The sequence below is a fragment of the Kitasatospora sp. NPDC085895 genome, from assembly GCF_040702125.1.
GTDB classification, from domain to species: Bacteria; Actinomycetota; Actinomycetes; order Streptomycetales; family Streptomycetaceae; genus Kitasatospora; species Kitasatospora arboriphila.
Window position 1 is genome coordinate 57672 of the sequence record NZ_JBFBJY010000005.1, and the last position, 57671, is coordinate 115342.

A 57671-nucleotide genomic window follows, 5' to 3' on the forward strand; every position below is an offset into this window, starting at 1 on the left:
CGGCGGTGCCGGCCGGGTGCGGGGGAGTGGAGCTGGGCACGTTCCATCGGGGACCTCTCCGGGGCATGGGGGGACCGCCGCCCGGGAGGTTCGGGCGGCGCCGGGCACAAGGACGGTCGGCATCCGCGCACGATGCCGTGGAGCAACTGCGGCCGCGGTGGCGGCCGCCCCCTTCCGGACGGGGTCAATCCCCAAAATGGACTGGACCACTGGCCGGGTCAAGAGTCCTGGGCGAGGCTTGGGCCTCTCTTAAGGAAGCCTTCGGGAAGCGCTCTCAGGGCCGCGCCCCGGGTGATTCGGGCTCAAGTCGTCCCCACCATTGGATCGTTTCACTCGTTCGGGTGAGCTGGCCCGGTGTCGGCAGCGTCATTGCGCGATCGTGCGCCCCGGCCCGCGAACCGGGGCCTATTCTCCTCACTGGCCCGCGGACCGGACGGGCCGGGCACGGCGGGGGAGGCTGACATCGCCAGCGAATGCGAGGGGGACGCCCTCACCGGCACCGCGGCCCGGTACGCCGCCGCCGTACTGGCCGGCGCCCTCTGCTGCCTGATCCCGCTCGCCGTCCCCGTCCACGGCCCGCTCGGCGGCCCGGTCGACTGGCCCCGCCTCGGCCTGCTCGCCTTCCTGCACACCTGCGCCGAGTCGCTCGCCCTCGGCCTGCCCACCCCGTGCGCCCGGCTCGGCCGCCGACTGCTGCGCCGTCCGCCCCGCGAGACCCGCGAGGCCGCCCGGACGCTGCCCGGCCGCGGCTTCTTCCCGGTGCTCTTCGCCGGTGTCCTGCTGCTGCCGCCCGCCGCCGCCGCACTGGTCGCCGTCCCCGGCGCGCTCACCGCCCACGTCCCGGCCCCCCGTCGGCTCCGCCGGCTGTGGAACGCCGCCCAGCTGGCCGTCGCCGCCTTCGCCGCCGCCGCCGTCTACCGCCTGCTCGGCGGACCGCACCTGCTGCTCGGCACGCACTTCCCGACCGCCGCCCTCGGCGCCCTGGCCGCCGTCGCCGTGTTCTGCCTGGTCAACGCCGCCCTGGTCGGGGTGATGCGGCAGCTCTGCGCGGCTCGCCGGGCCCGCGGCGCCCACCCCGCCGACCTCGCCCGCGCCACCGGCGCCGTCGTGCTGCCCGCCCTCGTCCAGGGCGCCGGCGGACTGATGGTCGCCGTCCTGTGGCAGGGCCCGTACGGCGCCTTCGCCGCCGTCCTCGCCCTGCTGCCGCTGTCCATCTCCGCCTGGATGTTCGCCCAGGGCCACCGCGAGGCCACCACCCACCGGGCCACCGTCCGCGCCCTCGTCCAGGCCGTGGAGATCAAGGACGCCTACACCCGCGGCCACAGCGAACGGGTCGGCCGCGCCGCCGTCCTGATGGCCCGCCAGCTCGGCATGACCGAGGACCGGATCCGCACCCTGCACTTCGCCGGCACCCTGCACGACGTCGGCAAGCTCGGCGTCGCCACCGAACTGCTCCGCCGCAACGGCCCGCTCACCGAGGCCGAACGCCGCGCCGTCGAGGTGCACCCCGTCTTCGGCCACGAACTCGTCCGCGACCTCGCCTTCCTCGGCGAGGCCCGCGAGGGCATCCTGCACCACCACGAACGGCTCGACGGCCGCGGCTACCCGGCCGGGCTGGCCGGCGAGCGCATCCCCGAGTTCGCCCGGATCATCTCCGTCGCCGACGCCTTCGACTCGATGACCTCCACCCGCTCCTACCGGCGCGGCCGCCCGGTCGCCGAGGCCGTCGTCGAACTCCAGCGCTGCGCCGGCAGCCAGTTCGACCCGGTGATGGTCACCGCCCTGGTCGCCGCCGTCGACCGGCACGGCTGGCAGCCCGAACCGCCGCCGCCCGGCGGCTGGGACGGCGAGGTGCCCGACATCCCGCTCGGCGTTCCCGAGCCCGCCCGCCGGGTGCCCGGGCCCGGCGGCCGGATCAGCGCGGGCGGCACCCCGTGAGAACCGGCCGGCGCGGCCTCCGGCTCCCGCCGTCCGCCGTCCACGCCGCCGCGGCGTTGCTGTTCGCCGCCGCGCTGCTGCACGTCGCCCTGCACGGACTCGCCCAGCCACGGGTGGCGCTCGCCTTCGGCGCGGCCGTCGCGGTCGGCGAGTGGACGCGGATCACCCTGCCCGGCGACCGCGAGCAGGCCCCGATCGGCAGCGCCGCGGCACTCGCCTACGCCCTGCTCGGACCGCTCCACGCGACCCCCACCGACCACGGAACGCTGCAGGTCGTCGCGGTCACCGGGCTCGGCACCCTCACCGGGCAGCTGCCGCTCGCCCTGCCCGCCGTCCGTGCCCGCCGCCGCACCGACCCGGGTGGCACCGATTCGGGCCGCACCGGGGGCACCGCCACCACCGCCACCGCCACCACCGCCACCACCGGCAGCAGGGGCGGCAGGGGCGGCAGGGGCCGGGCCGACGGCACGGGCCCCGGCGCGCTCCGCGGGGACACCGTGCGGGCCGACACCGCCGCCCGCAGGCTGCTCACCACGGCCTTCGCCGCCGTGCTCTTCCAGCCGGTCTACGGCAGCGGGCTGCTCGACCGCGCCCCGCTCTCCGGACCGGTCTACGGGGCCCTGCTGACCGGCGTGGCCGCGCTGACCGCGCTCTGCGACACCGTGCTGGCCGCCGTCCTGCACCGCGCCCGGGCCGGCCTGCGGTTCGGCGCCGCACTGGAGGACGAACTGCGCTCGCTGCTCGGCATCGGCTCGGCGATCGTCGCCACCGGCATGCTGGTGAGCCTGCTGGCCGGCGAGGTCGGCCTGTGGGCGCTGCCGCTCTTCTGCACCCCGCTGCTGCTCGCCCAGGCGTCCTTCCGGCGGGCCGCCGAGATCCGCGCCACCACCGGCCAGACCATCGAGGCGCTCGCCCGGGCCACCGAGACCGCCGGCTACACCCCACCGGGGCATGCACGTCGGGTCGCCGACACGGCGTGCGCGCTGGGGCGCGAACTCGGGCTCGGGACCAGGGACCTCGCCCTACTGGAGTACGCCGCGCTGATGCACGACATCGGCCAGCTCTCCCTCGTCGAACCCGTCCCCGGCGGTGCCACCGCCCTGCTGCCAGCCGCCGAGCAGCAGCGGATCGCCCGCCTCGGCAGCGAGGTCATCCGGCGCACCGGCGTCCCGCGGCGGGTCGGCGAGCAGGTCGCCCGGCTCGCCGACCCCTGCCGGCTGCCGGACGGCGCCGCCGACCGCAGCCTGCCGCTGGCGGCGCGGATCATCCGGGTCGCCAACGCCCACGACGACCTGCGGACGGAGGCCCGTGCCCGGGGCCTCTCCGAGGCCACCGCGGGCCTCGCCGCCCTGGAACGCCTGCGGCTGGAACGCGGCGGCGCCTACGACCCCGCCGTGGTCGACGCATTGGCCAGAGTGGGCACCGCGGGCCGCGAACCGGCCTGAACCGCCGCGCAGGGAGCGCGGGCCGCCGCAGGCGTGGTTGGATGCGGTCGTAGCGTGGAACACCGGATGCGGGGCCACCCGGCACACCGGATCGTTCCCGTTGCAGCAGCCGGCCTCGGAGCAGGTGCTGAGAACTGGCGGACGACAACGGCAGGGACGGAACGTGAGGATCTTCCACCGCGCACGGCACCGGCCGTCGGCCACCTGGCGGCAGACGACCGACCGTGCCTTCACGCTCATCGGCGACGGCCGCTACGAGGACGCCGGCGCGCTGCTCGTCATGGCCGCCGACCTGGAGCCTTGGCTCTCCGACTCCTGGTTCAACCTGGCCCTGCTGCACAAGTTCCGCCGCGACTGGGAGCAGGCCCGCACCGCCGGGCTGCGCGCCGTGGCCCTGCTGGACCGCGAGACCGGTGCCCCCGACTGGTGGAACCTCGGCATCACCGCCACCGCCCTGCAGGACTGGCCGCTCGCCCGCCGGGCCTGGCAGGCGTACGGACTGAGACTCCCCGGCGGACCCGGCACCGCCGCGGACGGGCCCGTCGACCTGGACCTCGGCACCACCCCGGTGCGGCTCTCCCCGGACGGCGAGTCCGAGGTGGTCTGGGGCCGCCGGCTCGACCCGGCCCGGATCGAGGTGCTGTCCATCCCGCTGCCGTCCTCCGGCCGCCGCTGGGGCGAGGTCGTGCTGCACGACGGCGCCCCGCACGGCGAGCGGGTCGCGGACGGCGTCGCCTACCCCGTCTTCGACGAGATCGAGCTGTGGGCGCCCTCGCCGGTGCCGACCTTCGTCGTGCTGCTGCAGGCAGCCACCGCGGGCGACCGGGACGCCCTGGAGCGGCTGGTCGCCGACGCCGGGTACGCCGCCGAGGACTGGACGAGCTCGGTGCGGCTGCTGTGCCGGGCCTGCTCGGAGAGCCGGATGGCGATCGACGACGGCCACACCGCGCACCACGACCCGCACGACGACGGCGACCCCACCCACCCCGGCCACCTCAGCCACCTCAGCCAGGGCAGCGCCGGCACCTCCTGGCTCGCCGAGCGCGAGTGCGGGATCGCCGCGCCGGCCTCGCTGGTGCGCACCCTGCTGGACCGCTGGGTGGCCGCCTCCCCCGCCACCCGGGCGTACCGGGACCTCGAAGAGGTTTGCTGAGGAACGGGTCCGCCCGGCGCCGTACCCTTGAGCGGTACACCTGGACGGAACCACGGAGCGGAAACCAGCGATGGCCGACGAGCACGAGCACGACCACCCCGAGCAGGACGAGACGGCGGAGCAGCAGGTCGTCGGCGAGCTGCCCGACGTCTCGAAGGGCACCGCCCGCCCGATCACGGTGTTCGGCAACCCGGTGCTGCACCGCGAGGTCGCCACGGTGACCGCGTTCGACGGTGAACTCGCCGCGCTCATCGACGACATGTTCGTCTCGATGTACGCCGCCGACGGGGTCGGCCTGGCCGCGAACCAGATCGGCGTCGACCTCAAGGTCTTCGTCTACGACTGCCCGGACGACGAGGGCGTGCGCCACGTCGGCCACGTCGTCAACCCGGTCCTGGAGGAGCTGCCGGCCGGCCGCCGCGCGCTGGACGACTCGCCGGAGGGCTGCCTCTCCGTGCCGACCGCGTACATGGAGCTGGCCCGTCCCGACTTCGCCGCGGTGACCGGCCAGGACAAGGACGGCAACCCCGTCCGGGTCGAGGGCACCGGCTTCTTCGCCCGCTGCCTGCAGCACGAGACCGACCACCTGTACGGCTACCTGTACATCGACCGGCTCTCCAAGCGGGACCGCAAGGACGCCCTGCGTCAGATGTCCGAGGGCACCCCCAAGTACGCCACCGTGCCCAACGACTGACGGTACGGCGGAACACGCGCCGAAGGGCCGCACCCGGATCCCGGGTGCGGCCCTTCGGCGGTTTCCGGCGCCGTGCGGCCCGGAGGCGGCCTGGAAGCGGCCTAGAAGTCGTCGTCGAAGGAGACCGAGCCCTCGACGGCGACCTGGTAGGCCGAGACCCGGCGCTCGAAGAAGTTGGTCAGCTCCTGGACGTTCTGCAGCTCCATGAACCCGAAGGGGTTGGTGGAGCCGTAGCGGATCGGCAGGCCGAGACGGGCCAGGCGCTGGTCGGCGACGGCCTCCAGGTACTGGCGCATCGACTCGGTGTTCATGCCGGGCAGGCCCTCGCCGCAGAGGTCGCGGGCGAACTGGAGCTCGGCCTCGACGGCCTCCTCCAGCATCTCGGTGACCTGCTTGGCCATCTGCTCGTCGAAGAGGTCCGGCTCCTCCTCGCGGACGGTGTCCACGACGGAGAACGCGAAGTCCATGTGCATGGACTCGTCGCGGAACACCCAGTTGGTGCCGGTGGCCAGGCCGTGCAGCAGGCCGCGGCTGCGGAACCAGTACACGTACGCGAAGGCGCCGTAGAAGAACAGGCCCTCGACGCAGGCCGCGAAGCAGATCAGGTTCAGGAGGAACGCGCGGCGGTCCTCCTTGGTCTGCAGCGAGTCGATGTGGTCGACCGCGTTCATGTACTTGAAGCAGAACTGCGCCTTCTGGTGGATGGAGGGGATGTTCTCCACCGCCGCGAAGGCCGCCGCACGGTCGTCCGGGTCGGGCAGGTAGGTGTCGAGCAGCGTCAGGTAGAACTGGACGTGCACGGCCTCCTCGAACAGCTGCCGGGACAGGTAGAGCCGGGCCTCGGGGGAGTTGATGTGCTTGTAGAGGCTCAGCACCACGTTGTTGGCGACGATCGAGTCACCGGTCGCGAAGAAGGCGACCAGCCGGCCGATCATGTGCCGCTCGCCCTCGCTCAGCTTGGCGAGGTCGGCGACGTCGGAGTGCAGGTCCACCTCCTCCACCGTCCAGGTGTTCTTGATGGCGTCGCGGTACCGGTCGTAGAACGACGGGTAGCGCATCGGGCGCAGCGTCAGCTCGAAGCCCGGGTCGAGCAGCATCTTCTGGCGGTCTTCGGTGCTCACTGGCAGGCCTCGCAGGACTCGGGGTTCTCCAGGGAGCAGGCGATGGCGTCCTGCTCGGCCTGGCTCATGGTCGGCGCGGGCACCGGCACGGCGGCGCGGGCGCCCGTGGCGGCCTGCGCGATCCGGGTGGCCGGGCGCGACCGCAGGTAGTACGTGGTCTTCAGGCCGACCTTCCAGGCGTACGCGTACATCGAGCTGAGCTTGCCGATGGTCGGCGCCGCCATGAAGAGGTTCAGCGACTGGCTCTGGTCGATGTACGGCATGCGGGCCGCGGCCAGGTCGATCAGCGCGCGCTGGGGCAGCTCCCACGCCGTGCGGTACAGCGAACGGACCTCGGCGGGCAGCCAGTTGAGGTCCTGCACCGAGCCGTTGGTCTCGCGCAGCGCGTCCCGGGTCTGCTGGTCCCAGACGCCGAGCTCCTTGAGCTCGCGCACCAGGTACGGGTTGACCTGGAGGAACTCGCCGGAGAGCGTCTCGCGCTTGAACAGGTTGGACACCTGCGGCTCGATGCACTCGTACACGCCGGCGATGGAGGCGATGGTGGCGGTCGGCGCGATCGCCAGCAGCAGCGAGTTGCGCAGGCCGGTCTCGGCGATCCGGGCGCGCAGCGCGTCCCAGCGCTCCGTCCACTGCGGGGCGGCACCGAAGTGGTCGATGTGCAGCTCGCCGCGGGCCGCGCGGGTCTCGCCGTACGCCTCGTGGCGGCCGAACTGCTCGGCGAGGTCCGCGGAGCGCTCGTAGGCGGTGAGCATGATGCGCTCGGAGATCAGGGTGGAGAGGGTCTTCGCCTCGGCGGAGTCGAAGTCGATCCGCAGCTGGAAGAAGACGTCCTGCAGGCCCATCACGCCGAGGCCGACCGGCCGCCAGCGGGAGTTGGAGGTGCCCGCCTCGGTGGTCGGGTAGAAGTTGATGTCGATGACCCGGTCGAGGAAGGTCACCGCGGTGCGGACGGTGGCGTCCAGGCGCTCCCAGTCCATCGCGTTCAGCAGGTCGGCGGCGGTGGCGCCGGCGGCCACGTGGGCGCCCAGGTTCACCGAGCCGAGGTTGCAGACGGCCGTCTCGGAGTCGTCGGTGACCTCCAGGATCTCCGTGCACAGGTTGGAGGAGTGCACGGTGCGGCCGGGCAGCGCGGTCTGGTTGGCGGCCCGGTTGGAGGCGTCCTTGAAGGTCATCCAGCCGTTGCCGGTCTGCGCCAGGGTGCGCATCATGCGGGCGTACAGGGTCTGCGCCGGGATGGTGCGGACGGCCTTGCCGGCCTGCTCGGCCTTGCGGTACGCCTCGTCGAAGTCGGCGCCCCACAGGTCGACCAGCTCGGGCACGTCGGCGGGGGAGAACAGCGACCAGTCCTCGTCGGCGTTCACCCGGCGCATGAACTCGTCCGGGATCCAGTGCGCCAGGTTGAGGTTGTGGGTGCGCCGGGCCTCCTCGCCGGTGTTGTCGCGGAGCTCCAGGAACTCCTCGATGTCGGCGTGCCAGGTCTCCAGGTAGACGCAGGCCGCGCCCTTGCGGCGGCCGCCCTGGTTGACCGCGGCGACCGAGGAGTCCAGGGTGCGCAGGAACGGCACGATGCCGTTCGACTGGCCGTTGGTGCCGCGGATCAGGCTGCCGCGGGAGCGGATCCGCGAGTAGGACAGGCCGATGCCGCCGGCGTGCTTGGACAGCCGGGCGATCTGCGCGTAGCGGTTGTAGATCGAGTCCAGGTTGTCCAGCGGCGAGTCCAGCAGGTAGCAGGACGACATCTGGGGGTGCTTGGTACCGGAGTTGAACAGCGTCGGAGAGGACGTCAGGTACTCCAGACGGCTCATCAGCCGGTAGAGCTCGGCCACCTCGGCCACCGACTGCTCGGTGTCGCCGACCGCGAGACCGGCCGCCACGCGCAGCAGGAAGTACTGCGGGGTCTCGACCACCTTGCGGGTGATCGGGTGGCGCAGCAGGTAGCGGGACTGCACGGTGCGCAGGCCGAAGTACTCGAAGCGGTCGTCGCCCTGCAGGTCGACCAGCGCGTCGAAGGCGGCCGCGTGCTTGGCCACGAAGGCCGCGGTGGTGTCGCCGATCAGGCCCTCGGCGTGGCCGACGGCGATCGAGGCGGCGAAGGTGACCGCGCCCTGGGAGACCGCCTCGTCGCGGATCTCCAGCGCCAGCAGGCGGGCCGCGAGCTTCGAGTACTGCGGGTCCTCGGCGATCATCGACGCGGCGGCCTCCACGGCCAGCCCGCGGAGCTCGGCGAAGTCCGAACCGGCGTGGCGGCCGCGCAGCGCGGCGGCGGCGACGTGGCCGGGGTCCACCTGGGGGAGGTCGGTGCTGCGGTCGGTGAGCAGCCGGAGCAGCGCGGCACCGGGGTCGGGCCGGTCGTTGTCGGCGGATCCCTGGGAGGGCAGGGTGACTGAGGCAGCGACGGTCAAGGCGCACTCTCTCCTGTGGCGGCAGCGGACGCTTCGGACACCCCCGGGCCGGGGGCCGGGGGCGCGTCCGGGCATGCGCGTGGCAGGGGGGACCGGCACCGCCCGACGGTGTCGGGGGTGCGCGTCGCCACCCGGCCCACCCGCGAGGCCCGGACGTACAGCTGTGCTTCATGGCATCTGCGGGGAAGCCGGTGGCACACCGTCGGCAGGCCCTCGGACTGCGCGGGCCCGGGCGTTCACGGGCCTGCTCACCGTTGCGGGGCAGTCCCGGACTTGCACCGGGTTCCCCTGCGTCGACAGCGAGAGTGAGCATACATGTTGTGGTGTCTCCCTGATGTACCCCCATATCTTGTGCACGCAGCGTGTCGCGTCCGTGGCTGGACACACTCCGGTGGGCGCAGTGCGCACATCCGACCCGCCCCTGACCCACCCGTTGCGCTCACGGAACGGTCACCACCCGAGACTGCGCCGCACCCCATGGCCTACGATCTCTGGCCATGAGTGACGGTACGGGGGCCACGCCCGGTTGGACGGGTCAGCCCGGGTCCCAGGGGGGACCGGCGAATCCCGCGGAGCAGGGGGCACAGGGTGCCCAGTCCTTCCCGCCGCAGGCCGGCTTCGGCACGCCGCCCGGCTTCCCCGCGCAGGCGTCGCACCAGCAGTGGCCGCTGCCCCAGCAGGCGCAGACCGCGATCCCGGACTGGGAGGCGCTGGCCCAGCAGCACGAGGCCTCGTCGCGCCGAAAGAAGCTGATCTGGACGGGCGGCATCGTGCTCACCGCCTGCGTCCTCGGCGGGGCGGTCGGTCTGGCCGTCATGAAGGGCGTGCACGGCGGCACTCCGGAGACCGGCGCATCGTCCAGCGCCTCGGCCTCGGCGCACCCGTCCGGCTCGGTCCCCGCCAACTCGCCGACCGTGCCCGGCCAGCCCGACCTGCTGGCCGACAAGTCCGGTCAGGCGAACCTCGCCATCGGCCCGGACGCGCAGCTCGCCGAGGTGGAGGGCGGTTATGCGCTGCGCATGCGGAGCAACAACAACTCCTACGCCCAGTCGGCGAACCAGCTGGTCGACGTCGGCAAGAGCTTCTCGATCGCGGCATGGGTCTACAACGAGGCGCCCGGCGGATCGCGCACGGCGATCAGCCAGGGCGACGGCATCTCGTACTCCTTCGACCTGTCCCGCGACGACGCCAGCGGCAAGAAGGCGTGGGCGTTCCGGGTGCAGACCGCGGACGGCGGCGCCGACGGCACGGTCGTCCAGGCGGTGGCCCCAGAGAGCCTGGAGACGGTGACGCAGTGGGTGCTGCTCACCGCGGTCTACGACGCCGGCCAGCGCACCATCACGCTCTACGTGAACGGCGCGCAGGCGGCCACCGCCAAGCTCAACGGCCCCATCTGGGCCGGGCCCGGTCCGCTGCAGCTCGGCCGCAGCCGGCACCACGGGATCTGGGGCGACAACTGGGCCGGCGTGGTCGGGCGGATCCTGGTCTGGAAGGAGCCGCTGAACCCCCAGCAGGTCGCCAGCCTCAAGTCCGGCGGTACGGGCCTCAGCGCCAAGCCGGTCAACTCCTGGCTCGTCGGCGGCTGATCCGCCGCCGGGGGAGGCCACGGCCGGGGCCGTGGCCTCCCTCACGCCTGCCGCGGTGTCACCAGCGTTCGGGGTGTGAAAAGATGGCGCCCGAGCGAACGGGGATGGCGGCATCAGGCCGAGTGGGGGCGCATCGGTTTCGGAAGTGCCCGCGCGCGGCCGGCCGGAACCCCCGGCGAGTTCAGGCGAGCAGGAGACGGCCCGGCAGAGACGGCCGTCGTCCGCGGAGCGGCCCGCGGCCTGACCGACCGTCGGGCCGTCCCGACCTGTCGTCGGATGCCCGGCCCCGGAACGGCTGCTCACCAGGGGGCGGGGCGAGCAGTTGCTTTTTTCGGGGGGAATAAGAGCGTGAACACTCTGTCCATCGTGATTCCCGCGCTCAACGAGGCGTCAAACCTTCCCGCGGTGATGGGCACGGTGCCGGTCGCAGAACTCGCGGCAGCCGGTTGGGACACCGAGGTGGTGGTCGTCGACAACGCCTCGACGGACGACACCGCGGCCGTCGCCCGGTCGTTGGGCGCCCGGGTCGTCTCGCAGCCGGCACGGGGTTACGGGAACGCCTATCTCGCGGGCTTCGACGAGGCCACCGGCGACGTGATCGCCACCGGCGACGCGGACTGCACCTATCCGTTCGACGCCCTGCCCGACCTGTTGCACACCCTGGTCGAGCGCGACGTGGAGTTCATGACGACCGATAGGCTCCGGCGCAGCAACCGGCGTGCCATGAAGCCCTCGCACTTCGTCGCCAACCACGCCCTGAGCGCGCTCAGCCGCACGCTCTTCCGCAACGGCCTGCGGGACTCCCAGTCCGGCATGTGGATCTTCCGGCGGTACATCTGGGACGGCCTGGACGTCCGTTCCGGCGGCATGGCCTTCTCCCAGGAGATCAAGAACGCCGCCACCTCGGCCGGGTACCGCTTCATGGAGGTCCCGATCGAGTACCGCACCCGAGGCGGCGAGGTGAAGCTCAACGCCCTGCCGGACGGCATGGCCAACCTCCGCCAGCTCTTCAACCACCGCTTCCGGCGCCACGGCGGACCGCAGCCGGTTCCGGTGTCCGCCCGCAAGCAGGCCAGGATCCCCGCCCAGAAGCCGCGCAACGAACGCATCGAGGCGGTATGAGCACGCAGTCCGAGGACGCCCTGCCCGAGGAGGCGCTGCCCGAGGACGCGCCGGAGGAGACCGCCCCGAAACCCGCCGGCCGCCGGCGGCGCACGGCACGGCGCCGCCGACGGCCGGCGGTCGTCCTGGCCGGCGCCCTCGCGGCGGTCGCGGTGGGGTTCGCCCTGTGGACGGCACCCACCACCCGCGAGATCCTGCTCGACTCCTTCACCGAGCGGCCCCGGACGTACGCCGAGCTCTTCTTCACCGCCACGCCCGGGTTCGAGGGATCGACCGTCGTCGTCCCGGTCGCCGTCACCGACCACGGCGAGGGATCCCAGGGATACCGGGTGCGGGTCACCCTGGAGTCCCCGTCCGGGCAGGTCCTGGCCAGTTCGACGACCCCCCTGAAGGCCCACTACGGCGCACCGGTGCCCCTGGTCGCGAAGCTGCAGACCAACGCCGACGTCGCCCTCGTCCGGGTCGCCCTCGTCGGCCACCCGCAGAGCCTCTACTTCCGCTTCGGGAAGTCCCAGACCCCTCATGGCTGAGGCACCGGACGCACCCCCGACGAGCCGCCGCCCTGGAACCCTGATGCGTACGATCCTGCAGGTCACCCCCTACTACCCGCCCCACCTCGGCGGCCTCGAACGCGTGGTGGAGAACCTCTCCGTCCAGCTGGCCGAGCGCCACGAGGTGCGGGTGGTCACCACCGTGCTGGGCGCCGGCGGCGCCGGACGGCGCACCGGCGGACCGGTCGCCGTCCGCCGGCACCGGGCCGTGGAGGTGGCGCACACCGCGCTCGCCCCCGGGCTGCCGGTCTCCCTGCTGCGCGCACCGCGCGGCGCCGTGCTGCACCTGCACTGCGCGCACGCCCTGATGCCCGAACTCGTCGCGCTCACCGCCCGGCTGCGCCGGCAGCGGTTCGTCCTGCACTTCCACCTGGACGTGGACGCCTCCGGCCGGCTCGGCCGGCTGCTGCCCGTGTACAAGAAGCACGTCCTGGCCCGGGTCATGCGGGCCGCCGCCGCCGTCATCGTGCTGACCGACGCCCAGGGCGCCTTCGTCCGGGACACCTACCGGGTGCCCGCCGAGCGGGTCTTCACCGTGCCCAACGGCGTCGGCCGCCAGTACTTCATGCCCGTCCGCACACCGGAGCCCGGGCCGCTCCGGCTGCTGTACGTCGGCCGGCTCAGCGCCCAGAAGAACGTCGCGCGGCTGCTCGACGCGATGGCCCTGACCGAGCAGCCCGTCCGGCTGCGGATCGTCGGCGACGGCGAACTGCGCTCCCGGCTGGAAGCCCGGGCCCGGCAACTCGGCCCGGAAACGGTCGAGTTCGCCGGCGGCCTGCACGGCGAGGAGCTCGTCGCCGCGTACGCGGCGGCCGACGCCTTCGTCCTGCCCTCCGACCGGGAGGGCATGCCGCTGGTCGCCCTGGAGGCGATGGCCGCCGCCCTTCCGGTGATCGCGACCGACGTGCCCGGCAACCGCGAACTCCTCACCGGCACCGGCCTGCTGGCCGCACCCGAACCGGCCGCCCTCGCGGCCGCGATCGACCGGCTCGCCGCCGACCCGGCGCTGCGCGGCCGGCTCTCCGAACGGAGCGCCGCCGCCGCCCGGGCCTACACCTGGGAGACGGTCGCCGCCCGGGTCGAAGAGGTCTACGCCGAGGCCGGCCTGTGACCGCCCGCGCCCTCCTCCCGCACTTCCGCGGACGCACCGGCGTCGTCCTCGGCAGCGCCCTGGCCTGCGTGGTCGAGATGCTGCCCGGCGTGCCCGGCGCCGTGGCGACGGCGGCCGGGCTCTGGCTGCTGGTCGGCGCCCCGGTGGCGCTCTGGCGCGGCACCGCCGCCATGGTGGTCTCCACCCGCGAGGCCGGCCTGATGGTCGCCGTCGGCCTGGCCGTCGTGACGGACATCCTGATCGCACTCGGCGTCAACACCCTGCTGCCGCTGTTCGGCGCGGACCAGCCGCTCACCCGGATCAACCTCGCCGGAGCCAGCGGCATGGCGGCCGCCGTCCTCGGCGCCTTCCTCCCCGAGGAGGAGCGACCCGCCGCCCGTCGCCGTACCTGCCTCCCGCACGGGACGGCCGCCCTGGCCTGCCTCGCCGGGCTCGCCCTGGTGCTCTCCGTGGCCGGCCCGGTCCGGCTCAACAACGGGCTCGGCGGCGCCGTCAGCACCCTGGCACTGGTCGCCGTCGCCGTCCTGCTGCTCCTGCTGATGCTCCGCCGCCGGAAGTACCCGCCGCCGCTGCTCGCGGCCGGCCTGTACACCGCCGCGGCTGCCCTCCTGCTCATGAACTCGCTCCGCGGCTGGGGCATCGCCGGGCACGACATCCAGCGGGAGTACGAGTACTTCCGGCTGACCCTCGGCGGCTCCTACTGGAACGTCGAGCTCTACCCCGATGCCTACAACGCCTGCCTCAGCGTCACGCTCCTCCCGCTCTCCTTCACACGGCTCACGGCGATCCCGGACGTCTACGTCTTCAAGGTCGTCCTGCCGTTGCTGTTCGCCCTGACGCCGGTACTCGTGCACCGCGCCGTGCGCAACGTCGCGCCGCAGTTCACGGCGCTGCTCGCGGCCGTCTACTTCATGCTGTTCCCGACCTTCTTCACCGACATGACCTTCCTCGGCCGGCAGGAGATCGCGTTCCTGCTGCTGGGGTGCGCCATGGCGGTGCTGACGGACACCGCCCGCCCGCTGCGCGCCCGGCGCCTCGCCGTCCTGGCGCTCCTCGTCGGCTGCGTGCTCTCGCACTACTCGACGACCTACGTCGTCGTGGCCACCCTCGGCGTCGCCTACGCGGTCGAACTGCTCTGGCGGCTGGCCGGGCGGGGCCGGCGGCAGCGGCGCCGCAGCAGGGTGGCCAAGGCGGAGCCGGTCGTCACCTGGTGGCTGGTGCTCGTCCCGGCCGTCCTGGCCGTCGTGTGGGCCGGACCGGTCACCCACACCAGCGTGCAGTTGAAGAGCACGCTGGGCATCGTCGTCCAGGAGATCCTCCACCCCGGCCAGGGCAAGGGCGGCTCCTCCGACACCTCCTACAGCCTGTTCGGCGGCACGAAGGCCAGCCCGCAGCAGCGGCTGGACGACTACCGGGCCGAGACCGTCGAGGCCACCGAGTCGAAGCGGGCGGCCGGCGACTTCTTCCCGCTGCAGTCCGTCGAGGGCCAGAAGATGGCGGCGGTCACCCAGGAGGACATGCCGCTGACCGCGCTCGGCCGCGCGCTCGACACGGCCGGCGTCAGCGTCACCGGGCTGAACGGCGCGCTCCGCCAGGGCGCGGCGCTGCTGCTCCAAGTGCTGGTGGTGGTGGGGCTCGCCGCCGTCCTGCGGGCCCGCCGCCGCGCCTTCCGGCCGCTGCGGGACCAGGTCACGCTGACGGTCGGCGCACTCGCCATGGTCGCGCTCTTCACCCTGCTGCCCCAGCTGTCGGTGGACTACAGCGTGCTCCGGGCCTTCCAGCAGGGGCTGTTCTTCTTCGCGCCGTTCCTCGCCGCCGGCACCCTGTGGCTGCTGCGCTGGGCCGGCCGCCGAACCGTACCGGTGGCCGCCGGCCTGGCGGTCGCGCTCTTCCTCGACCTGACCGGCGTCGTTCCCAAGGTGCTCGGCGGCTATCCGGCCCAGCTCCAGCTCAGCAACGCCGGGCGCGCGTACGACATCTACTACCCGCACGCCGAGGAGGAGATGGCGGTGTTCTGGTTGGAGCAGCAGATCGCCGCCGACAAGCGGCAGCTGCTGCAGACCGACCGGTTCACCTTCAGCCGGCTGCAGACCCTGATCACCGGACCCGCCGAGGGCGACATCCAGCCCGTCCTCGTCCGCCCCAACTCCTACGTCCTGCTGGGGACCACCTCCCTGCGAAAGGACGAGGTGACGGTCTTCTACCGTGGGGACCTCATCACCTACAAATATCCGACGGCACTGCTGGGTGCGACCAAGAACCGGATCTACAGCAGTGAGGGAGCGGTGATCTACCGATGAGTACGTCCACCGGGACGCCGCGGGTCCTGATGGTCAGCCACTACTACCCGCCGCACCTCGGCGGCATCGAGAACGTCGCCCGCCAGGAGGCCGTCCACCTGGCCGCCCGGGGCGCCGACGTGACCGTGCTGACCAGCGGCGACCGCAGCTCCGTCCGCGACGAGGACGGCGTGCGGGTGATCCGGATCGCCGCCTGGAACGGTGCCGAACGGGCCGGCGTGCCCTTCCCCGTGCTGTCGCCCCGCGTGCTCGCCACCGCCCTGCGGCACGCCCGCCGGGCCGACGTGGTGCACATCCACGACTGCCTCTACCTCACCTCCTGGGCCGCCGGACTCGCCGCCGTGCTCACCCGCACCCCGCACGTGCTCACCCAGCACGTCGCCCTGGTCGAGCACCCCTCCGCGCTGGTCCGCGCCGTCCAGCGCGCCGTGTACGCGGTCGCCGGCCGCGGCCTGTTGCGCCGTGCCCGCCGGGTGATCACCCTCAACGCGGCCGTCGCCGAGTTCGCCGTCCGCGGCGGCGCCCGCCCCGAACGCGTCCGCCACCTCGCCAACGGGGTGGACACCGCGCTCTTCCGCCCCGCCGCCTCGGTCGCCGAACGTGCCGACGCCCGCAAACGCCTCGGCCTGCCCGACGACCGCGTCCTCGCCCTCTTCGCCGGCCGCCTGGTGCCCAAGAAGGGCTACGACCTGCTGCTCGCCGCGCACCGCCCGGAGGACCGCTACGACCTGGTGTTCGCCGGCGACGGCGATCCGCAGGCCCTGGCCGGCCGCCGGGGCGTGCACGCCCTGGGCGCCCTCGCCCCGGAGGACCTCGCCGACGCCTACCGCGCCTGCGACCTGTTCGTCCTCCCGTCCACCGCCGAGGGGTTCCCGCTCACCGTCCAGGAGGCCATGGCCTCCGGCCTGCCCGTGGTCACCACCGACGACCCCGGCTACGCGCCCTACGCCCTCGACCGCACCCTCGTCCGGCTGCTGCCGCGCGACGAGGCCGGCCTGCGCACCGCACTCGCCGAACTCGCCGCCGACCCCGGTCTGCGGGCCCGCATGGCCGCATACTCCCGCCGGTACGCCACCGACGCCTTCTCCTGGCCCGAGCACAGCGCCGCCCTGGTCGAGCACTACGGGGCCCGCGCATGAGACCCCGCACCCCGCGCCCCCGGCCGGGCGCCCGCACCCGTGGCTAGGCGCCGCGGCAGGCACGCCAGGCCGCCGGACCAGATGTACCGCAGCACCTTCTTCCTGCTGGCCTCCTCGGTGAGCACGGCCGGGCTCGGCTTCCTGTTCTGGGTGGTCGTCGCACGCTTCTACACACCCGAACAGGTCGGCCTGGCCACCTCGCTGATCTCGGCGATCTCCCTGCTCGCCTACCTCAGCATGTTCGGCCTGAACAGCACGCTCGTCCGCTTCCCGGCGCCGGAACCCGCCCGCAACGCCCAGATCACCCAGGCGATCGCCCTGGTCGCGGCCGTCTGCGGCATCGCCGCGCTGATCTACCTCGCGGGGCTTCCGCTGTACGGCCCCAAGCTGCTCTTCGTCCGCTCCGACCCGGTGCAGGCCGCCGCGTTCGTCCTGTTCTGCGTCTGCGCAGCCGTCAACGCCCTCACCGACTCCGTCTTCGTCAGTGCCCGGCTCCCGCAGCTCAACGTGCTGGTCGACGGCATCGTCCAGGGGCTGACCAAGCTCGCACTGCCGGCCGCACTCGTCGCACTCGGACCGGGCGGCATCGTCTCCTCCACCGGCGGCGGCTACCTCGTCGCCGTACTGGCGTCCATGCTGCTGATGCACCGCCGGATCGGCTTCCGCTTCGACTTCCGCACCCGCGGCACCCGCCTGCGCGAACAGCTCGGCTTCTCGCTGGCCAGCCACACCTCCAGCCTGCTGAACCTGCTGCCGCTGATGGTCGTCCCGCTCATCGTGCTGGAACGCCTGGGCACGGCCGCGGCCGGCTACTACTACGTCGCCTTCCAGATCGCCAGCCTGCTGCACGCCGTCTCCGGTGCCGTCGGTGACGCCCTGTTCGCGGAGGTTTCCTCGGACGAGTCCCGCTTCGGCGAACTGCTGCGCCGCTCGGCCCGGATCATCGCCGCGGTCCAGGTCCCCGCCGTACTCGCCGTGGCCGCGGCCAGCCCCCTGCTGCTACAGATCTTCGGCCCCTCGTACGCGGAGCGGGGCCGCGGCCTGCTCGTCGCCCTCGCGGTCGGCGCGCTCGCCGTGGCCCTGAACACCTGGGCCGGATTCGGCCTCAAGGCGGCCCGCAGGATGGGCCACCTGATCTTCGGCAACGTCCTCTTCGCGGCCGCGACCATCGGCCTCACCGCGCTGTGGGCACCGCGCGGACTGGTGTGGGTCGGCCTGGCCTGGGGCACCGGCAGCCTGCTGGCCGGGCTCTACGGGACGGCCGCCCTGCTCGCGTCACGGCCGCGCGTCGGGCAGCAGGACGTGCCGGTCGCCCCGTACCCCGCCGCCCCGGTGCAGCCCCGCCCCTTCGTGCCGCCGCAGCCGCACCCCGCCGCTCCGCCGCACCCCCGGCCGGCCGCACCGCCGCCGTCCCGCTCCGGGGTCCAGCAGTACCCCCACCCGACCGTCCGCCCCGAGGGCCCCCACCGATGAGGACCGCCGCCTGATGCCGCGCCGCAAGCCGTCCGGCACCGGACCCCGCACCGTCGCCGTCGTCACGCCCTACTACCCGCCGAAGATCGGCGGGGTGGAGAACTACGCGGCACGCATCGCCCGGGCAGCCGCCGACGACCCCGGGCTGCAGCCGGTGGTCATCACCACCCGGCTCGACGGCCTGCGCACCACCGTCACCACCGAGGACGGCGTGCAGGTCGTCCGCCTCGGCGCCTGGCTCCGGTTGTCCAACACCCCGCTCAGCCCGCTCTGGCCGTTCCAACTGCGGCGCTGGCTGCGCCGCAGCGGCGCCGAGGTGGTCAACGCCCACAGCCCCGTTCCGGGCCTCGCCGACGTGGCGGTCGCAGTGGCCGGCCGGCGGCGGTCCGTCCTCACCTACCACGCCGGATCGATGCACAAGGGGGAGGCCGGCAGCGGTGCCGCGGACCGGCTGATCGGCCTGTACGAGACGCACGTGCTGCCGCGGGTCTTCCGCCGCGCGGACGCGCTCGTCGCGGTCTCCCCGGTCTCGCTGGCGCACGGGCAGCCGCACGCCGTCGAGATCAACCCCGGCGCCGACCTCGGCCGCTTCACCCCGGGGGCGCCGCCCTCCACCCGCCCCCGCACGGTCCTCTACGTCGGCCGGATGGACCGGTCCTCCGCCTGGAAGGGCGTGGACGTCCTGATCCGTGCCCTCGCCGGACCCACCGGGCCGGCCGGTGCGCGGCTGCGCCTGGTCGGCGGCGGCGACGCCGTCGGCGACCACCTGGCGCTCGCCGCCCGGCTGGGCATCGCCGACCGGGTCGAGGCCCCGGGGGAGCTCACCGGCCGGGACCTCGTCGAGGCGATGCGCACCGCAGCCCTCGTCGTCCTGCCCTCCCGCACGGAGGCCGAGTCCTTCGGCATGGTCCTGGTGGAGGCGATGGCCTGCGGCACGCCGGTGGTCGGCTCGGCGGTGGGCGGCATCCCCGGGGTCGTCGTGGACGGCGGGACCGGGCTGCTCGTCCCGCCCGGCGACCCCGGTGCCCTGGCGGACGCCTGCCGGCGGGTCCTCGACGACGGAGCGCTGGCGGACCGCCTCGGCGTCGCCGGCCGCCGCCGCGCCGAGGAGCGCTACGACTGGCGGAAGCTGACCGACCGCCACCTCGACCTGTTCCGCGGGGCGTGACGCCTACGGCTGCGACTGGGCGCGGCGCTGGTAGGCGGCGACGGAGTCCTTGAAGGCGTCGAACGCCGGCTTGTGGCTGCCGTCGTAGCGGCGCAGACCGTAGAACAGCGACCGGCGCTGCTTGTCCTTGGCGGTGCCCGAGTCCTGCTCGGCGAACCAGAAGACCGCGGTCACGTGCGGATTCGCCGCGGCGGCGGGGACGGTGTCACTGGCGATGTCGGCCTGGAACCCCTCCGTCACGTGCGAGGCGTTCGGCGGGATCGTCCGGCCGTCCGCCGCGCTGCCCGGGCCGTTGGTCGGCGCACCCGTCTCGGTGATCCAGACGGGCATGTTGCCCGAGCCGTACTTGTCCAGGACGGCGACCAGGTTGTTCTTCGCGCTGCTGATCTCCTCCATCGCCGTCCCGAAGTCGGTCTTCGCACTGGGCAGATGGGGATAGGTGTAGGGGTGGTAGCTGAGCGCGTCCACCAGTTTGTTGCCGCCGAGCCGGCACACCTGCTCCAGGAACTCGGTGTGCGAGACGTGCCCCTCCGCCGGGTTGGTGGCCACCGCGGCCAGCCCGCCCAGCAGCAGGTACGCCTTCGGGTCGGCACCGCGCAGCGCCTTGGACGTGACGGTCAGCAGCCGGGTGTACGCGGCCGCATCGGGCTTGGGCGCCCAGAAGGGGATGTTGGGCTCGTTCCAGATCTCCCAGACGTGGATGCCCATCGGCGCGTACCGCTGCGCCGCGTCCCGCGCGAACGCGGCGAAGACGTCGAACTTCGCCGGCGGGCACGACGGGTCTTCCTTGCACTCGGCCGAACGGGCCCAGCCCGGCGTGTAGCCGATGGTCGGCAGGACCTCCAGCTTGCGCGCGTGCGCTGCCTTGACGACCCGGTCGAAACGCTGCCACAGGTAGTTCTTCGGGCTGTCCGGCTGGATGTTGTTCCAGGACAGGTCGACGCGGATCCACTTCGCGCCGAGCTCCACCGAGTCGTCCAGGGCGACCGCCAGCTCCTGGTCCGACTTCCAGGTGAGGGTGTCGCCGAAGGCGATGCCGATGCGGAGCTGCTTGCCGTTCTGCGGGGCGGTCGGGGACGGCGCGACCGCCGGCGTCTCGGCGACCGCGGAGGAGGACGCGCGGGTGAAGACGCTCGCAGTCACGGTCGCCACCAGCGATATCAAGAACGCCAGCGCCGCCACCAGCAGCCGCTTCCGCCTGGCCCATTGCATCCCCATGCGGTACAGCCTAGGCCAGCGTCCGACGTGCCCTGTCAGAAGGTCAGTGCATAGACCATCAGATCCATGCCCGGCAGCGGCGCCCAGTCCCGCTCGGGGGAGCGGCGGAATCCGAGCCGTTCGTACACCCGGTGGGCCTCGGTCATGTCCGGGCGGGTGGAGAACGCCATCCCGGCCAGGCCGAGTTCGAGGCTGCGCTCCATCGAGGCCCGCACCAGCGCGGTGCCGACGCCCCCGCCGCGGGCCGACCGGGACACCGCCAGCATCCGGATCTCACCCTCGTGCGGTAGCGAGACGTCGGCCCAGGCGGTGCCGCCGACCGCGAAGGTCACGCAGCCGAGCAGGCGCCCGTCCCCCGCGTCGACCGCGACGAGGAGTTCGGCCTCCTCGCTGCGCCGGCGGGCGTCGCGGAGGAGCGCGGCGTACCGGCCGTCCGCGAGGCTGTAGCCGTCGCCGACGAAGACTTCGACCGAGAGCTCCCCGGCCGGGTCGAGGTCCTGTTCGCGGGCTCGGCGGATGACGACGTCCATCCCCCCAGTCTGCCCTCGTCCCGCCCGCTTCCGGACGGTGCCCGGTGCAGCCGGTCCGGGACGGCCGGGTCGGTGGGGTAGCCGCCGGGGCGGTGCCAGTTGTCGCGGCCGTTGCGGCCGGAGCGGTCGACCTCGCGGCCGACCACCGCTCCGATCAGGGCGAAGCCGCCGACGGCGGCGAACAGGATCACGGCGCTCATGAACACGGAGGAGGAAGTCATGCATCCACTCTCCCGGGGCGGGCGCGGCCCGACGAGTGGCAGAAAAGCCCTCTTGCATCGAAATCCTGCCACGGGCATCCTGGGGCCATGCTGAAGAACGTGGTCGCCGTCGTCCTGGAAGAAGTGCACCCCTTCGAACTCGGCGTCGCCTGCGAGGTGTTCGGCCTCGACCGCACCGACGAGGGCCTGCCCGTCTACGAGTTCGCCCTCGCCTCCGACCGGCCCGGGCCCAAGCGCACCCACGCCGGCTTCAGCGTAGACGTCCCGCACGGGCCCGAACGCCTCGCCCGGGCCGACCTGATCGTCCTCACCGCCACCGGCCTGCGCGACGAGTACCCGCCCGCCCTCGTCGCGGCCCTCCGCGCGGCCGTCGAGGGCGGCGCCCGCGCCCTCTCCATCTGCAGCGGCAGCTTCCTGCTCGGCGCCGCCGGACTCCTCGACGGCCGCCGCTCCACCACCCACTGGAAGCACGCCGCCGAGATGGCCCGGCGCTTCCCGCTCACCACCGTCGAACCCGACGTGCTCTACGTCGACGAGGACCCCGTCATCACCTCCGCCGGCACCGCCGCCGGGATCGACGCCTGCCTGCACCTCGTCCGCAAGGTGCAGGGCGCCGAGGTCGCCCGTGGCATCGCCCGGCGCATGGTCGTCGCACCGCACCGGGAAGGCGGTCAGGCCCAGTTCGTGAACCGCCCGCTGCCCGAGTCCGACGTCGACTCGCTCGCCCCCGTCCTGGACTGGATGCGGCACCACCTCGACGAGGAAGCCACCGTGGAGCGGCTCGCCGCCCTCGCCCACATGTCCCCGCGGACGTTCGCCCGCCGCTTCCAGCAGGAGACCGGCACCACCCCGCACCGCTGGCTCACCGGCCAGCGGCTGCTGCTCGCCCAGCGGCTCCTGGAGGGCACCGCCGAGCCGATCGACGCCGTGGCCGCCCGCTGCGGCTTCGGCAACGCCGCCACGCTCCGCCACCACTTCGCCCGCCGCCTCGGGACCACCCCGCACGCCTACCGCCGCGCCTTCGCCAGCCCCGAGATCGCGGCAGGGGTGTAGCGCGAGGGGCAGGCAGCGGTGCGCGCTGAGAGGCGCCTGTGGGGGCCGCCAGAGACTGCGGGTACTCGTAGGCGTGGCGGCAGGGCGAGTCCATGGTGATGGAGCAACCGCCGCATCTCCCGGGTAGAGGCGGCGGTTGCCCGGTCATCAGGCCGCTCGGTCATCCGGCCGCCCGCGCGGGCGGGACGGTCGGGGCCGCGGGTCGGGGCACCCGGCGCCGGCGGCTCGCGGCGTTACTCGCCGAGGGCGGCGACGCCCGCCTGGGCGAACTGCTCGTCGAGGTCGCCGCTCGGGGCACCGGCGACGCCGATGGCCGCCACGGGCGCGTCCTTGGCCTGCACCGGGGCGCCGCCGCCCAGGAACAGGGTGCCCGGTATGTCCTTCAGGTTCGGCGTCTGGGTCAGCCGCTTCGCCAGCTCGGAGGTCGGGGCGTTCCAGGAGACCGCGGTGAAGGCCTTGCGCTCGGCCGACTCGGGCGACTGCGGACCGGCACCGTCGCCGCGCAGCGCCACGATCGTGTTGCCGTTGCGGTCCACCACGGCGACCGAGACCTTGTAGCCGCCCTTGCCGGCCGCGTCCATCGCGGCCAGTGCGGCCTTGGTCGCGGCGTCCACCGACAGGTGCGAGGAGGACACCACGTCCTTGCCGCCGACCTCGGCGCGGGCCACCGCAGGAGCACCGGCGGCGCCGGGAGTCTCCGCGCTCGCCGCCACCGCACCGAAGGTGCCCGCACCCAGGGCGGCCACCGCCACGGCACCGCCCAGCACCCGTGCCCGCATCGACGTCTTCTTCATTCCGACTCCTCGGCGACTCACCGGTCCGGCCCCTGCGGCTCGGACACACTTCGATCCTCAGGGCCTCACCCCCTCCGCCGCGTCGGCGTTCCGGCTCGCCTCCGCAGGCATGATGGAGGACACCGGGGTCAACCGATCGGCCGATGTGCGGCATCGGCGGACCGGCCAGAATCCCAACCAGGACGCGGTCGGTTCGTGACCGGTCCTTGGGCCGATCCTCGGCCTGTCACCGGCCGGTGGGTGTCCGTCGGCCGGTGCCGACCGGCGGCCGGAGCGCCGGAGCGTCGGGACACCGAGGGTCAGCGCGCACCACTTCACATCGGGGCAGCACCCGCAGCCAGACCCGCAGAACGACCGGACCCTGCAGAACAGGAGGACCACGTGCGACCGCCGCAGCGCAACGACGCCGACGCCGACACCGACGAACGACGCCTCGTGCTCGCCCTCGACACGGCCTTCCTGCTGCTCCTCGCCGGGTCCCTCAGCCGCTTCCTCACCCACCACCCCGGCAGTCCGGCCACCCCCTGGGTGATCGGCCTCTCCGCCGCACTCGCCGCCGCCCAGCTCACCGGATCCCGGCTGCTCGCCCCGCCCCGCGCGGACGCCTCGGACGCCGGCCCGTCCGGTGAGGAGGGTGCCGGCGAGGACGGTGCGGGTGAGGACGCCGTCGGCGAGCCGGCACCATCAAATCAGGCTGCCATCCGACCCAGCAGCAGCGCAGTCGGCCACGCCACGCGGCGCACCGCCGCGCACGCCATCCGCCGCAGCCGTACCGCAGCAGGCGTGCTCGCGCTGGTCGTCGCCCTCTGGGTGGTCCTCGTCCTGTTGGCGCCGAGCTTCGCCTGGTGCGCCGTCCCGTTCGTCTACACCGCGCTGCGCACCCTGCCCACCAAGGCCGCCCTGCCGCTGGTCGCCGTGCTCACCGCGTTGGTCACCGCCGGCCAGGCCCGGCTGCCCGGTCAGGCCGACGCCACCCTGCTGATCCTGCCGCCCACCGTCGCGGCCCTCGCCACCGTCGTCTTCCTCACCATGCGGAGACAGACCGCCCGGCAGCGGGCACTCGTCGACGACCTCGTCCGCACCCGTCGCGACCTCGCCTCCACCGAGCGCCGCGAGGGCACCCTCGCCGAACGGGAACGCCTCGCCATGGAGATCCACGACACCCTCGCCCAGGGCCTCTCCAGCCAGCAGATGCTGCTCCAGGCCGCCGACCGCACCTGGGACGCCGACCCGGACACGGCACGCCGCCACGTCCGTACGGCCGCTGCCGTCACCGGCCGCAACCTCGCCGAGGCCCGCCGCTTCGTCCACGACCTCGCACCGGCCGAGCTGGCCGACGGCGGCGGGCTCGACCACGCCCTGCGGGCCCTCGCCGACCGTGAGAGCGCGGAGACCGGCCTGCCCGTCCGCTTCCACCTCGACGGCACGCCCGTCCCGCTGCCGCCCGCCGCCCAGTCCGCACTGTTGCGGATAGCGCAGGGCGGCCTCGCCAACGTGCGGGAGCACGCCGACGCCTCCGCCGCCGCCCTCACCCTCTCCTACCTCGGCGACCAGGCCGTCCTCGACATAGCCGACAACGGCCGCGGCCTGCCCCCGGACACCTCCGGGGCCACCGGCTCCCGGGGCCACGGGCTGCCCGCCATGCGGGCCAGACTGCGCCAGCTCGGCGGCACCCTCACCGTCGAGAGCACCCCGGGCGAGGGCACCGTGCTCTCCGCCGCCGTTCCCCTGCACACCGGGAGGCCGGGATGAACCCGCCGGTTCGGCTCCTCGTCTGCGACGACCACGCGGTCGTCCGGGCGGGCCTGCTCGCGCTGCTCGCCAGCGCGGGCGACATCGAGGTGGTCGGCGAGGCCGGCAGCGGGGAGGAGGCCGTCACCCTCGCCGCCAGGCTCCGGCCGCAGGTGGTCCTCATGGACCTCCAACTGGGCAGCGGCATCGACGGCGTCGAAGCGACCCGGCGGATCACCGCGGAGCCCGACGGGCCGTACGTCCTCGTCCTCACCACCTTCGACACCGACGCCGACATCACCCGCGCCATCGACGCCGGGGCCACCGGCTACCTGCTGAAGGCCGAGCGTCCGGAGGAGCTGTTCGCGGCCGTGCACGCGGCGGCCGCCGGCCGCACCGTGCTCTCACCGCCGGTGGCGAGCCGGGTGATGGCGCAGATGAGAGCCCCGGCCCCCCGGCTCACCGAACGCGAACAGGAGATCCTCGCCCGTCTCTCCGAAGGGCTGGGCAACCGGGAGATCGCCCGCGCCCTGTTCATCAGTGAGGCGACCGTCAAGACCCACCTCGGCCGCATCTACGACAAGCTCGGTGTCGAGACCCGTGCGGGTGCCGTCGCCACCGCCAAGGAGCGCCGCCTACTGAGATGACGACCGGCGGCGGTGGCCCGGGCAGGTCCGGTACCTGTCCGACCTAGCCGACCTGCCCGCCCGGCAGGTGGTCGGTGGTGTTCCAGAAGTCGGGACGGAGCCGGCCGTCCGAGGCGCGCCACAGGCTGGTCGAGCAGTTGCGGACGGGCTCAAGGTCGAGCAGCTGCCCCTCGGTGAGGCGGTCCAGGATGTGCCGGAGCATCAGCACCGTGCAGTCGTGCGCGACCACCAGCACCGGCCGTCCCGCCTCCTCCTCGCAGAGGTCCCGCAGCACCCCCCGCACCCGCAGTGCCACGTCCAGCCACGATTCGCCGCCCGGCGGCCGGTAGTACAGCTCACCCATCCGCCGCCTCCGCGCCGCCTCCGCGGGGTGCTCCTTCTCGATGGCGGCCCGGGTGAGCATCTCCAGGACGCCGAGCTCTCTGTCCCTCAGCCGTTCGTCGTAGCGCACCGGCACGCCCACCGGCACCGCCCCCAGCCCGGAGGCCTGCGCCACGGCGATCCGCGCGGTCTCCGTGGTGCGGACGTACGGCGAGCACCACACCGCCCGCGGCCGGTCGGCGGCGGGCAGTCCGGCCCACCAGCGGCCCAGTGCCTGTGCCTGGGCCTGGCCGTGCAGGGAGAGCGGGATGTCGGCGTCGCGGCTGTTGATCGGGACGGTCAGCGCACCGGCCTCCTCGGCCAGCCGGAACTCCACGTTGGCGACGGACTCGCCGTGCCGGGTGGCGATCAGGACGGAGGGCAGCGGGCGGCTGTCCTCGCGTTCGGTGCGGTGCCCGTTCAGGATGGTGCCGGCCTCTGCCATCGCCCGTCTCCCCGTCTCGGTCGTTTCGCGCTGCGCGCAGCGCCGGCGGCGCCCCTGGGTGGTGGGGGAGGGCGCGCCCGTGGGGAGTCGCGCCCGGACACGATGATCGCGCCGCCACCACCAGTGTTGACGGTGGTGGCGGCGCGAGCACAGGGCGCACGATGCGCAGCACTGTGCGCCCCGTGCCCCCCGCGCGCTGGCCGACCGACCCGGCTCCGCCGGGCCTCCGCCCGGCCCCGTTCGCCCCTGCTCGGCCTTGCCGGGCCCTATGCCCCGCTCGGCCCTGCTCGGCCTGGCCTGGCCTGGCCGGGCCCTATGGCCCCGCTCCGCCTTGCCGGGCCTTGCCGGGCCCTGTGAGGCCCTGCCCGGGCCCCGCCGGCCTCAGTGCGCGGCTGCGGGCTGCGGCGCCTTCTCCACGGCCTCGTCGCCGGCGTCGGCCGTGTAGTCGACGGCGCGGGTCTCGTCCTCGCCCTCGGGAGCCTTCGCGGCCTTGAGCACGAGCGTGAGCACCACCGCGACCAGCAGGTTCAACACGAAGGCGGTGAGGCCGATGTAGCCGATCTCGCCGATGACCGGGATCTCCGCGGAGTTCCCGCCGAAGTGCTTGGTCGCCTTGGAGGAGATCCCGTACGCCGTCCAGGTGCCGTAGGCCATACCGGCGGCCCAGCCGGCCAGCAGCGCCCAGCGGTGGAACCACCGGGTGAACAGGCCGCCGACGATGGTGACGAAGGTCTGCAGGATCCACAGGCCGCCGAGCAACTGCAGGTTGATCGCGAACTGCTTGTCCATCGCCAGGACGAAGACCAGCGCACCGACCTTCACCAGCAGCGAGGCGATCTTGGCGACCCGGGTCTCGTCCGCCGGGGTGGCCTCCGGCTTCAGGAACTCCTTGTAGATGTTGCGGGTGAACAGGTTGGCCGCGGCGATCGACATGATGGCCGCGGGCACCAGCGCGCCGATGCCGATCGCGGCGAAGGCCACGCCGGTGAACCAGTCCGGGAACATGTTCTCGAACAGCTGCGGCACCGAGAGCTGGGCGTTGAAGCCCTGCACGCCCTTGCCCACGCCGGCCGCGATCGCCATGAAGCCGAGCAGCGCCAGCAGGCCGAGCATCAGCGAGTACGCGGGCATGATCGCCATGTTGCGGCGGACGGTGTTCCGCGACTTGGAGGCCAGCACGCCGGTCACCGAGTGCGGGTACATGAACAGGGCCAGCGCCGAGCCGAGGGCCAGCGTGGCGTACGTCCAGTGCGAGCTCGGGCCGAGCACCAGCGACCCGGAGGGCTTGCCGGTGGCCGGGTTGACGGTCGAGAACTTCTGGGCGGCCGCGTCGAAGATGTGGCCGTAGCCGCCGAGCCGCATCGGGATGTAGATCACCGCGACGATGATCACGATGTAGACCAGGGTGTCCTTGACGAAGGCGATCAGCGCCGGGGCCCGCAGGCCGGAGGAGTAGGTGTAGGCCGCGAGCACCGCGAAGGCGAGGAACAGCGGCAGGTCCTTCATGAACCAGTTGCCGGAGCCGCCGACGCCGAGCACGTCCAGCACCGCCTGGATGCCGACCAGCTGCAGCGCGATGTACGGCATGGTCGCGAGGATGCCGGTGAGCGCCACCACCAGGGAGAGCGCCTTGGAGCCGTACCGGCCGCGCACGAAGTCGGCCGGGGTGACGTACCCGTGCACCCGGGAGACCGACCACAGCCGCGGCAGGAACAGGAACACCAGCGGGTAGGCGATGATCGTGTACGGCACGGCGAAGAAGCCCGCCGCGCCGGTGCCGTAGATCGCCGCCGGGACGGCCACGAAGGTGTACGCGGTGTAGAGGTCGCCGCCCAGCAGGAACCAGGTCACCCAGGTGCCGAAGCTGCGGCCGCCGAGGCCCCACTCGTGCAGGTGCAGGGCGTCGTCGGCGCGCCGCCACCGGGCGGCCAGGAAGCCCATCACGGTGACCAGCGCGAAGAACAGCAGGAAGACCGTCAGTGCGGTCACGTTGATGCCGGTGTGCATCACGCGTCACCGCCCCGGGCGGCCTTGCGGGCCTTCTCGTCGCGCTTGATCAGCAGGTAGGCGCCGACCGTGAAGAGCGCCGAGACCGGCACCCACAGCAGTTGGTACCAGTAGAAGAACGGCATCCCGCCGACCTCGGGGTCGGCCTTGGTGTACGAGGACACCCAGAGGGTCGCCACGACCGGTACGGCCAGGCAGATCGCGGCCAGCACGCGGGCCGGGGTGACGGCGGGGAGGGGGCCGGCGGCCCCGTCCGCAGTGGGGGGTTGCACTTCTGACGACATGTTGCGGCTCCGGCTGAAGAGGACTCACCTCGTCGGCGCCGCAGCGCGCGGAGCTGCCTCCGCCCGCCCGCCGAGCAGCACCTTTGGTGATCGGCAGTCAGTACGGGAGCGAAATGTAGGGCACGGACGTGACCTGTGTCACCGGTTCGCGCAGAAACGTCCTGATCCGGTCGGCGGAGGCCGACCGGATCAGGGGGTGGTGCGTGCGGAGGCGGCTCAGGCCGGCGGCTGCTCCGGCCGCTGCAGGCGGGTGATGAACTTGTACCGGTCGCCGCGGTAGATCGAGCGCACCCACTCCACCGGGGCGCCCTCCGCGTCGAAGGAGTGCCGGGAGAGCTGGAGCATCGGCAGACCCAGGTCGGAGCCGAGCAGGCCCGCCTCGCGCGGGTTGGCGAGCGTGGTCTCGATGGTCTCCTCGGCCTCCGCCACCGTCACCCCGTACACCTCGCGCAGCGCGGTGTAGAGCGAGTTGTGCTTGACCAGGTTGCGGCGCAGCGCCGGGAAGCGCTTGGCCGACAGGTGCGCGACCTCGATCGCCATCGGGTCGCCGTTGGCCAGCCGCAGGCGCTCGATCCGCAGCACCCGGCTGCCGGGCTTGATGTCCAGCAGCGGGGCGAGCCGCTCGTCGGCGCTGATGTAGCCGACCTCGATCAGCCGGGAGGTCGGCTCCAGGCCCTGGGCGCGCATGTCCTCGGTGTAGGAGGTGAGCTGCAGCGCCTGGGCGACCTTGGGCTTGGCGACGAAGGTGCCCTTGCCCTGGATGCGCTCCAGCCGGCCCTCGACGACCAGCTCCTGCAGCGCCTGCCGGACGGTGGTGCGCGAGGTGTCGAACTGGGCCGCCAGTGCCCGCTCCGGCGGCACCGGGGTGCCGGCCGGCTGGGTTTCGGTCAGCTGCAGCAGGTGGCGCTTGAGCCCGTAGTACTTGGGCACCCGCGCGGCCGTACCGGTGGCCGCCGTGGACTGCGCCGGCACCGTGGTGCCCTCCGGGAGGGCCGCCGTGCCTCTCTCGCCGCTCATGGCCGCTCTCACTCCTCGCCCTGCAGCCGTCACCGGCTCCTCCGTCGTTGTATCAGCACATGGTCGCACGCGGGGGCCGCCGAGTGTGAGCTCCTGCGGTCCCGGGTTCGGCCGGACGGTCCCGGCCTGCCGGAGCCGGATGCGACTCCGGTCCGTCCCCCCTTGCCCCCACCCCGGGCCCCGTGCACCCTCCGGTCGGACGCCGCACCGGTGGGGCTCCCCGCCCCGGTCGAGCACCCCACCCCGGTGAAGGGCCCCTACCCCGGTGAAGGGCCCCGCCCGCGGGGAGGGCCCCGCCCCGGTCAGGCGGAGGCCGCGCCCAGCACCAGCCCGGCCAGCGCCTCGGCCGCGGCCACGCCGCAGACCCGGGCGCCGCCGTGGGTGGCGAGCACGGTGGTGCCGCGGCTGCCGAAGGTGTCGGCCAGGGCGTGCGCCGTGCCGATCTCCACCACCACCGCGTCGGGGCGGGCGGCGGTCATGGCGAGCGCGGCCCGCAGCATCCACGGGTGCCGGTGCACGTCGCGGACGACGATCACCAGCGGGCGGTTGACCGCGGCGCCGAGCAGCGGCCGGACGTCGACGTCCGAGCCCTCGGCGGCGACCGCCACGTGCAGCAGGCCGGAGCCCTCGATCCGGGTGGCGGGGGCGCCGACCCGGGTGTGGGTGGTGCCGGGGACGAGCTCGGTGAGCGGGCCGGAGACGCCCCACGGGGTCTGGTCGCCGACCGCGATGTTGGCACCGGGGGAGAACTCCACCACGTGCGGCACACCCTCCAGCGGGCGCAGGTCGCCGTGGATGCGCAGCGCCCGGCGGGCGGCGGCCAGTCCGATGCCGACCTCGCCGTGCGAGCCGGCCTGGACGGCCCGTTCGGCGGCGGACCAGCGGGCGACGGCCCGGTTCCGCTCGGCGGCCTCGTGCAGCCGCTCGGCGGAGAGCCGGCCCTCGCGGACGGCCCAGACCAGGGCGTCGCGGAGGTAGAGGAAGGCCTCCTCGTCCTGCAGGCCGCCGCCGACGCAGATGGTGTCGGCCCCGGCCGCGACGGCCCGGACCGAGCCGGCGGCGACGCCGTGGGTGCCGGAGATGGCGCCCATCTCGATGCCGTCGGTGACGATCAGCCCGGTGTAGCCGAGTTCGCCGCGGAGCAGGCCGGTGAGGATCTCCCGGGACATGGTGGCGGGAAGGTCCGCGTCGTAGGCCGGGAAGAGGATGTGCGCCGTCATGATCGACTTCACGCCGGCCGCGATGGCGGCGCGGAACGGCTTGAGGTGCTCCTGCACCTGCTCCGAGCTGAGGTCGATCCGCGGCAGTCCGAGGTGGGAGTCGCCGGAGGTGTCGCCGTGGCCGGGGAAGTGCTTGGCGCAGGCAGCCACCCCGGCGGACTGCAGGCCGCGGACCCAGGCGGCGGTGTGCCGGGCGGCGAGATCGCCGTCGGAGCCGAAGGAGCGGACGCCGATCACCGGGTTGTCGGGGTTGGAGTTGACGTCCGCGTCGGGCGCGTAGTCGAGGTTGATGCCGACCGACGAGAGGTCGAGGCCGATGGAGCGGGCGACCCGCTCGGTGAGGTCGGTGTCGTCGACCTCGCCGAGCGCCAGGTTGCCGGGGTAGGAGGAGCCGCTGGAGACCTCCAGCCGGGTGACGTCGCCGCCCTCCTCGTCCGTGGCGATCAGCAGCTCCGGGTTGAGCGCGTACATCTCGGCGGTCAACGCGGCGACCTGCTGCGGGGTACGGATGTTGCGGCCGAACAGCGCGACGCCGCCCAGCTCGCCCGAGCCCAGTCTGCGGCGCAGCCACTCGGGGGCGGTGAGCCCGGCGAAGCCCGGCTGGAGCACCGCGCCGGCGTCCGTGAGCAGTTCGACGCTTTCCGTACCGGGAATCGCCATGGTTCCTTCCCTGGGTGGGGTGCGGGAGGTGAGGGTGGTGCGGGGGCGGGCCGCGCCTGTGACTGTCAGCCCTTGACCGCACCGGCGGTCAGGCCCGCCGACACCTTCTTCTGGAAGATCACGAAGAGCACGATCACGGGCAGCGAGACCATCAGGGCGCCGGCCATCTGCGAGCCGTAGTCGGCGCCGCGGGTGGGGGTTGTGGCGTAGAAGGTCAGCCAGATCATCGAGGTCTTCTGGCCGCCGGTGGAGAGCAGCACGTTGGCGACGATGAACTCGTTCCACGCCTGGATCCAGCTGTACACACCGGTGGTGATCAGACCGGGCAGGGTGAGCGGCAGGATGACGCGGAAGAACGCGCCCCACTGGGTGCAGCCGTCGACCATGGCGGCCTCGTCGAGCTCGGCCGGGATGTTGACGATGAACGAGCGCAGCGTCCACACCACGTAGGGCACGGTGAAGACCAGGTAGGCCAGCATGACGCCGAAGAGCGAGCCGGTCATGCCGGCCTTGTTCATCACCACGAACAGCGGGACGATGATCGCCAGCAGCGGGACCATCTGGACGACCAGCATGGTGACGATGAAGAAGTTGCGGCCGCGGAAGCCGAACCGGGCGACGGCGACGGCGGCCAGGAAGCCGACGACGAGGCCGAGCACCACCGCGCCGAGCGTGATGACGACGGTGTTCTGGAGGCCCGGCAGGAACTCCTTGTCCTCGAAGATCGTCTTGTAGCTGTCGAAGGAGAACGCCTGCGGCCAGAAGGTCGGGTCCTTGGCGATCAGGTCCTTGTTCGACTTGAAGGTGGTGATGATCATCCAGTAGATCGGGAAGCCCATCACCACCGCGAAGCCGAGGCCGAGGGTGTTCCAGACCCAGGTCATCACCGGGCTCTGGCCGGTCGCGCGGACCTTGGCCCGGACCTTCGGCGCGGCGGCCGCGGCGGCCGTGGTGTCGACGGTGGTCATCGGTCCTGGGCTCCGATCTTGAGCATCTGGCGGATGTAGAAGACGAGCACCGCCAGCATGAGGAGGATCATGGCGATCGAGATCACCGAGGAGTCGCTGTACTTCGAGGCGACGATGCCCTTCTGGAAGAGGTAGGTGCCGATCGTCCAGTAGCCGGGCTCGGGCGAGGTGTTGCGCAGCGAGAAGATCTGCGCGAAGACCTGGAAGTCCCAGATGAAGCTCAGCGCGGTGCTGATCATCAGGAACGGCTTGATGACCGGGATCACCACGTGCCGGAAGGCCTGCAGGCCGGTGGCGCCGTCCAGCTTGGCGGCCTCCATCAGCTCCTTGGGCACCTGGGTCAGCGCGGCGTTGAGGCCGAGCACCAGGAAGGGCAGCGCGCCCCAGACGATGACCGCGGCGCCGACCACGTAGAGGCCGACGGTGGGGTCGGCGAACCAGTCGTAGTGCTTGGTCTTCTCGTCGCCGGTGAACAGGTAGCCGATGTAGTCGACCACGCCGCCGTTGGAGGCGAAGAGCCAGCGGAAGATGGTGCCGGTGACGAGCGCGGGGATGGCCCAGACGAACATCATCACGGTGATGCAGACGACCTTGACCCAGCCGGAGACCCGGTTGAGCAGCAGGGCGAACAGCATGCCCAGCACCATGGAGAGGACGACCAGCTCCAGGGTGAACCAGACCGAGCGGAGCACGACCTCCCAGAACTGGTCGTCGCCGAGGACCTTGCCGTAGCCCTCGAACCCGATGTACTTCGACAGCGCCGGGTTGACCAGGTACGAGTACCGGTTGATGTTCTGGAACGACAGGTCGAACAGCTGGTACAGCGGATACGCCAGAACGCCCACCAGGGCCGCGACGGCCGGCAGGATCATGGCGTACGGGATGTAGTGGCCGCCCACCAGGAAGCCGCGGCTGCGCGGCGGCGGGGCGGCGGCCGCGGTCTCCTCGACCGCCACCGGCGTTTCGTTCGTTGTCACGCTCATCTGGGTCCTTCCCGGCCCGCGGAACTGCTCGGTACCTGCGCGGGTGGGCAGTCCGCGCTCGCGCACGGACTGCCCACCCCCTGCACGCTTCGTCAGCCGTTCAGGTCCTTGAGGACGGTCTCCTCGACCTTCTTGAGCTCCGCGGCCGGGTCGCCGCCGGCGGCGATCGCACCGAAGGCGTTCTTCAGCGCGGTCTCGTCGGCACCGGACCACATCGGGGAGTTCGGGATGAACCAGGTCTGGCCCTCGGCGGCGTCACCGGTCGCCTTGTTCTCCGGCGCGGCGGCCTTGTAGGCGGCGACCAGGTTCTTGGCGTTCGGGATCGCGAACTTCGCGAGCTCGGTCTGCTGCTTGGTGTTGGTGAAGATCTGCAGGAAGGTCGCGCCCAGGCCCGGGTTGGCGGACTTGGCCGGGACGGCCAGGTCGGAGCCGCCGAGGAAGGCGGGGGTGGGCTGGCCGGCCGCGTTGCCCGGGAGGGCGATGCTGGCGAGCTTGTCCTTCAGGGTCGGGTCGCCGACCTTCGGGTCGGCGACGGAGCCGAGCTCCCAGCCGTTGCCGACGATGGCGGCGATGTTGCCCTTGGCCATCAGGGCGTCCTGGGTGGCCTCGTCGGTGGTGGCGCCGCCGACCGAGAACTGCTTCTGCAGGTCGTTCCAGACCTTGACGCCCTCGATGAACTTGGGGTCGGTCAGGGTGCCGGTCCACTTGTCGCCGTCGCTCTTGGCGACGATGTTCTTCACGCCGAAGGTGCCGGCGCCGAAGGAGGCGGCGGTGTACCAGTTCTGGCCCGGCAGGTACAGGGCGGAGAAGTTCGGCACGGAGGCGTTGGCGGCCTTCACCTTGGTGAGGGCGTCCTTCAGCTCGGCCAGGGTGGTCGGCGGGTTGGTGACGCCGGCCGCGGCGAACAGGTCCTTGCGGTAGATCAGGACGCGGGCGCCGGCGTAGTACGGGACGGCGTAGGTCTTGGAGCCGTCCGGGGTCTGGCCGGAGGCGGCCAGCGAGTCCAGGTACTTGTCCGAGTTCTCGAACTGGGACTTCACGCCGGTCAGGTCGACGAAGGAGCCGGCCTCGATGTACTTGGCGGTCTGGGTGTTGCCGAGCTCGACGACCTCGGGGGCGTTGCCGGAGAGCAGGGCGGTGTCGAGCTTGGTGGTGTAGTTGGTCCAGGTCTGCCACTGGATGTCGACGTCGGCGCCGGTCTCCTCCTTGAACTGCTTCTTGGCAGCCTCGACGACCGACGGCCAGCCCTTCTGGGCGTCGTCCATCAGCCAGACCGTGATCTTCTTGCCCTTGCCGTCCTTGCTGAGGGTGGCCTGCTTGGCGTCGCCGGAGGAGCCGGACGAGGAGCAGGCGGACGCGACGAGAACGGTGGCAATGGCGGCCACGGCGGCGAGCTTGCGGTTCAAACCATCCTCCAGAGGGATGAGCAAGGTGTGGCACCGGGCTGTGGGGGCGTGGCCCTGAAGCGTCGTGCCGGGGGGAATGTCACCGGTGATTGCGAAGGGGGAACAGCAGGGTGGAGCGGCAACCGGCCTGGTGGAGTAGACCATTGGTGTAGACCAACTGCCCTGGAGATTGGCACGTACCAAAGAAGGCCGTCAAGGGTTCGCGAGTGCTCGGGGCACACCGTTATCAACGCTTGACACGGCCGTGCGCATCTGATGGTCGGCGGGTCTTGGACTGGACCATCCTGGCCGGAAAATCGGGCGAATGCCGCATGAACAGTCATAGATGGCGAACGATCCGTCCTCGGGCCTAACCCTCCCTCAAGTGGACCTTAAGGCGGCCCTAACGGAGCGTGCGGTGAGTGCGTGCTCACCGTGCGTGTCCGCATGACAACGGCTCTGCAACGACTGGTGCCTAGGCCCCTGCGCGCCGTTGACGCGACCAGTGGTCTGGTCCAGTCTCGGCGAACTGGTCTGTACCAATGCGCAGACCTTCCCCGACCCTCCGGAGGAAGCGTGAAGCGGCAGTTGACGGCGGCGATCGGCATGGCGGCCCTGCTGGCCACCGCGGTGGGATGCGGCGGCAGCGGCTCCCCGGGCGGGGACGGGGCGGCCTCGGCCGCCGCGGAGACGGGGACCGTGACCGTCTGGCTGATGGGCGAGGCCCAGACCAGCTGGCCCGAGCTGGTCCAGCAGGTGAACGACGAGTTCGCCGCCAAGTACCCGAAGGTCGAGCTCCGGCTCCGGTACCAGACCTGGAAGGACAAGATCGCCAACCTGGACGAGGCCCTGAAGGGCGAGCGGGTGCCCGACGTGGTCGAGCTCGGCAACACCGAGACGATGAAGTACATCCTCAACGGCTCGCTCGCGCCGGTGGACCGCACGGCCTTCGACAACAACCAGACCTGGATCCGCGGCCTGGTCAACACCTGCACCTACCAGGACAAGCTCTTCTGCGTGCCGTACTACGCCGGTGCCCGGGTCGCCATCTACAACTCGGCGATGTTCCAGGAGGCCACCGGCAGCTCCTCCGTCCCGGCCACCGAGGACGAGCTGATGGCCGCCCTCGACAAGATCCAGGCGAAGAACCGCAGTGGGAAGGCCTTCTCGCCGCTCTACCTGCCGGGCCCCTACTGGTACGCCGCGATGTCCTACGTCGCCGCGTACGGCGGCGCCATCGCCCGCTTCGACAACGGCGGCCGCTGGCACGGCACCCTCAGCGACGAGAAGTCGCAGCAGGGCATCCAGCACTTCGTCGACCTGGTCAAGCGGTACAACCACGGCGACCTGACGGTGAACGAGCTCGACCAGGCGGCGGTGCTCGGGAAGCACCGCACCGCGATGCTCTACGGCAACGGCTGGGAGGCCGCCGCCGCACTGGAGCCGCTCTCCGGCGACCCCAAGCTCAAGGACGTCGTGAAGGTCGCCGGCATGCCCGGCCCGAACGGCAAGCCGCTGCCCTCCTTCATCGGCGGCTCGGACCTCGCGGTCACCGCCAAGTCGCAGGTCCAGGACCTCGCCAAGGACTGGATCCGGATGTTCACCAGCGCCAAGTCGCAGCAGGTGCTGGCGGACAAGGACACCCTGCCGAACAACCTCACCCAGCTCGCCCCGCTGAAGGACAAGCCGGCCACCGCGGCCGCCGCCAACGCCGTCCCGGACGCCTGGTTCACCCCGGTCGCCCCGGGCTGGGCGGCGATCGAGAAGCAGAACGTCCTCGTCGACATGCTGAACGACGTCTTCGCCGGCACCTCGGTGGAGGCCGCGGCCAAGGCCGCCGACGCCAAGATCGACGCGCTGATCAACAACCCGTCCTGAGCCGCCCGGCCGGGCTCCGGAGTTCGTTCCGGGGCCCGGACACCGTAGGATCGAGCGGCAACACCTTTGCAGCGAGTGTGCGGACTCGCCGCCGTGAGGGACCCGCCGGGCCAGCAGCCCGCAGCGGGCCGAACCATCTCAACGGAGGCACACCGATGTCCGACCCGCAGACCGTCCCCGGCAGGATCATGGCGGCGGAGATGGCCGAGCAGCCGGCCGTCCTGCAGCGCATCCTCGACGAGGGCGCTCCCAAGATCCGCGGGATCGCCGCCGAGATCGCCGCCCGCAACCCGCGCTTCGTGCTGCTGACCGCCCGCGGCACCTCCGACAACGCGGCCCTGTACGCGAAGTACCTGATCGAGGTCCTGCTCGGCAAGCCCGCCGGCCTCACCTCGATGTCCACCACCACCGCGTACGGCGCCAAGCCCGACCTCCGGGACTGCCTGGTCGTCACGGTCAGCCAGTCCGGCGGCTCGCCCGACCTGGTGGCCTCCACCAAGGCCGCCCGCGAGGCCGGCGCCATCACCCTCGCGGTGACCAACAACGCCGGCTCCCCGCTGGCCGAGGTCTCCGAGTTCCACATCGACGTGCTGGCCGGCCCGGAGAAGGCGCTGCCCGCGACCAAGACGTACACCGCCGAGCTCCTGGCGCTGTACCTCTTCGTCGAGGGCCTGCGCGGCGGCGACGGCTCGGCCGCCAAGGCCCTGCCCGGCCTCGCCGCCGGCGTCCTGGAGCGCCAGGCCGAGGTCAAGTCCCTCGCCGAGCGCTACCGCTTCGCCCAGCGCCTGGTCATCACCTCGCGCGGCTACGGCTACCCGACCGCCCGCGAGGCGGCGCTGAAGCTGATGGAGACCACCTACATCCCGGCGTCGCCGTTCTCCGGCGCCGACCTGCTGCACGGCCCGCTCGCCATGGTGGACAACGTCTCCCCGGTGATCGCCATCGTGCCGGACGGCAAGGGGGGCGAGGCCCTGCAGCCGGTCCTCGACCGGCTCCGCGGCCGTGGCGCCGACCTCGTCGTGATCGGTCAGGAGTCCCAGGTGGAGGCGGCCTCGGCGGGCTTCGCGCTGCCGGCCGGCGTGCCCGAGGAGGTGCAGCCGATCCTGGAGATCCTGCCGCTGCAGCTGCTCGCCTACGAGGTGACGATCGCCCGCGGCCAGGACCCGGACGCGCCGCGCGCCCTCGCCAAGGTCACCGAGACCCACTGACGCCCGGCGCATCGGGCACACGGAAGGGGCGCGCGGGGTGGGAAACCCCGCGCGCCCCTCTCGTACGTCCTCGTACGTCCGCGGCCGCCCGTCCGGCGGCCGTCCGCCCGGGTCCGCCGTGCCGGCGGGCGCCCGGAAAGCACTACGGGCCACGGCGCCGACACGGGACCCTCAACCCGTGCGGCACCGCAGCCCGGAGCTGTCGTCGGCGGCCGGTGCGGCCGGGAGTTGTGCGGGACTCCCGGGCCACCGGTGCGCCGACCGAGAAGGGGCCTCGCGCGGTCAGGGCAGTGTGCGCGGGGGCCTCTCCTTGGTGCGTTTCCCATTGTGGACTAGACCAATTGTGGTTGTCCAGGGGTGCGCCGACATTGGTCTGGACAACGTCGCGGAAGGTCCCGCGGGGCCGTTTTCGTTAGGCTCGCCCTGTGCCCTCGCTGAACGAACTCGTCCGCCGCCACACCACCCTCACCGGTGCCGACGTGGAGTGGCTGCACCTGCTGGTCTCGGAGTGGCAGCTGCTCTCCGACCTCTCCTTCGCCGACCTGGTGCTCTGGATCCCCACCTGGGACGGGATCCGGTACGTCTCGGTCGCCCAGATGCGGCCGAACACCGGTCCGACCTCGTACCAGGACGACATGGTCGGCCACCTGGTGCCGCGCGGCCGCCGCCCGCTGCTGGACGCGGCCTACGACGAGGGCCGGATCGTGCGCGAGGGCGACCCGGAGTGGCGCGAGGAGGTGCCCGTCCGGGTCGAATCCATCCCCGTCCGGCGCGAGGGCCGGGTGCTGGGCGTGATCGCCCGCAACACCAACCTGCTGACCGTCCGCACCCCCAGCCGGCTGGAGCTCACCTACCTGCAGAGCGCCTCCGACCTGGCCCAGATGATCGCTGCCGGAACGTTTCCCTACCCGGCCGAGCAGACCGACATGGACGCGGCGCCCCGCGTCGGCGACGGCCTGATCCGGCTCGACGCGGACGGCATCGTCACCTACGCCAGCCCCAACGCGCTCTCCGCCTACCACCGGATCGGCCTCAACACCGACCTGGTGGGCAGTCATCTCGGCCGCGCCACCGCCGAGTTGGCTCCGCCGTCGCGCTCCGCGGTGCACGAGTCCCTGGTGAAGATGGCCAGCGGCTGGGCTCCCCGGCAGACCGAGGTCGAGGCGCAGGGCGGGGTGGTGATCATCCGCTCCATCCCGCTCAAGCCCAAGGGAACCCCCACCGGGTCCCTGGTGCTTTGCCGCGACGTCACCGAGCTGCGGCGGCGCGACCGCGAGCTGATGACCAAGGACGCGACCATCCGGGAGATCCACCACCGGGTGAAGAACAACCTGCAGACCGTCGCCGCGCTGCTGCGGCTGCAGTCCCGCCGGATGGACTCGGACGCGGGCCGGGCCGCGCTGGACGAGGCGGTCCGGCGGGTCGGCTCGATCGCCATCGTGCACGAGACCCTCTCGCAGACCCTCGACGAGCAGGTCGCCTTCGACGAGATCGCCGACCGGGTGCTCGCCATGGTGATGGAGCTCTCCCAGGACGGTCTGGTCAGCACCAAGCGCACCGGCAGCTTCGGCATCCTCACCGCCGAGGTCGCCACCCCGCTCGCGATGATCCTCACCGAGCTGCTGCAGAACGCCCTCGAACACGCATTCGGCCCGAAGGCGGCGGGCAGCCTGGAGGTCAGCGCCCTGCGCGGGCGGGCCCCGGCGACCGGCATGGGCTGGTCCGACAGCTGGAACGGCGGCGTCAAGCCGGAGGAGTACCTGCTGATCACCGTGCAGGACGACGGCCGCGGCATGCCCGAGGGCTTCGACCCGCAGAAGGCCGGCAACCTCGGCCTGCAGATCGTCCGGACCCTGGTCACCGGCGAGCTCGGCGGCACCTTCGACATGGTCGCCGCCCCGGACGGCGGCACCAAGGTCGTCCTGGAGATCCCGGTGAAGTAGCGGCGGCGCGGCCCGGGAACGCCACGAGGCCCTGCCGACCGGGGGGGTGGGTCGGCAGGGCCTCTCAACCCGTTCCGGCCGTCGGGGGGAGTCGGCCGGAACGGGGGCTCTGTGGGTGCGACGCTGCACTCGTGTGTTGCACACGGTGAACGGCCCAGGTCCACGATATTGCTCTCAGTGAGCAGTATCAAGGCCCCTGGCGGCCCGGCGTCGTCCGGGTCGCGCCGTGCGGCGCGACCCATCGTGCGGAAGGCCCTGGGAACACTCGGAGACAGGGCCTTTGATCATGGATTGATCAGGCGGTGCTGGCGGCGTGTCAGGCGGTGCGGGCGCGGTTGCGGGCGGCACGGCGCTTCATCGCGCGACGCTCGTCCTCGCTCATGCCGCCCCAGACGCCGGCGTCCTGGCCGGTCTCGAGCGCCCACTGCAGGCACTGGTCCATGACGGGACAGCGGCGGCACACGGCCTTGGCTTCCTCGATCTGCAGCAGAGCAGGACCGGTGTTCCCGATCGGGAAGAACAGCTCCGGGTCCTCTTCGCGGCAGACAGCGCGGTGGCGCCAGTCCATGGTCGTCCAACTCCTCCGGTCGGCGGGCGGTGGCCCGGCCGACGCAATCGACGGCTTGTGAATGTGAACGCTTTCACGAATCCCGCAACAGCAAAAGCGACCAAAGGCCCATCGGGCCCGGGTGGTCTGCGCTGAGGTGGGGTTCGGGCGATTCGAGGGAGTTCCGCGTGTCCCGCTGCGGCCCGTCCCGATCGCCATGTAGAGGTTCGCAAACCTGCGGCCCGGATACAACCCCCTTCGGCAAGGAATTTTTGATTCTTCGGTGTCGCATAGCTCACAGCCCGTACTTCTATGGGGTGAAGGGGGCTAGCGCGTTCGAGAAGAAGGGTGGGACCCCCTTCTGGTCACACAATCACACGCAGTGCCCGCCGAACGCCTGTGAAACTGACGCGACTCCTGTCTCCAAGGTGGTCCCCGTCGACCTGAAACGGGGCCGGTTCCTGTGAAACCAAGGTGAAGTGTCTGACGTCGTGATAGGAGACGACGTGTTTCCCGCTCGGTCCGGAGGCCGCCGCGGCGCCGTCCGCAGGGGTGTGCGACCGCAGAATCTGACGGACCGTTCGAGCGGTGCCGAACGCCGTCATCCGAGTGATGCCGAAGATGTCAAGGTGCGTCTCGAAAGACGCGGAGGGCGAGGGGTACACCGGACGGTTCCCGAGGAAGGTCCACGGCGAGGTGTTGCTGACTATCGACAGCACCAGGCCCGGCACCGGCTCCTGCCCGTTGATCTCCAGGGTGATGGGGCCGTTCCGGCGATGCTCACGCTCGGTGACGTAGTGCCGGAGCGCCTGGTTCACGTAGAGGGCGTGCGTGGAACGCCGGCCCGCCCTGCGCTGCTCCTCCACCCGCCCCACCACGCCGGCGTCGAAGCCCAGCCCCGCGGTGAAGGTGAACCAGCGGTCCGGCTCCCCCTCCGAGAGGGCCTTGCCCAGCCCGATGGAGCGCTCCCGCCGGACGGCCAGCGCGTCCAGCAGCGCACCCGTCGCCTCCACCGGATCGTTCGGCAGCCCCAGCGCGCGGGCGAAGACGTTGGTCGAACCGCCGGGCACCACCGCCAGCCGCGGCACCCGCTCGGACGGGCCGTGCGCGAGCAGCCCGTTCACCACCTCGTTGACCGTCCCGTCGCCGCCCAGGGCGACCACCAGGTCCACCCCGCCGTCCTCGGTCGCGGCACGCGCCAGGTCGCCCGCGTGCCCGCGGTACCGGGTCTGCGCGACCTCCAGCTTCAGGTCGCTGCGCAGGGCGTGGATCAGCACGTCGCGGGTGCGGGCACTGGTGGTGGTCGCCATCGGGTTCACGACCAGGAGAGCGCGCATGAACGCCAGCCTACGGGTCGGTACCGGAGGTGCGGCGGTTACCCTGCTGGAGTGACCGCGAAGACCGCCCGCACCGCACCCGCCCCCGCCGCCGGCCAGGAGGGCGCCACGAGCCCCGCCGAAGCCCGCCCGGCCCCGCTGCTCACGGGTGCCGCGATCACCCTGCTGGAGGGCGCCGCACTCGCCGGATGGGGCCTCTACGACGTCGTCTCCTCCCTCGCCGGCGACCACGCCGCGGCCGGCCGCAGCGCCGCCGGCGCCGCCGTCCTGCTGCTGATGGGCCTCCTCCCGCTGCTGGCCGGCCGGGCGCTGCTGCGGCTGCGCCGCTGGGGCCGCAGCCCCGCGCTGCTCACCAACTCCATCTGCCTGCCGGTGGCCTACTACATGTGGCAGGGCGGCGGCGCCGTCCGGGTCGCGGCGGTGGCCGTCGGCCTGCTGGGCCTGGCCGGCATCGTCTCGCTGCTGAACCCGAAGGTCACCGCCGCCCTCTACGGCGAGCAGGGCTGACCCGGGGCCCGGACACGGACGAAGGCGGAGGGGCGCGGTCCGAACCGCGCCCCTCCGCCGGCGTCGGGACCGCCCCGGGCCGGCCGGGCCCCCCCGCACCCCGCGCCGAGGAGCGACTCCCCCCCCTGGGGCCAGGGTGCGGGCGAGCAGCCGCGAGACGTGCATCTGCGAGATGCCGACCTCGGCGGCGATCTGCGACTGCGTCATGTTGCGGAAGAACCGCAGCACCAGGATCTTCTGCTCGCGCGGCGGCAGCTGGGCGAGCAGCGGCTTCAGCGACTCCCGGTACTCGACGCCCTCCAGGGCCTCGTCGGTCGCGCCGAGGGTGTCCGCCACGGCGGGCGACTCGTCGTCGCTGTCCGGCACGTCCAGCGAGAGCGTCGAGTACGCGTTGGCGGACTCCAGGCCCTCCAGCACGTCCTCCTCGGAGATCCCGAGGTGCTCGGCCAGCTCGTGCACGGTGGGCGAGCGCCCGTGTCGCTGCGAGAGCTCGCTGGTCGCCGTGGTCAGCGACAGCCGCAGCTCCTGCAGCCGGCGCGGTACCCGGACCGCCCAGCCCTTGTCCCGGAAGTGTCGCTTGATCTCGCCCACGATGGTCGGCGTCGCGTAGGTGGAGAACTCCACCCCGCGCTCGTGGTCGAAGCGGTCGACCGACTTGATCAGGCCGATGGTGGCGACCTGCGTCAGGTCGTCCAGCGGCTCGCCGCGGTTGCGGAAGCGCCGGGCCAAGTGCTCGACCAGCGGGATGTGCATCCGCACCAGCTGGTTGCGGATCTCCACCCGCTCCGGTGAGCCGTCCGGCAGCTGGGACAGCCGTACGAACAGCGCGCGGGCGGCCTCGCGGTCCGGCGCCGCCGAGCGGTGGCCCTGGGCGGGCACCGCGCCGCGCACCGCGGTCGCGGCGGACGACAGCTCCTCGTCCGCGGGCGCGGCCGCCGCGGCGGGCTGCTCCGGTGTCGGATCGGTGGGCTGGGTCATCCGCTGGGCGTCCTTCGGGTACGCGTCGTCGGTCGGGTTGGCGTCGGCGATGCGGGCAGCGCTCGCCTGGGGCGGTACGGCCACGTCTGCGGTGGCCGCCGGCACCGCGGCGGCCCCTGTGCGGTCCAGATCACTCACGGCGATCACCCGTTCCGTTCCGGGAGCACTTCTCACTGGCTGTACCGCAGCGGACTGCGGTACGGGGGAGCCGCACGCGCCGGGCGCCGGCCCCGCCGGGCGGCACCTGCGCGTACGGCCCGAGGCGCACGGCGCTACGGCTGGGCAGGAGACCCGCCGCGCTTCTTGTGCAGGCTGATGATGACGGTGTTGTCCTCGCCCACGGACGAGTCCACCTCGCCGGCCAGTGCGGAGAGCACCGTCCAGGCGAAGGTGTCCCGCTCGGGGGCACGGCCGTCGGTCGTGGGCGCCGACACGGTCACCTTGAGCGAGTCGCCGACCAGCCGGAACTCGCAGCTCAGGACGGAACCCGGCACCGCCTGCTGGAGCAGGATGGCGCAGGCCTCGTCCACCGCGATGCGGAGGTCCTCGATCTCGTCCAGGGTGAAGTCCAAGCGGGCCGCGAGGCCCGCCGTCGCTGTTCGCAGCACCGAGAGGTAGGCACCCGCCGCGGGCAGCCGGACCTCGACGAAGTCCTTCACGTCGGGCTCACCGTCGATCTGGGACACCCTCACCTCCTGGGTGACGCGCGGTGCTTGCGGCCGGACGGCCGCGGCACTTCCTCTTGCTTCGCTCAACTGCTTCGCCCCAACTCGTCCGAGGGGTGGTGCGGTACGTACCGGTTCATACCCACCCGGGGCAGTCGGAACGCCGCGCATCCGCCCGAGACGTTACCGCTATCGGGGGGCCGATGTCGCGATCTCCGGCCACGATCACGGGAACGGGCGACGGGCGGTCGGTCAACCCCCCACCGTGCCGCCCAGCTCGGCCAACGCGCCGTCGGTCAGCCGGAAGACCGTCCACTCGTCCATGGGCACCGCGCCGAGCGACTTGTAGAAGCCGATCGACGGCTCGTTCCAGTCCAGCACCGACCACTCCAGGCGGGCGTAGCCGCGGGCCGTGCAGATCCGCGCCAGCTCGGCCAGCAGCGCCCTGCCGTGGCCGCCGCCCCGCGCCGACGGGCGGACGTACAGGTCCTCCAGGTAGATCCCGTGGGTGCCGCGCCAGGTGGAGAAGTTGCGGAACCACAGGGCGAAGCCGACCGGCTCGCCGGCGTCGTCCTCGGCGATCAGCCCGAACACGGCCGGGTGCTCGCCGAACAGCGCGTCGTGCAGCTGCTCCGGGGTCGCCCGCGCCTCGTCCACGGCGCGCTCGTACTCGGCGAGCTCGCGGATCATGGCGTGGATGACGGGGACGTCGGCGGCCTCGGCGGTGCGGATCATACGGCGAGGGTACTCGGACGGACCCGCCGGACGGAAAGGTCAATCGTGCGCACCTGCTCCGGCCCGCGGTCCTTCCGGCTCCCGCACCCGTGCCGGTGGCCCCGACCTGGGCCCGGTCGGCGAGCCGGACCTCCGGCGGGCGGACCGCCGGGACGGGTGGTGCCGGGGTGCCGCAGCGGTGCGCATCGCGGCCTCCCTCGCTCGGGGCGGCGGGTCGGCCCGGGGCGGCCCGACCCGTGCCACGAGCCTACGCCGACGGCCGCCGGGCGACCTGCCGGACGCCCCGGGCACGCCGGGCACGCCGGGGGCCCGGCCGCTGCGCGCGGCCGGGCCCCGGTTACTGATGCGTGATCAGGCGGCCTTCTTGGTCTCCCAGAAGATGCGGTCGATCTCGGCGATCAGGTCGAGCAGGGCCTGGCCGGTGGCCGGGTCCGTCGAGGCCTTGGCGGCCGAGGCGGCCTTGCCGGCCTTGTTGAACAGGTCGTGCAGCTGCGGGTAGGCCTCGAAGTGCGGGGCCTTGAAGTAGTCGGTGTGCAGCACGGAGAGGTGGTGCTTGACCAGCTCGGCGCGCTCCTCCTTGATGACGATGGCGCGCGCACGGAAGTGCGGGTCCTCGTTGGCCTGGTACTTCTCCTGAGTGGCCTTCACGGACTCGGCCTCGATGCGGGCCTGGGCCGGGTCGTACACGCCGCAGGGCAGGTCGCAGTGGGCGTGCGCGGTGGCTCGCGGAGCAAACAGACGAGAGAACATGGAAGTCCTTCCTTAGATCGTCTTCCCGCGAGCGAGATTACCCCGCCGCAGCGGCCGTTTCGCGGTCGGCCCGGTGGCCTAGGGCAAAAGACGGAGCCACAACCGGTCGATATCGGGCGGGCGCCGGGCGCGCCGCCATGCTGGAGACTGGACGGCGACACGGGCACGGGAGGGACGGATGGCCGAGGAGCGGGAGCCGGACGGCGGCGGGCTGATGCCGCTCGGGGTGATCGACGTGGCGGGCCCCTCGATGCGGCCGGCCCTGCACGACGGGGACCGGGTGCTCGTCCGGTACGGCGCGCGGATCCGGCCGGGTGCGGTGGTCGTGGTCCGGCATCCGCTGCGGCAGGACCTGCTGGTGGTGAAGCGGGCGGTCGGGCGCCGTCCGGGCGGCTGGTGGCTGCTGTCGGACAACCCGCTGGTGACCTCGGACAGCCGGGAGTACGGGGCGGTGCCCGCCGAGCTGGTGCTCGGCCGGGTGCTGCTGCGGCTGCGGCCCCGGCCGGCCTGGCTGGCGCCGCCGCGGAGCCTGGAACGGGTGCTGAACGGCGCCGTCCTGGGCCGCCTCCCGGGCCTGGCGGCCCGGTTCGGCGTACACGCGCCACTGGACGTGGAGCCGTAGGTCGCCGTCCTCACGGCATGCGGGTGCCTCGTAGGGCACCCCTGAACCGACCACCCGGCCGTCCTTCGGCGACACGCCCCGGCGGGATCGCCCCGGGTGCCGAACGGCCTCAGTCGCGGGCGGCGAGGGCCGCGCGGGCGGCCTCCTCGCGCTTGCGGGCACGGTAGGCGGCGACGTTGGCGCGGGTCGCGCAGCGGTCGGAGCAGTAGCGGCGCGAGCGGTTGGTCGAGGTGTCGAGGTAGGCGTTGCGGCAGGGCGCGGCCTGGCAGATGCCGAGCCGGTCGGCGCCGAGCTCGGTGAGGTGGATGGCCAGGCCCATGCAGGCCACGGCGGTGTAGTTGGCGGTGGCGGTGGCCGCGTTGTCGGCCAGGTGCAGGTGCCAGCGCGGGCGGCCGGCCTCGTCGAGGTAGTCGTGGCCGGAGACCAGCGGGCTGACGGGGTACTCGACCATCAGGCTGTTGAGCAGGTCGACGGCGCGGATCTCGTCGCCCTCGGCGGCGGCCTCGAAGACGCCGCGCAGCCGGGTGCGGACGGCCCGCAGCCGGGGCAGGTCGGCCTCGTCGGCGAGCGCGGCGGCGCGGCCGGCCGTCCCGAACAGGCCGCGGACGGCGTCCACCGAGGTGAGGGCGTCCCGGCCGCGTTCCGGCTCCTCGGTGTTCACCAGCCGGACGGCGTAGTCGGCGTACGAGGCGAGCTCCACGGATGGTCCTTCCAGGGCCGGTAACAGGCAAGCTGCCTCAAGGGTATTACCTGAGGGCCGGGGCGCGAAGACGCCCGCCGTCCTCGGGGGCGGCGGGCGTCTGCGGAGCGGAGGTCAGAGGACCTTGGAGAGGAACAGCTTGGTCCGCTCGTGCTGCGGGTTGGAGAGCACCTCGCGCGGGTCGCCGGACTCGACGACCACGCCGCCGTCCATGAAGACCAGCGCGTCGCCGACCTCGCGGGCGAAGCCCATCTCGTGGGTGACCACGACCATGGTCATGCCCTCCTCGGCGAGGCCGCGCATGACGTCGAGGACCTCGCCGACCAGCTCGGGGTCGAGCGCCGAGGTGGGCTCGTCGAACAGCATCAGCTTGGGCTGCATGGCGAGCGCACGGGCGATCGCGACGCGCTGCTGCTGGCCGCCGGAGAGCTGGGACGGGTAGTTGCCGGCCTTGTTGGACAGGCCGACCCGCTCCAGCAGGGCCATGCCGCGCTCCTTGGCGGCGGCCTTGGTCTCGCCCTTGACCTGCACCGGGGCCTCGATGACGTTCTCGAGCGCCGTCATGTGCGGGAAGAGGTTGAAGTGCTGGAAGACCATGCCGATGTCGCGGCGCTGGAGCGCGACCTCGCTGTCCTTCAGCTCGTAGAGCTTCTCGCCCTTCTGCCGGTAGCCCACCAGGTCGCCGTCGACGTAGAGCCGACCGGCGTTGATCTTCTCCAGGTGGTTGATGCAGCGCAGGAAGGTGGACTTGCCGGAGCCGGACGGCCCGACCAGCACGAACACCTCGCCCTGCTTGACCTCCAGGTCGATGCCCTTGAGCACCTCGACGAGGCCGTAGGACTTGTGGACGCGCTCCGCCCGGACCATCGCGCGGGTCGCGTCGGCGGGGGTCTTCTCAAGGTCGCTCACAGGTGACCGCCTCCTTCCAGACCCGGGACGACGTCGTGCGTGGTCGCCGGCTTGCGGCGGCCGGTGAACATGCCGCGGACGCGCTGCAGCGGGGTGGGCGGCAGGGTGCGGTTGGCGCCGCGGGCGTAGTGCCGCTCGATGTAGTACTGGCCGACCGTGAGGATCGAGGTCAGGACCAGGTACCAGATGCTGACCGCGATCAGGACCGGGATGGTCTGGAACGTGCGGGAGAAGATGTTGTGGCCGGCCTGGTAGAGCTCCTCCAGGGCGATGACGCTCGCCAGGGACGAGGTCTTCAGCATCGAGATGGTCTCGTTGCCGGTCGGCGGGATGATCACCCGCATCGCCTGCGGGAGGACGATCCGCTTCATCGTCTTGAACTGGCTCATGCCGAGGGCGTGCGCGGCCTCGGTCTGGCCCTCGCTCACGGACTGCAGGCCGCCGCGGACGATCTCGGCCATGTAGGCCGCCTCGTTCAGGCCGAGGCCCAGCAGCGCGGCGACGAAGACCGGGATCAGCGCGTTGGTCGAACCCGAGACGAACTCGGGGCCGAACGGGATGCCGATGGAGAGCTTCGGCCAGATCGCGGCGAGGAAGTTCCAGAACACCAGCTGCACCAGCACGGGGGTGCCGCGGAAGATCCAGATGTACACCCAGGCCACTCCGGAGAGCAGCGGGTTGGGCGACAGCCGCATCACCGCGAGGATGATGCCGCCGACCACGCCCATGACCATCGCCAGGGCGGTCAGTTCGAGGGTGACGAGCAGGCCGTGCATGATCTGGTCGTTGAAGAGGGTGTCGCCGACGACCGACCACTGGAAGGCCGGGTTGGTCACCAGGGCGTGGATCAGCATCGCCGCGAGGACGGCGACGACGACCGCTCCCGCCCAGCGTCCGGGGTGGCGGACCGGGACGGCCTTGATGGTCTCAGGCCGTCCCGTCTTCACCGACCCCTGATCGATAGGGTTCACGTTGAGTAGCCTCGGGGGGTTGGTTGGAGAACGTCAGCTCTTGGCGGCGTTGACCTCGGACGTGGCGATCGCGCCCTCCGAGACACCCCACTTGTCGAGGATCTGCTTGTACGTGCCGTCGGCGATCAGGGCCTGGACGGCGCCCTGGACGGCCTTGGTCAGCTCGGAGTTCTTGGCCACGACGATGCCGTAGGGGGCGCTGTCGTAGGTGTCGCCGATCTTCTCCAGCTGGCCGTTGGTCTGCTTCAGCGCGTAGTCGATGACCGGGGAGTCGGCCATCATGACCTGGTCGCGGCCGGCCACCAGGGCCTGGGTGACGTCCGTCTGCAGCGAGAACTTGTCGCCGTCGCCCGGGATCGGCTGCTTGCCGGCTTTGACGCACTCGGGGTTGCGGACGTCCTTGATCTCGTCGGCCTGGGTGGTGCCGGTCTGGACGGCGACCTTCTTGCCGCAGAGGTCCTTGGGGTCGATCTTGTCCGGGTTGCCCTTCTTCACGGCGATGGCGGAGCCGGCCGTGAAGTAGGTGATCATGTCGACCGTCTGCTCGCGCTCCTTGGTGTCCGTGAAGGAGCTCATGCCGAGCTGGTACTTCTTCGCGGCGATGCCCGGGATGATCGAGGTGAAGTCGGCGTTCTGGACGTCCGCCTGCAGCCCCAGCTTCGCGGCGATGGCCTTGGCCAGGTCGACGTCCATGCCGACGATGGCGCCCTTGTCGTCCTTGAACTCGTTCGGGGCGTAGGAGGCGTCGGTGGCGACGGTGAGCTTCCCGCCCGACTTCACGTCCGCCGGGACGAGGGCGGCCAGCGACGGGTCCGCCGACGCGGCCTTGACGGAGCTCGTCGGGGTCGCGGCACCCGAGCCGGAGCTGCTCGACGACGAGCTGCAGGCGGTGAGGAACAGGGTGCCGGCCGCGAGGGCGGCGCCTGCCGCGACGAGGCGGGGGCGCAGGGTGCGAGCGGTCATGAGGGGGATCTCCTCCTGGGGGAGAGACGAGCGGAGCGCTACGCCGGGGGGTGGCGGTCGCCCGGCCTTCCGTCGCACTCCGTCGTGCGGCGCCGGGCCGGCCGTTCACTTGTTCGAAATTTCAAGTCGTGCATGTCGCCACCCTCCGCCGAGGTGAGCGCACGTCGGACCGCCTCGTGGAGAGGGGCGCCTCGGGGGAGGCGGTGTTCGATCCGAGTTGGGTGGAATCCTGCCACTCACGGACGGTGAACGGGCCCCGATTCAGATCAAAATCGGATAACGAGGGGCCTTCTTGTCCGCTATCCGGACGAATTCCGACCTCCTGTCACCCTGCGTATAAGTATGCAGACTTGGAGCCGTCCGGCCGGGGAACCCGGCCGGAGCGTCCGGACTCAGAAGCCGCCGTTGACCACCGCGTTCTGTGCCGCACCTGCGGCGACGCCCCACTTCTGGAGGATGTTCTCGTAGGAGCCGTCGCGGATCATCTGGTTGATCGCCTTGACCAGAACGTCCCGCAGTTCGGTGTTCTTCTTGTTCACGGCGATTCCGTAGGGTGACGGCTGGAGCTGCGCGCCGGCGATGTCGAACTTGGCGCCGTTGGGGCCGCCCTTCGCGGCGACGTACGCGGCCACCGGGTAGTCGTTCAGGTCGGCGTCGGCGCGGCCCGCGGCGAGCTCGGCGAGCGCCTCGGTGTCGTTGTCGAACAGCTTCACCGTCAGCGGCTTGTGCGCCCGGGCGCAGGCGCCGACCTGCCGCTCGACGATGGCGTCCTGGGTGGTGCCGCGCTGCAGCGCCACGGTGTGGCCGCACAGGTCGTCCAGCTTGGCGATCTTCTCCGGGTTGCCCTTGGGGACGAGCATCTGGGTGCCGGCGATGAAGTAGTCCACGAAGTCGACGCCGGGGTTCACCACCTTGCCGTCGTCGTCGGTGCCCTCCCGGCGCTGCCGGTTGTCGGTCATCGCGGACATCGCCAGGTCGAAGTCGCCGGCCTGCAGGCCCGGTATCAGCTTGTCGAACGCGGTGTCGGCGATCTCCACCTTCACGCCGAGCTGCTTGCCGAGCTCGGTGGCGATGTCCGGGTCGATGCCGACCGCCGAGCCGTCCGAGGCCTTGAACTCCACCGGGGCGTAGTTCAGGTCGGAGGCGATCTTGAGGACCCCCTTGGTGCGGATGCTCTCCGGCAGCCGGGCGTGCAGGTCGTCCTCACTGGGCTTGCCCGGGCCGGAGCTGCCGCACGCGGTCAGCAGCAGGGCTCCCGCGACGAGCGCAGCCCCCGCGGCGATGGTGCGGGCGGGGCGGGGCGCGAAGGCGTGCATGCGGTGGTCCTCCTGGGGGAGCGGTGGAGCGGTGGAGCAGGCGGGGGTGACGCTGCTGGCCGGAAGGTACCGTCCGCGAGCGGAACGGGAGCGTCCGGATGTCGGTGTGGGAAATGTGATCCTGCCATCCCGCCCTGCTGTCCGAGGTCGCGGGTATGTCAGAATCTGGTATCGGGTAACCCCCGACGAACGAAGGCAGACCGCCGATTCCGCTGCTCACAATCGAGCGGGGCGGATTCGGGGTGCGCAGGACCGGAAGTCGACGACGCCGACTCCGTAGCCGAGGCACCAGCTCCCCTCCGTGTCTGCGTTCACTCCTGCGGGTGCGTGTACCGTCCTGCCGCGGGTCGGTCCGGGCTGTCGGATTCCACCGGGATCCGGGCAATGTCAAGGGCCTCCGTGCGGTGAACGGCACACGACGAGGACGAAAAGGCACAGGTGCGGTGCCTTTGTCCCACCTAGGCTCGCCGGTGTGTCACCGTCCGTCCCGATGCGGATGCGCCTGGGCACGACCGGACAGCACGCAGAACCCAAAACCCTCATTTCGAGGGCGTCGCCCGACGGCCGCGCCCCGACCCCGGACACCGGGTACGCCTCGCGTACCCGGCGTCGCCGTCCCCCGTGACGGCGTCCGCGGTGTCGATCGACCGTCGGCCGGGCGTCCTCGCTGATCATTGACGAAGAGGTCAACGTGGCAGCGGAGATCATCCACCCCAACACCCAGGACACCGACGATCCGGTCGACGCCGTCTTCGCGCTCCACCGCGGCGGCAAGATGGAGGTCCGGGCCACGGTTCCGGTGCGCGACGCGGACGACCTGTCCCTCGCCTACACCCCCGGTGTCGCCCGGGTCTGCACCGCCATCGCCGAGCAGCCCGAGCTGGTCAACGACTACACCTGGAAGTCCAACACCGTCGCGGTGGTCACCGACGGCACCGCCGTGCTCGGCCTCGGCGACATCGGCCCCGAGGCGTCGCTGCCCGTGATGGAGGGCAAGGCGATCCTCTTCAAGCAGTTCGGCGGCGTGGACGCCGTCCCGATCGCGCTGGCCTGCACCGGCGTGGACGAGATCGTCGAGACCGTCGTCCGGCTGGCCCCGTCCTTCGGCGGCGTCAACCTGGAGGACATCTCCGCCCCGCGCTGCTTCGAGATCGAGCGCCGGCTGCAGGACGCCCTGGACGTCCCGGTCTTCCACGACGACCAGCACGGCACCGCGATCGTCACCACCGCCGCGCTGTGGAACGCCGCCAAGGTGACCGGCCGCGAGGTCGGCACCCTGCGCGCCGTCATCTCCGGCGCCGGCGCCGCGGGCATCGCCATCGCCAAGATGCTGCTCGCCGCCGGCATCGGCGACGTCGCCGTCTGCGACCGCCGCGGCGTGGTCCACCAGGGCCGCGAGGACCTCACCGACGTCAAGGCCGAGATCGCCGCCCTGACCAACCGGACCGGCCTCAAGGGCTCGCTGGCCGACGCGCTCGCCGGCGCGGACGTCTTCATCGGCGTCTCCGGCGGCACCGTCCCGGAGGACGTCGTCGCCACCATGGCCGAGGGCTGCTTCGTCTTCGCCATGGCCAACCCGAACCCGGAGATCCACCCCGAGGTCGCGCACCGGTACGCGGCGGTCGTCGCCACCGGCCGCAGCGACTTCCCGAACCAGATCAACAACGTGCTGGCCTTCCCCGGCATCTTCGCCGGCGCCCTGCAGGTCCGCGCCACCCGGATCACCGAGGGCATGAAGCTCGCCGCCGCCCAGGCGCTCGCCGCCGTGGTCGCCGACGAGCTGACCCCGCAGAAGGTCATCCCCTCGCCCTTCGACGAGCGGGTCGCGCCGGCGGTCTCCAAGGCCGTCGCCGAGGCCGCCCGGGCCGAGGGCGTCGCCCGCGCCTGACGGCCCGTCGCCCGGGGCGTACCACCCAGGGGGCGCGCGGAGGCCATGCCTCCACGCGCCCCCGGTGCGTTCCTCCGGTAGCGCAGGTCACACGGTTGCGTGGTACCGGCCGCCCCGCCCGCGCCGATATCGTCCGGACCATGTTCGCTGCCTACGCCGCCCGCATCGATCCGGACGACCCGCTGAGCGCACTGGAGTTGGGCGAACTCCCGGAGCCCGAAGCCCGCGAGGGCTGGAGCGTCGTCAACGTCAGGGCCGCCACCCTCAACCACCACGACCTCTGGTCGCTGCGCGGCGTCGGCCTGCCCGCCGAGCGCCTGCCGATGATCCTCGGCTGCGACGCCGCCGGTGTCGACGAGCACGGCAACGAGGTGGTCATCCACTCCGTCGTCGGCCAGAGCGGCCACGGCGTCGGCCCGGCCGAGCCGCGCTCCATCCTCACCGAGCGCTACCAGGGCACCTTCGCCGGCAAGGTCGCCGTCCCCACCTGGAACCTGCTGCCCAAGCCCGCCGAGCTCAGCTTCGAGCAGGCCGCCTGCCTGCCCACCGCCTGGCTGACGGCCTACCGGATGCTCTTCACCAACGCTGGCGTCAAGCCCGGCGACACCGTCCTCGTCCAGGGCGCCGGCGGCGGTGTCTCCACCGCGCTGGTCGTCCTCGCCAAGGCCGCCGGCCTGCGGGTCTGGGTCACCGGACGGGACGAGGCCAAGCGCGCCCGCGCCGTGGAGCTCGGCGCCGACGCGGCCTTCGAGAGCGGCGCCCGACTGCCCGAGCGGGTGGACGCCGTGATGGAGACGGTCGGCGCCGCCACCTGGTCGCACTCGGTGAAGTCGCTGCGCCCCGGCGGCACGATCGTGATCTCCGGCGCCACCTCGGGCCCGAGCCCGAAGGCCGCCGAGCTGAACCGGATCTTCTTCCTGGAGCTCAAGGTGGTCGGCTCCACCATGGGCACCAAGGAGGAGCTCGCCGGCCTGCTCGCGCTCTGCGCCAACACCGGCGTGCGGCCGGTGATCGACTCGGTGCTGCCGCTCACCGAGGCGCGCGAGGGCTTCGCCCGTCTCGCCAAGGGCGACGTCTTCGGCAAGATCGTGCTGACGCCCTGATCCGCTGAAGGGGCCCTGGCGCACCGAAGGCCCTGACGTGCCGAAGGGCCCTGGCGGACCGCGGTCCGCCAGGGCCCGATGCCGTCGGGTGACGTGTGCTCAGCCGAACAGCCGCCGGGCCGCGGCGGCCAGCGTCGCCTGCGCGCGGGCGAGCTGATCGGCGCTCACCCCGCCGTCGCGAGCGGTGTCCCGGACGTGGTCGCGGAAGCGGTCGAGCAGCCGCTCCAGCTCGCGGGCCGGGTCGGCGTCCGGGTCGGTGCGCGCCCAGCCGGGCAGCTCCTCGGTGGCGGCGTCGTCCGCACCGTCCTCGTCGAGGTCGACCCGGGTGATCCTGACCTCCTCGGCCGGCGCCGGGTGGCCCCAGCGGGCGGCGTCGGCCAGGCCGCCGAGGCTGCGGGTGAGCTCGGCCAGCCCCTCGGCGAGCCCGGTGGACCACTCGCCGCGGGCGGTGTGCTCGCGGACCTGCTCCTCCACCCGCCGCTTGATCCGCAGGGCCTCCTGCTGGGCGGCGGTGCGGGCGGCCCTGGACTGCTCGCGCAGCCGGCGGGCCTCCGCCTCGGCGGCCTTCGCCTTGGCCTTGGCCGCGCGCTCCTGCTCCTTGGCGCGCTTGGCCTGCTCCTTGGCCTGGGACTTGAACCGCTCGTACTCCTCCTTGGCGCGCTGCCAGGCCTCCTTGTCGCCCCAGGGCCCGGCCCACGGGTCGCCGCCGCCGGACGCGGGCTCCGGCCGGGGGGCCTGGCGGGCGGCGCCCCAGAGCTCCTCGCGGAGGTCCTTCGCGGTGTCCCGGACGTCCTCGCGGATCGCACCGGCGAGATGGGCGACGGAGTCGCGGATCTCCACCTCCAGCTCGGCGAGCTCGTCCTGACGGGCCGCCAGTTCGGCGCGGCCCGCGTCGGTGAGCCGGTAGACCTTGCGGCCGCCCTCGGTGCTGTGGGTGACCAGGCCCTCCTTCTCCAGCTTCGCGAGCCGGGGGTAGACCGTGCCGGCGGAGGGCGCGTACAGCCCCTGGAAGCGCTCCTCCAGCAGGCGGATCACCTCGTAGCCGTGCCGGGGGGACTCGTCCAGCAGCTTGAGGAGGTAGAGGCGGAGCCGGCCGTGGCCGAAGACGGGGGACATCGCTCAGGCCTCCTCGGTCAGGTCGGGCTTGGTCAGGTCGGGGCCGTCCGGGCCGGTGGTGAGCTCCTTGGCGGGGGGCGCGTCCTCGTCCTCCGGCCGGTGCAGCACGGTGATCGCGCCGGAGACGGTGGTCACCTGGAGGCGGCCGGTGCCGCTGCCGAGCTGGCCGGAGAGCCGCTTGGCGCCCCAGCTGCCGGCCACGGTGAGCTCGGCGAAGGTGGAGGTGACGTCCCCGGTGGTGGTGCCGGCCTCGACCTTGGCGTCGGCGACCGAGGGCAGCCGGACGCCGACCGGGCCGCTGACCGTGGTGACGGTGATGTCGGTCGGCGTCTGGACGTCGAGGTCGAGGGTGACCGCGCCGCTGACCGTCTTGGCCTGCACCTTGTCGGCGGTGCCGGCGACCACGGTGAGCTGGCCGGACACGGACTTGACGCGCAGCTCGCCGGAGACCGACTGGGCGTCCACGTCGCCGGAGACGGTGTTGGCCTGGATCCGGCCGGAGAGCCCGACCAGGGTGGTGGCGCCGCTCGCGCCGTGCACGGCGACCGGGCCGGTGACCCCGGAGACGGTGGTGTCCGCGGAGGCGGAGCCGATCTTGACCTCGGTGCCGGCCGGGACGGCCAGCGAGACGACGGCACGCCGCTTGCGGCGCAGCGAGGAGAGGAAGGCCTTCACCGACTGGACGGACTTCACCGTCTCGCTCAGCTCGTTCCAGTCGAAGTCCTTGTAGGCCACGGTGAGCACGCCGTCGGTCAGGTCGACGTTGAGGGGCTCGCCCTCCAGCTCGGTGACCTCCAGGCGGGCCGGGCCCTCGGCGGCGACGACGTTGACCGCGCCGCTCATGATCCGTACGTGCAGGGCCCCGACGGGCTCGTCGATGGTGATCCTGTCGGGCTGTTCGACCGTCCACTCGCTCATGGTTCCCCGTCCTCCCGTTTCGCGATGTATATCGCGTCGACTGATAGACACGATATATCGCGAGGTGCCGAAGTCAACCCTGACCCGACCCGGACACCGCGACCCCGAGACGCCCGAGGGCCCGGAAGGCGGATGCCTTCCGGGCCCTCGTCGTGCGGCGCTCGCAGCCCTTCGCGGTGCTGCGGATCAGTCCTCGTCCTCGTCGTCGAGCCGGGCCAGCCAGGTGGCCAGCCGCTCGACCGGGATCTCGAAGTCCGGGTTGAGGTCGACGAACTCCCGCAGCCGCTCGGCCAGCCACTCGAAGGTGACCTCCTCGTCGCCGCGACGGCTCTCCAGCTCCTCGATGCCTCGGTCGGTGAAGTACACGCTGTGCTCCGGTCCGGTGGGGTGTGACCCGGTCAGGATAGTCCGCCGCCGATCAGCCGTTGCGGCGGAAGTAGCTGATCGAGACCTTCGCCCGGGAGTCGCTGGTGCTGCCCTGTTCGACGGTCTTCACCACGACGATGCCGCCGTTCTCCCGGTTGCGCAGGCAGAACAGCCCGCCGACCGGCAGCGCGTCGTACTTCACGTCGGCGACCGGCTGCTGCTCGACGCCCGTCGCGCACTCGGCAGGGGTGAGGTGGTTCTCGGTGGTCAGGAAGGCGTCCGAGCCGCTCGACCAGTTGAAGTGGCCGTAACTGGGCTCCAGCACCCAGGCCGGACTGGTCGAGGAGGACACCACCTTGCCGGTCGTCAGGTCGAAGACGTACGTGTAGTCGGGGCTGGAGAGCACCTGGTCGGTGTAGACCGGGGTGTACCCGCCGGCGGGCTTCCCGGTGGACCCGCCCTTGCCGCCCTGCGCGGCGGTCGGCGCCGCCGCGTCCTGCGACCCGCCGGCCGTCCGGCGGGTGCCGTCGGCCTGTGCGCTCGGCGTGCTGCCGCCCGTACCGCCACCGCCGTCCCCCGAGGACAGGGCCACGCCGACCCCGGTGCCGACCACCGCCGTCGCCGCGGCCACGGCCAGCAGGGTCCTCCAGGAGACGCCGCCCCGGCGGACGGGCCCGCCCGCGGCCGGCGGACCGGAGTGCGGACCGGGCTGCGGGCCGGGTGCCACCGGCACGTTCGGGGCACCGACGGGCTGCGGCGGACCGAACGCGCCCACCGGCGGCGGCACCGCACCGGCCGGCGCGGTCGGGTACGGCGACGCCGGATGGGGAGACGCCGGGTAGGGGGACTGCGCGGCCGGGTACTGCGGCGCCGGATACGGCGGGGCGGCGGCCGGCGGGGCGCCGATCGACGGCGCGGTGGCCGCAGCGGTCGGCATCGGCGGGGCGGCGGGCGGCACCGGCAGCGGGGTCGGCGGGGTGCGCGGCAGGTCCGAACGGCGGGTGATCTCGGTGTTCACCCGGTCGGGCAGCCAGTCGTCGGCGAACCGCAGCTGGCCGCCGACCGCCGGATGGCTGCGGGCCGCCTCGATGACCTCGGCCGGAGCGGGGCGCTGCGCCGGGTCCTTGGCCAGGCAGCGCGCCAGCAGCTCCCGCAGGCCGGCCGGGACGGCCGCCAGGTCCGGCTCCTCGTGCACCACGCGGTAGAGCACCGCGGTGTCCGGGCCCTCGCCGAACGGCGGTGCGCCGCCCGCCGCGTACGCCGCGAGCGCGCCGAGCGCGAAGACGTCGGTGGCGGCGGTGACCGGTCTGCCCTGCGCCTGCTCGGGCGACATGAACGCGGGGGAGCCGATCCGGTACCCCGTCCCGGTGAGCGCGGTGGCGTCCGCGGCCCGGGCGATGCCGAAGTCGATGACCCGCGGGCCGTCCGAGGCGACCAGCACGTTGGCCGGCTTGAGGTCCCGGTGCACGACCTGGACCCCGTGGATCGCCTGCAGCGCCTCGGCGATGCCGCCGACCAGCAGCAG

Annotated in this window: 49 protein-coding genes, 1 pseudogene and 1 riboswitch (2 of these 51 cut by a window edge); of the genes and pseudogenes, 21 read left to right on the forward strand and 29 right to left on the reverse strand. The window is 72.6% G+C overall.

Translation table 11 applies throughout. From position 1 onward, the window contains the following. Positions 1–47, reverse strand: the beginning of a protein-coding gene (locus AB0442_RS04700; protein WP_366160588.1) for a carbohydrate-binding protein. 1276 nt of this gene lie to the left of the window's left edge; 47 of the gene's 1323 nt are visible here — the first part of the coding sequence; the start codon lies at positions 45–47; its stop codon lies off the left edge, out of view. A gap of 322 nt (positions 48–369) precedes the next feature. Between AB0442_RS04700 and AB0442_RS04705 the strand changes: the two genes are divergently transcribed. The 4 genes from AB0442_RS04705 to def all read left to right on the forward strand — a co-directional run bounded on the left by AB0442_RS04705 (position 370) and on the right by def (position 5230). Next, positions 370–1938: an HD-GYP domain-containing protein gene (locus AB0442_RS04705; protein ID WP_366160590.1), complete on the forward strand. Its 1569-nt coding sequence runs from the start codon at positions 370–372 to the stop codon at positions 1936–1938. Next, on the forward strand, positions 1935–3383 hold the full coding sequence (locus tag AB0442_RS04710; RefSeq protein WP_366160592.1) for an HD domain-containing phosphohydrolase: 1449 nt from the start codon (positions 1935–1937) through the stop codon (positions 3381–3383). The genes AB0442_RS04705 and AB0442_RS04710 overlap by 4 nt, the downstream gene beginning before the upstream one ends. 163 nt (positions 3384–3546) lie before the next feature. Then, positions 3547–4536, forward strand: coding sequence for a hypothetical protein (locus tag AB0442_RS04715; RefSeq protein WP_030267884.1), 990 nt, complete (start codon positions 3547–3549; stop codon positions 4534–4536). 70 nt (positions 4537–4606) lie between these two features. After that, on the forward strand, positions 4607–5230 hold the full coding sequence (gene def, locus AB0442_RS04720) for a peptide deformylase (protein ID WP_344624460.1): 624 nt from the start codon (positions 4607–4609) through the stop codon (positions 5228–5230). Positions 5231–5331: 101 nt separating this feature from the next. Here def and AB0442_RS04725 read toward each other — a convergent pair whose 3' ends face one another. Both AB0442_RS04725 and AB0442_RS04730 read right to left on the reverse strand, forming a co-directional pair. Beyond that, entirely contained in the window at positions 5332–6327 is a 996-nt protein-coding gene (locus tag AB0442_RS04725) for a ribonucleotide-diphosphate reductase subunit beta (RefSeq protein ID WP_363542560.1), read from the reverse strand. 20 nt (positions 6328–6347) lie between these two features. Beyond that, on the reverse strand, positions 6348–8729 hold the full coding sequence (locus AB0442_RS04730; protein ID WP_366160720.1) for a ribonucleoside-diphosphate reductase subunit alpha: 2382 nt from the start codon (positions 8727–8729) through the stop codon (positions 6348–6350). Between the two features lie 210 nt (positions 8730–8939). Further along, positions 8940–9083: riboswitch (cobalamin riboswitch) on the reverse strand. Positions 9084–9250: 167 nt separating this feature from the next. Here AB0442_RS04730 and AB0442_RS04735 point away from each other — a divergent pair. The 8 genes from AB0442_RS04735 to AB0442_RS04770 all read left to right on the forward strand — a co-directional run bounded on the left by AB0442_RS04735 (position 9251) and on the right by AB0442_RS04770 (position 19203). Next, a complete protein-coding gene (locus AB0442_RS04735; RefSeq protein WP_366160595.1) occupies positions 9251–10339 on the forward strand; it encodes a LamG domain-containing protein in 1089 nt (362 codons plus the stop codon). 348 nt (positions 10340–10687) lie between these two features. Next, positions 10688–11461: a glycosyltransferase family 2 protein gene (locus tag AB0442_RS04740; protein ID WP_366160597.1), complete on the forward strand. Its 774-nt coding sequence runs from the start codon at positions 10688–10690 to the stop codon at positions 11459–11461. Next, entirely contained in the window at positions 11458–11991 is a 534-nt protein-coding gene (locus tag AB0442_RS04745; RefSeq protein WP_366160599.1) for a hypothetical protein, read from the forward strand. Before AB0442_RS04740 ends, AB0442_RS04745 begins: the two co-directional genes overlap by 4 nt. A 43-nt stretch (positions 11992–12034) precedes the next feature. Continuing rightward, on the forward strand, positions 12035–13123 hold the full coding sequence (locus tag AB0442_RS04750) for a glycosyltransferase family 4 protein (RefSeq protein ID WP_366160601.1): 1089 nt from the start codon (positions 12035–12037) through the stop codon (positions 13121–13123). Then, positions 13120–15423, forward strand: coding sequence for a DUF2206 domain-containing protein (locus AB0442_RS04755; RefSeq protein ID WP_366160603.1), 2304 nt, complete (start codon positions 13120–13122; stop codon positions 15421–15423). Before AB0442_RS04750 ends, AB0442_RS04755 begins: the two co-directional genes overlap by 4 nt. Further along, positions 15420–16562 (forward strand): glycosyltransferase family 4 protein, encoded by a 1143-nt coding sequence (locus AB0442_RS04760; protein ID WP_366160605.1) that lies wholly within the window; start codon positions 15420–15422, stop codon positions 16560–16562. Before AB0442_RS04755 ends, AB0442_RS04760 begins: the two co-directional genes overlap by 4 nt. Positions 16563–16643: 81 nt before the next feature. Next, complete coding sequence (locus AB0442_RS04765; protein WP_366160607.1) at positions 16644–18035, forward strand: lipopolysaccharide biosynthesis protein; 1392 nt, start codon at positions 16644–16646, stop codon at positions 18033–18035. A gap of 13 nt (positions 18036–18048) precedes the next feature. Continuing rightward, positions 18049–19203 (forward strand): glycosyltransferase family 4 protein, encoded by a 1155-nt coding sequence (locus AB0442_RS04770; RefSeq protein WP_366160609.1) that lies wholly within the window; start codon positions 18049–18051, stop codon positions 19201–19203. Positions 19204–19206: 3 nt separating this feature from the next. Here the strand turns inward: AB0442_RS04770 and AB0442_RS04775 are convergent, their stop codons facing one another. Next, complete coding sequence (locus tag AB0442_RS04775; protein ID WP_366160610.1) at positions 19207–20421, reverse strand: cellulase family glycosylhydrolase; 1215 nt, start codon at positions 20419–20421, stop codon at positions 19207–19209. Positions 20422–20456: 35 nt separating this feature from the next. Beyond that, on the reverse strand, positions 20457–20951 hold the full coding sequence (locus AB0442_RS04780; protein ID WP_366160612.1) for a GNAT family N-acetyltransferase: 495 nt from the start codon (positions 20949–20951) through the stop codon (positions 20457–20459). A gap of 308 nt (positions 20952–21259) precedes the next feature. Between AB0442_RS04780 and AB0442_RS04785 the strand changes: the two genes are divergently transcribed. Then, the gene (locus AB0442_RS04785) at positions 21260–22225 is read left to right on the forward strand and encodes a helix-turn-helix domain-containing protein (RefSeq protein WP_366160614.1); all 966 of its coding nucleotides are present in this window, start codon (positions 21260–21262) and stop codon (positions 22223–22225) included. Between the two features lie 233 nt (positions 22226–22458). Here AB0442_RS04785 and AB0442_RS04790 read toward each other — a convergent pair whose 3' ends face one another. After that, positions 22459–23019, reverse strand: coding sequence for a heme-binding protein (locus AB0442_RS04790; protein ID WP_366160616.1), 561 nt, complete (start codon positions 23017–23019; stop codon positions 22459–22461). Between the two features lie 435 nt (positions 23020–23454). On the opposite strand from AB0442_RS04790, the gene AB0442_RS04795 reads away from it, so the two are divergent. Both AB0442_RS04795 and AB0442_RS04800 read left to right on the forward strand, forming a co-directional pair. Continuing rightward, complete coding sequence (locus tag AB0442_RS04795) at positions 23455–24771, forward strand: sensor histidine kinase (RefSeq protein WP_366160722.1); 1317 nt, start codon at positions 23455–23457, stop codon at positions 24769–24771. Beyond that, positions 24768–25397 carry a response regulator transcription factor gene (locus tag AB0442_RS04800; RefSeq protein ID WP_366160618.1) on the forward strand — a complete coding sequence of 210 codons (630 nt, stop codon included), beginning with the start codon at positions 24768–24770 and terminating at the stop codon, positions 25395–25397. The genes AB0442_RS04795 and AB0442_RS04800 overlap by 4 nt, the downstream gene beginning before the upstream one ends. 43 nt (positions 25398–25440) lie before the next feature. On the opposite strand, the gene AB0442_RS04805 is transcribed toward AB0442_RS04800, so the two are convergent. From AB0442_RS04805 to AB0442_RS04840, 8 genes are all read right to left on the reverse strand, one after another. Continuing rightward, positions 25441–26202, reverse strand: coding sequence for a histidine phosphatase family protein (locus tag AB0442_RS04805; protein WP_366160620.1), 762 nt, complete (start codon positions 26200–26202; stop codon positions 25441–25443). A gap of 381 nt (positions 26203–26583) precedes the next feature. Then, positions 26584–28209, reverse strand: a complete 1626-nt coding sequence (gene mctP / locus AB0442_RS04810) for a monocarboxylate uptake permease MctP (protein WP_363542486.1) — start codon at positions 28207–28209, stop codon at positions 26584–26586. Continuing rightward, on the reverse strand, positions 28209–28481 hold the full coding sequence (locus AB0442_RS04815) for a DUF3311 domain-containing protein (protein ID WP_366160622.1): 273 nt from the start codon (positions 28479–28481) through the stop codon (positions 28209–28211). Before AB0442_RS04815 ends, mctP begins: the two co-directional genes overlap by 1 nt. A gap of 228 nt (positions 28482–28709) precedes the next feature. Then, positions 28710–29510, reverse strand: a complete 801-nt coding sequence (locus tag AB0442_RS04820; protein ID WP_344624451.1) for a GntR family transcriptional regulator — start codon at positions 29508–29510, stop codon at positions 28710–28712. A 302-nt stretch (positions 29511–29812) separates the two neighbouring features. Beyond that, positions 29813–31390 (reverse strand): glycoside hydrolase family 3 protein, encoded by a 1578-nt coding sequence (locus AB0442_RS04825; RefSeq protein WP_363542488.1) that lies wholly within the window; start codon positions 31388–31390, stop codon positions 29813–29815. A gap of 65 nt (positions 31391–31455) precedes the next feature. Beyond that, entirely contained in the window at positions 31456–32358 is a 903-nt protein-coding gene (locus AB0442_RS04830; protein WP_344624449.1) for a carbohydrate ABC transporter permease, read from the reverse strand. After that, positions 32355–33335, reverse strand: a complete 981-nt coding sequence (locus tag AB0442_RS04835; protein WP_366160625.1) for a sugar ABC transporter permease — start codon at positions 33333–33335, stop codon at positions 32355–32357. The genes AB0442_RS04830 and AB0442_RS04835 overlap by 4 nt, the downstream gene beginning before the upstream one ends. A 98-nt stretch (positions 33336–33433) precedes the next feature. Next, complete coding sequence (locus AB0442_RS04840) at positions 33434–34747, reverse strand: extracellular solute-binding protein (RefSeq protein WP_363542490.1); 1314 nt, start codon at positions 34745–34747, stop codon at positions 33434–33436. A gap of 555 nt (positions 34748–35302) precedes the next feature. Between AB0442_RS04840 and AB0442_RS04845 the strand changes: the two genes are divergently transcribed. From AB0442_RS04845 to AB0442_RS04855, 3 genes are all read left to right on the forward strand, one after another. Next, the gene (locus tag AB0442_RS04845; RefSeq protein ID WP_366160628.1) at positions 35303–36604 is read left to right on the forward strand and encodes an extracellular solute-binding protein; all 1302 of its coding nucleotides are present in this window, start codon (positions 35303–35305) and stop codon (positions 36602–36604) included. Positions 36605–36759: 155 nt separating this feature from the next. After that, a complete protein-coding gene (locus AB0442_RS04850; RefSeq protein WP_366160630.1) occupies positions 36760–37812 on the forward strand; it encodes an SIS domain-containing protein in 1053 nt (350 codons plus the stop codon). A 425-nt stretch (positions 37813–38237) separates the two neighbouring features. Further along, a complete protein-coding gene (locus AB0442_RS04855; RefSeq protein ID WP_366160632.1) occupies positions 38238–39755 on the forward strand; it encodes a histidine kinase N-terminal domain-containing protein in 1518 nt (505 codons plus the stop codon). A 316-nt stretch (positions 39756–40071) separates the two neighbouring features. On the opposite strand, the gene AB0442_RS04860 is transcribed toward AB0442_RS04855, so the two are convergent. From AB0442_RS04860 to sodN, 6 genes and pseudogenes are all read right to left on the reverse strand, one after another. Then, positions 40072–40323, reverse strand: coding sequence for a WhiB family transcriptional regulator (locus AB0442_RS04860; RefSeq protein WP_030267905.1), 252 nt, complete (start codon positions 40321–40323; stop codon positions 40072–40074). Between the two features lie 344 nt (positions 40324–40667). Then, positions 40668–41639 carry a diacylglycerol kinase family protein gene (locus tag AB0442_RS04865; RefSeq protein ID WP_363542493.1) on the reverse strand — a complete coding sequence of 324 codons (972 nt, stop codon included), beginning with the start codon at positions 41637–41639 and terminating at the stop codon, positions 40668–40670. A gap of 636 nt (positions 41640–42275) precedes the next feature. After that, positions 42276–43124: pseudogene (locus tag AB0442_RS04870) on the reverse strand (RNA polymerase sigma factor SigF); the annotation flags it as partial. 272 nt (positions 43125–43396) lie between these two features. Further along, a complete protein-coding gene (locus tag AB0442_RS04875) occupies positions 43397–43810 on the reverse strand; it encodes an anti-sigma regulatory factor (RefSeq protein ID WP_344624440.1) in 414 nt (137 codons plus the stop codon). A gap of 231 nt (positions 43811–44041) precedes the next feature. Beyond that, positions 44042–44524: a GNAT family N-acetyltransferase gene (locus tag AB0442_RS04880; protein WP_366160634.1), complete on the reverse strand. Its 483-nt coding sequence runs from the start codon at positions 44522–44524 to the stop codon at positions 44042–44044. Between the two features lie 351 nt (positions 44525–44875). After that, positions 44876–45274: a superoxide dismutase, Ni gene (sodN, locus tag AB0442_RS04885; RefSeq protein ID WP_030267960.1), complete on the reverse strand. Its 399-nt coding sequence runs from the start codon at positions 45272–45274 to the stop codon at positions 44876–44878. Positions 45275–45452: 178 nt separating this feature from the next. Between sodN and sodX the strand changes: the two genes are divergently transcribed. Next, entirely contained in the window at positions 45453–45896 is a 444-nt protein-coding gene (sodX, locus tag AB0442_RS04890; RefSeq protein WP_366160636.1) for a nickel-type superoxide dismutase maturation protease, read from the forward strand. 109 nt (positions 45897–46005) lie between these two features. On the opposite strand, the gene AB0442_RS04895 is transcribed toward sodX, so the two are convergent. The 5 genes from AB0442_RS04895 to AB0442_RS04915 all read right to left on the reverse strand — a co-directional run bounded on the left by AB0442_RS04895 (position 46006) and on the right by AB0442_RS04915 (position 50755). Further along, positions 46006–46596 (reverse strand): CGNR zinc finger domain-containing protein, encoded by a 591-nt coding sequence (locus tag AB0442_RS04895; protein ID WP_095873204.1) that lies wholly within the window; start codon positions 46594–46596, stop codon positions 46006–46008. A 114-nt stretch (positions 46597–46710) separates the two neighbouring features. Continuing rightward, a complete protein-coding gene (locus AB0442_RS04900) occupies positions 46711–47463 on the reverse strand; it encodes an amino acid ABC transporter ATP-binding protein (protein WP_366160724.1) in 753 nt (250 codons plus the stop codon). A gap of 38 nt (positions 47464–47501) precedes the next feature. After that, positions 47502–48476, reverse strand: a complete 975-nt coding sequence (locus AB0442_RS04905; protein ID WP_363542498.1) for an amino acid ABC transporter permease — start codon at positions 48474–48476, stop codon at positions 47502–47504. Between the two features lie 33 nt (positions 48477–48509). Next, a complete protein-coding gene (locus tag AB0442_RS04910) occupies positions 48510–49439 on the reverse strand; it encodes an ABC transporter substrate-binding protein (RefSeq protein ID WP_366160639.1) in 930 nt (309 codons plus the stop codon). A 392-nt stretch (positions 49440–49831) separates the two neighbouring features. After that, positions 49832–50755 (reverse strand): ABC transporter substrate-binding protein, encoded by a 924-nt coding sequence (locus tag AB0442_RS04915; RefSeq protein WP_366160641.1) that lies wholly within the window; start codon positions 50753–50755, stop codon positions 49832–49834. Between the two features lie 691 nt (positions 50756–51446). On the opposite strand from AB0442_RS04915, the gene AB0442_RS04920 reads away from it, so the two are divergent. Continuing rightward, positions 51447–52643: an NADP-dependent malic enzyme gene (locus AB0442_RS04920; RefSeq protein ID WP_344624433.1), complete on the forward strand. Its 1197-nt coding sequence runs from the start codon at positions 51447–51449 to the stop codon at positions 52641–52643. A 140-nt stretch (positions 52644–52783) separates the two neighbouring features. After that, positions 52784–53746 (forward strand): zinc-binding dehydrogenase, encoded by a 963-nt coding sequence (locus tag AB0442_RS04925; protein ID WP_344624432.1) that lies wholly within the window; start codon positions 52784–52786, stop codon positions 53744–53746. A gap of 99 nt (positions 53747–53845) precedes the next feature. Here the strand turns inward: AB0442_RS04925 and AB0442_RS04930 are convergent, their stop codons facing one another. From AB0442_RS04930 to AB0442_RS04945, 4 genes are all read right to left on the reverse strand, one after another. Further along, on the reverse strand, positions 53846–54862 hold the full coding sequence (locus tag AB0442_RS04930; protein ID WP_363542501.1) for a PadR family transcriptional regulator: 1017 nt from the start codon (positions 54860–54862) through the stop codon (positions 53846–53848). Positions 54863–54865: 3 nt separating this feature from the next. Beyond that, on the reverse strand, positions 54866–55780 hold the full coding sequence (locus AB0442_RS04935; protein WP_366160644.1) for a DUF4097 family beta strand repeat-containing protein: 915 nt from the start codon (positions 55778–55780) through the stop codon (positions 54866–54868). Positions 55781–55966: 186 nt separating this feature from the next. Then, positions 55967–56146, reverse strand: coding sequence for a DUF6104 family protein (locus tag AB0442_RS04940; protein ID WP_030267971.1), 180 nt, complete (start codon positions 56144–56146; stop codon positions 55967–55969). A 52-nt stretch (positions 56147–56198) separates the two neighbouring features. Continuing rightward, positions 56199–57671, reverse strand: the 3' portion of a protein-coding gene (locus AB0442_RS04945; RefSeq protein WP_366160646.1) for a protein kinase. Its footprint extends 366 nt past the window's final position; the window shows 1473 of its 1839 coding nt (coding positions 367–1839); its start codon lies off the right edge, out of view — the gene reads right to left on this strand; its stop codon occupies positions 56199–56201.

Excerpts from the sequence above, each read along its gene's own strand:
- def (WP_344624460.1), top strand. The coding sequence starts at position 4,607 with ATGGCCGACGAGCACGAGCACGACCACCCCGAGCAGGACGAGACGGCG.
- AB0442_RS04725 (WP_363542560.1), bottom strand. The coding sequence starts at position 6,327 with ATGCTGCTCGACCCGGGCTTCGAGCTGACGCTGCGCCCGATGCGCTAC.
- AB0442_RS04735 (WP_366160595.1), top strand. The coding sequence starts at position 9,251 with ATGAGTGACGGTACGGGGGCCACGCCCGGTTGGACGGGTCAGCCCGGG.
- AB0442_RS04745 (WP_366160599.1), top strand. The coding sequence starts at position 11,458 with ATGAGCACGCAGTCCGAGGACGCCCTGCCCGAGGAGGCGCTGCCCGAG.
- AB0442_RS04750 (WP_366160601.1), top strand. The coding sequence starts at position 12,035 with ATGCGTACGATCCTGCAGGTCACCCCCTACTACCCGCCCCACCTCGGC.
- AB0442_RS04760 (WP_366160605.1), top strand. The coding sequence starts at position 15,420 with ATGAGTACGTCCACCGGGACGCCGCGGGTCCTGATGGTCAGCCACTAC.
- AB0442_RS04765 (WP_366160607.1), top strand. The coding sequence starts at position 16,644 with ATGTACCGCAGCACCTTCTTCCTGCTGGCCTCCTCGGTGAGCACGGCC.
- AB0442_RS04770 (WP_366160609.1), top strand. The coding sequence starts at position 18,049 with ATGCCGCGCCGCAAGCCGTCCGGCACCGGACCCCGCACCGTCGCCGTC.
- AB0442_RS04775 (WP_366160610.1), bottom strand. The coding sequence starts at position 20,421 with ATGGGGATGCAATGGGCCAGGCGGAAGCGGCTGCTGGTGGCGGCGCTG.
- AB0442_RS04780 (WP_366160612.1), bottom strand. The coding sequence starts at position 20,951 with ATGGACGTCGTCATCCGCCGAGCCCGCGAACAGGACCTCGACCCGGCC.
- AB0442_RS04785 (WP_366160614.1), top strand. The coding sequence starts at position 21,260 with ATGCTGAAGAACGTGGTCGCCGTCGTCCTGGAAGAAGTGCACCCCTTC.
- AB0442_RS04790 (WP_366160616.1), bottom strand. The coding sequence starts at position 23,019 with ATGAAGAAGACGTCGATGCGGGCACGGGTGCTGGGCGGTGCCGTGGCG.
- AB0442_RS04800 (WP_366160618.1), top strand. The coding sequence starts at position 24,768 with ATGAACCCGCCGGTTCGGCTCCTCGTCTGCGACGACCACGCGGTCGTC.
- AB0442_RS04805 (WP_366160620.1), bottom strand. The coding sequence starts at position 26,202 with ATGGCAGAGGCCGGCACCATCCTGAACGGGCACCGCACCGAACGCGAG.
- mctP (WP_363542486.1), bottom strand. The coding sequence starts at position 28,209 with ATGCACACCGGCATCAACGTGACCGCACTGACGGTCTTCCTGCTGTTC.
- AB0442_RS04820 (WP_344624451.1), bottom strand. The coding sequence starts at position 29,510 with ATGAGCGGCGAGAGAGGCACGGCGGCCCTCCCGGAGGGCACCACGGTG.
- AB0442_RS04825 (WP_363542488.1), bottom strand. The coding sequence starts at position 31,390 with ATGGCGATTCCCGGTACGGAAAGCGTCGAACTGCTCACGGACGCCGGC.
- AB0442_RS04830 (WP_344624449.1), bottom strand. The coding sequence starts at position 32,358 with ATGACCACCGTCGACACCACGGCCGCCGCGGCCGCCGCGCCGAAGGTC.
- AB0442_RS04850 (WP_366160630.1), top strand. The coding sequence starts at position 36,760 with ATGTCCGACCCGCAGACCGTCCCCGGCAGGATCATGGCGGCGGAGATG.
- AB0442_RS04860 (WP_030267905.1), bottom strand. The coding sequence starts at position 40,323 with ATGGACTGGCGCCACCGCGCTGTCTGCCGCGAAGAGGACCCGGAGCTG.
- AB0442_RS04865 (WP_363542493.1), bottom strand. The coding sequence starts at position 41,639 with ATGCGCGCTCTCCTGGTCGTGAACCCGATGGCGACCACCACCAGTGCC.
- AB0442_RS04880 (WP_366160634.1), bottom strand. The coding sequence starts at position 44,524 with ATGATCCGCACCGCCGAGGCCGCCGACGTCCCCGTCATCCACGCCATG.
- sodN (WP_030267960.1), bottom strand. The coding sequence starts at position 45,274 with ATGTTCTCTCGTCTGTTTGCTCCGCGAGCCACCGCGCACGCCCACTGC.
- sodX (WP_366160636.1), top strand. The coding sequence starts at position 45,453 with ATGGCCGAGGAGCGGGAGCCGGACGGCGGCGGGCTGATGCCGCTCGGG.
- AB0442_RS04900 (WP_366160724.1), bottom strand. The coding sequence starts at position 47,463 with ATGGTCCGGGCGGAGCGCGTCCACAAGTCCTACGGCCTCGTCGAGGTG.
- AB0442_RS04910 (WP_366160639.1), bottom strand. The coding sequence starts at position 49,439 with ATGACCGCTCGCACCCTGCGCCCCCGCCTCGTCGCGGCAGGCGCCGCC.
- AB0442_RS04915 (WP_366160641.1), bottom strand. The coding sequence starts at position 50,755 with ATGCACGCCTTCGCGCCCCGCCCCGCCCGCACCATCGCCGCGGGGGCT.
- AB0442_RS04925 (WP_344624432.1), top strand. The coding sequence starts at position 52,784 with ATGTTCGCTGCCTACGCCGCCCGCATCGATCCGGACGACCCGCTGAGC.
- AB0442_RS04930 (WP_363542501.1), bottom strand. The coding sequence starts at position 54,862 with ATGTCCCCCGTCTTCGGCCACGGCCGGCTCCGCCTCTACCTCCTCAAG.
- AB0442_RS04935 (WP_366160644.1), bottom strand. The coding sequence starts at position 55,780 with ATGAGCGAGTGGACGGTCGAACAGCCCGACAGGATCACCATCGACGAG.